Here is a 55353-nt window from a genome sequence, read left to right as displayed (position 1 = left end):
ATGGCAAACCCTGAGCGGCGAGCACCACCTTGCACCTTTCAGCGACTACAAACAGCTGAAGGAAAAGGGGCCGCGCATCATCACCAAGGCGCAGGGTGTGCATTTGTGGGACAGCGAGGGGCACAAGATCCTCGACGGCATGGCCGGCCTGTGGTGCGTGGCGGTCGGCTATGGCCGTGAAGAACTGGTGCAGGCGGCAGAAAAGCAGATGCGCGAGCTGCCGTACTACAACCTGTTCTTCCAGACCGCCCACCCGCCGGCGCTGGAGCTGGCCAAGGCGATCACCGACGTGGCGCCTGCCGGCATGACCCATGTGTTCTTCACCGGCTCCGGCTCCGAGGGCAACGACACCGTGCTGCGCATGGTCCGCCACTACTGGGCGCTCAAGGGCAAGCCGGGCAAGCAGACCATCATCGGTCGTATCAACGGCTACCACGGTTCCACCGTCGCCGGTGCGAGCCTGGGCGGCATGAGCGGCATGCACGAGCAGGGCGGCCTGCCGATCCCAGGCATCGTGCATATCCCGCAGCCGTACTGGTTCGGCGAGGGTGGCGACATGACCCCGGATGAGTTCGGCGTGTGGGCCGCCGAGCAGTTGGAGAAGAAGATTCTCGAAGTCGGCGAGGACAATGTTGCCGCCTTCATCGCCGAGCCGATCCAGGGCGCCGGCGGGGTGATCATCCCGCCAGACACCTACTGGCCGAAGATCAAGGAAATCCTCGCCAGGTACGACATCCTCTTCGTCGCCGACGAAGTGATCTGCGGTTTCGGCCGTACCGGCGAGTGGTTCGGCTCCGACTACTACGACCTTGCACCCGACCTGATGACCATCGCCAAGGGCCTGACCTCCGGTTACATCCCCATGGGCGGTGTGATCGTGCGTGACACCGTGGCCAAGGTGATCAGCGAAGGTGGCGATTTCAACCATGGTTTCACCTACTCCGGCCACCCGGTGGCGGCAGCGGTGGGCCTGGAAAACCTGCGCATCCTGCGTGACGAGCAGATCGTCGCGAAGGCCCGCGATGAAGTGGCACCCTACTTGCAAAAACGACTGCGTGAGCTGCAGGACCACCCACTGGTGGGCGAGGTGCGCGGCCTGGGCCTGCTCGGCGCGATCGAGCTGGTCAAGGACAAGGCCACCCGCAGCCGTTACGAGGGCAAGGGCGTGGGCATGGTCTGCCGCAACTTCTGCTTCGACAACGGCCTGATCATGCGCGCCGTCGGCGACACCATGATCATCGCGCCGCCGCTGGTGATCAGCCGCGCAGAGGTGGACGAGCTGGTGGAAAAGGCGCGCAAGTGCCTGGATTTGACGTACGAAGCGATTAAATGACGGTCTGCTAGGCTGGCGAGGTGACATTAAGTCCGTTACAGGCGCTGCTTTTGTTGAAACAGCGCCTTGTAACTTGCCAGACTAACGGCTGTTTCAGTCGCCCAGCGCGTGACCCGTGGGACCTGGCTGCTGAACAGATGGCTTGATAATAAATTCTGGAGCATTACGCATGAAGAAATTGGGCAAGACGCTGCTGGCCGCCGCCCTTATGGGTGCCATGGCCACCGCTGTTCAGGCTGACGACAAGGTGCTGCACGTCTACAACTGGTCGGACTATATCGCCCCGGACACCGTGGCCAACTTCGAGAAAGAGACCGGCATCAAGGTCGTCTACGACGTCTTCGACAGCAACGAGACCCTTGAAGCCAAGCTGCTGGCGGGCAAGTCGGGTTACGACATCGTCGTGCCGTCCAACAACTTCCTGGCCAAGCAGATCAAGGCTGGCGTCTACCAGGAGCTGGACCGCTCCAAGCTGCCGAGCTGGAAAAACCTCGACCCGGCCCTGCTCAAGGCGGTCGGCGATGCCAGCGACCCGGGCAACAAGTTCGCCTTCCCCTACATGTGGGGCTCCATCGGCATCGGCTACAACCCGGAGAAGGTCAAGGCCGCGCTGGGCATCGACAAGATCGACTCTTGGGACGTGGTGTTCAAGCCAGAGAATATCGCCAAGCTCAAGAGCTGCGGCGTGAGCTTCCTCGATGCGCCGACAGAGATGATCCCGGCCGCGCTGCATTACCTGGGCAAACCGAGCGACAGCACCAAGAAGGAAGACCTGAAGGCGGCCGAGGACCTGTTCCTGAAAATCCGCCCTTCGATCACCTACTTCCACTCTTCCAAGTACATCTCGGACCTGGCCAACGGCAACATCTGCGTGGCCGTGGGCTACTCGGGTGACCTGGAGCAGTCCAAGGCCCGTGCCCACGAGGCCGGCGACAAGGTCAAGCTGAGCTATGTCATTCCGAAGGAAGGTGCCGGTACCTTCTATGACATGGTCGCCATCCCGAAAGATGCCGAGAACGTCGACGCCGCCTACAAGTTCATGGAATACCTGCTGCAGCCGAAAGTGATGGCCGGTATTACCAACGCCGTGCGTTTCCCGAACGGTAACAAGGCAGCCACCGAGTTCGTCGACAAGGACATTACCAGCGATGCGGCGATCTACCCTTCCGAGGAAGTGAAGGCGCAGCTCTACGCGATCAAGGCGCCAGAGAAGACCGCCCAGCGCGAGATCACCCGCAGCTGGACCAAGATCAAGTCGGGCAAGTAAGCCCGATGCGGCAACCTCTGGGCCGGGCTTTTCCGGCCCAGAGGCCAGTAAAGGCAAATAAGTTTGCGGCATCCACGCCGTGAAGGTAAGTTGCGCGCCGGTTTTGCGTGTGCGGCCGAGGTTTACTGCCCGCAAAGGCACTGATTGTGAGGACCACCCACTTGTCTATTTCTGTTTTTCGCCAGGCCTTGATGGCCGGAGCGGGTCTGACGCTGGCTTGCAGCGTCCAAGCGGCGCCCACGGTGCACATCTACAACTGGTCCGACTATGTCGGCCCCACCACGCTCGCCGATTTCCAGAAGGAAACCGGGATCGAGCCCAAATACGACGTCTTCGACAGCAACGAGACGCTGGAAGGCAAGCTGCTGGCCGGGCGCACCGGCTATGACGTGGTCGTGCCGTCCAACCATTTCCTCGGCAAGCAGATCAAGGCGGGCGCGTTCCAGAAGCTCGACCGCGACCTGCTGCCCAATTATGCGAACCTCGACCCGGCGCTGATGAAGCGCCTGGAGAAGAACGACCCGGGCAACCAGTACGCCGTCCCCTACCTGTGGGGCACCAATGGCATCGGCTACAACGTCGAGAAGGTCAAGGCGGCGCTGGGCACCGACAAGATCGATTCCTGGGCGGTGCTGTTCGAGCCTGAGAACATGAAGAAACTCAGCAAGTGCGGTGTGGCCTTCCTCGACTCCGCCGACGAGATGCTGCCGGCGGTGCTCAACTACATGGGCCGCGACCCCAACAGCAGCAACCCCAAGGACTACGCCGATGCAGAGAAGAAACTGCTGGCCGTGCGTCCCTACGTGACTTACTTCCATTCTTCGAAATACATCACCGATCTCGCCAACGGCGACATCTGCGTGGCCGCCGGTTTCTCCGGCGACGTGTTCCAGGCCAAGGCCCGTGCCGAAGAGGCGAAGAAGGGCGTGAAGCTGGCCTACGCCATCCCCAAGGAAGGCGGCAACCTCTGGTTCGATGTGCTGGCGATTCCCAAGGACGCCAGCAACGTCAAGGAGGCCCATGCCTTCATCAACTATTTGCTGAAACCTGAGGTTATCGCCCAGGTCAGTGATTACGTCGGTTACGCCAACCCGAACCCCAAGGCTGGCGACCTGATGGACCAGGCCGTGAGGACTGACGCCGCGGTTTACCCACCGCAGGAAGTGCTGGACAAGATGTTCGTCAACGCCGAGTTGCCACCCAAGGTGCAACGTTTGATGACCCGCAGCTGGACCAAGGTCAAGTCGGGCAAGTAACAATCCAGGCCCGCCAGCGCAGCGGCGGGCACACAAATCTTGTTGGGAGTTTCACTCATGGCAGTTGCCTCCGGTGCCTATAAGAAAGCCCTCGAGGGTGGCCAGCAACCCAAGCAGGTGCTGGTCAAGATCGACCGGGTCACGAAAAAGTTCGACGAAACGGTAGCCGTGGACGATGTGTCCCTGGAAATCCGCAAGGGCGAGATCTTCGCCCTGCTGGGCGGCTCCGGTTCCGGCAAGTCCACCTTGCTGCGCATGCTGGCCGGTTTCGAGCGTCCGACCGAAGGGCGGATCTTCCTCGATGGCGTCGACATCACCGACATGCCGCCCTACGAGCGGCCGATCAACATGATGTTCCAGTCCTACGCACTGTTCCCGCACATGACCGTGGCGCAGAACATCGCCTTCGGCCTGCAGCAGGACAAGATGCCCAAGGCCGAGATCGACGCCCGCGTGGCCGAGATGCTCAAGCTGGTGCACATGACCCAGTACGCCAAGCGCAAGCCGCACCAGCTGTCCGGTGGCCAGCGCCAGCGCGTGGCCCTGGCCCGTTCGCTGGCCAAGCGTCCCAAGCTGCTGCTGCTCGACGAGCCGATGGGCGCGCTGGACAAGAAACTGCGCTCGCAGATGCAACTGGAGCTGGTGGAGATCATCGAGCGCGTGGGCGTGACCTGCGTGATGGTGACCCACGACCAGGAAGAGGCCATGACGATGGCCCAGCGCATCGCCATCATGCACCTGGGCTGGATCGCCCAGATCGGCAGCCCGATCGATATCTATGAAACCCCGACCAGCCGCCTGGTCTGCGAGTTCATCGGCAACGTCAACCTGTTCGAAGGCGAAGTGGTCGACGATGCCGAAGGCCATGCGGTCATCGCCAGCCCGGAGCTGGAGCGCAAGATCTACGTCGGCCACGGTGTCACCACCTCGGTCGAGGACAAGCACATCACCTACGCCTTGCGCCCCGAGAAGCTGCTGGTCACCACCGAGCAGCCGACCTGCGAGCACAACTGGTCGCGCGGCAAGGTCCACGACATCGCCTACCTCGGCGGCCACTCGGTGTTCTACGTCGAGCTGCCCAGCGGCAAGATCGTCCAGTCGTTCGTCGCCAACGCCGAGCGCCAGGGCACCCGCCCGACCTGGGATGACGAAGTCTACGTGTGGTGGGAAGACGACAGCGGCGTGGTACTGCGGTCATGAAAATCCGCAAGCTCAAGCGAGCCTTCCAGCGCCTTGTCCCGGAGGGGCGGCACCTGGTGATCGGCGTGCCGTTCATCTGGCTGTTCCTGTTCTTCATGCTGCCGTTCTTCATCGTCCTGAAGATCAGCTTTGCCGAAGCCGATGTGGCCATCCCGCCGTACACCGAGATCTACACCTACCTGGAAGGCAAGGTCCAGCTGGTGCTGAACCTGGCCAACTATGGCCTGCTGACCGAGGACGAGCTGTACATCGCGGCCTACCTCGGCTCGCTCAAGGTCGCCTTCTTCAGCACCTTGCTCTGCCTGCTGATCGGCTACCCGATGGCCTACGCCATCTCCAAGGCCAGGAAAGAGTCACAGACCGTCCTGCTGCTGCTGATCATGATGCCGACCTGGACTGCGATCCTGATCCGCGTCTACGCCTGGATGGGCATCCTCAGCAACAACGGCCTGCTCAACAGCTTCCTGCTGTGGCTGGGGCTGATCGACCAACCGCTGCAGATCCTCAACACCAACCTGGCGGTGTATATCGGCGTGGTCTATTCGTACCTGCCGTTCATGATCCTGCCGCTGTACGCCAACCTGGTGAAGCACGACGAAAGCCTGCTGGAAGCTGCATCGGACCTTGGTTCGAGCACCTTCAACAGCTTCTGGAAGATCACCGTGCCGCTGTCGAAGAACGGCATAATCGCCGGCTGCATGCTGGTGTTCATCCCGGTGGTGGGCGAGTTCGTGATTCCTGAACTGCTCGGCGGCCCGGAAACCCTGATGATCGGTAAAGTGCTGTGGCAAGAGTTCTTCAACAACCGTGACTGGCCGGTGGCATCCGCGCTGGCGGTAGTGATGCTGGCGATCCTGATCGTACCGATCCTGCTGTTCAACCGCAGCCAGGCCAAAGAGATGGAGGGCCGCGCATGAAACGCTTCAGTTTCTCCAAGCTGATGCTGGTGCTCGGCTTGCTGTTCATCTACCTGCCGATGCTGATCCTGGTGATCTACTCGTTCAACGCCTCCAAGCTGGTGACGGTATGGGGCGGTTGGTCGGTGAAGTGGTACGTCGGCCTGCTCGACAACACCCAGCTGATGGGTTCGGTGATGCGCTCGCTGGAGATCGCCTGCTACACGGCGGTCGCCGCGGTGGCGCTGGGCACCCTGGCGGCCTTCGTGCTGACCCGGGTCACCCGCTTCAAGGGCCGCACGCTGTTCGGTGGCCTGGTCACCGCGCCGCTGGTGATGCCCGAGGTGATCACCGGTCTGTCGCTGTTGCTGCTGTTCGTGGCCATGGCGCAGATGATCGGCTGGCCGCAGGAGCGCGGCATCGTCACCATCTGGATCGCCCACACCACGTTCTGCGCCGCCTATGTGGCGGTGGTGGTGTCGGCGCGCCTGCGCGAGCTGGACCTGTCCATCGAGGAGGCGGCCATGGACCTGGGCGCCAAGCCGTGGAAAGTGTTCTTCCTGATCACCATCCCGATGATCGCACCGTCGTTGGCGGCGGGCGGCATGATGTCGTTCGCCCTGTCGCTGGATGACCTGGTGCTGGCCAGCTTCGTCTCCGGTCCTGGCTCGACCACCCTGCCGATGGAAGTGTTCTCGGCCGTGCGCCTGGGCGTGAAGCCGGAGATCAACGCCGTGGCCAGCCTGATCCTGCTGTCGGTGTCGCTGGTGACCTTCATGGTCTGGTACTTCAGCCGCCAGGCCGAGGAGCGTCGTCGTCGGGCGATCCAGCAGGCCATCGAGGAGGGCGCCGCGGCGAACGTCTCGCAGCCGCAGGTACGTCGTCCAGCCCAGGCCGCCGCGCAGGCCTGAGCCAACGCATCGCGGGGCAAGTCGCATCGCCGGTGTGCAGATGCGTCTTGCCCCGCGGTCTTTTCAGCCCTGGTCCGGCCAGTTCCAGGCCGGTTCATCCAGCATGCCCTGCCCGACGATACCGGTCTGCCCCAAGGTCTTCTCCAGGTGGATCGAGTTACACTCGGCATCCTCCTCCAGGGCCGCCACCAGCCGCGGCGCGTGCGACACCACCCATACCTGACATTCTCGCGCCGCGCGGCGGATCAGGCGTGCCAGTGCCGGCAACAAGTCCGGGTGCAGGCTGGTCTCCGGCTCGTTGAGCACCATCATGCTCGGAGGGCGCGGCGTGAGCAGGGCAGCCACCAGCAACAGGTAGCGCAAGGTCCCGTCGGACAGCTCGGCAGCGCTCAGCGGCCGCAGCAGCCCGGCCTGGTGGAAGCGCAGGCCGAACAGGCCGCCGGGCTGGGCGTCGACCGCAAGCCGGGCGCCGGGAAAAGCGTCGCTCACTGCATCCTGCAGGGCCTGCAGGTCACCGATCTCGTCGATGGTCTGCAGGGCGGCGGCGAGGTCGCGGCCATCGTGATGCAGCACCGGCGTGCGCGTTCCCAGCCGCGATTGTCGGGCGGGCGCTTCGGCATCGGTACGGAAATGGTCGTAGAAGCGCCAGCTGCGGATCTGCTCGCGCAGGTGCGGCACCTCGGGGGAACCCTGGAGACTGCCGATCTGGTCGAACAGGCTGTCGAACTCGGTCATGTGCTGGTGCAGCACCTGCCATTGGCGCCCGTCGCGGGCCTTGACCATCCCCGCGTTGCGCTGCACCAGCTGGCTGGCGGGTCGGCACAGGGGGCCGGCCCAGATCGTCTCCTGCTTGATCTGCGGATCCAGGGCGAACTGCGACCGGCTGGGTTCGGGCAGGCCGAGGCTGATCGCGTAGCCGAAGTCTTCGCTGGCAAAGCCCATCTTCAGCCGCCGGGCTTGCTGGCGTGGCCCGCCTTCCACTGGCACCTCGCCATTGAGCATGCGCCGGGTGAGCTTCTCGGGGCCGGCCCAGAAGGTCGACTCCAGCCCGCCCTCGGCAGCCAGCGCATTGACCACGCCGCCGCGCGCGGTCTCTGCCAGCAGGCGCAAGGCCTTGTACAGGTTGGACTTGCCACTGCCATTGGCACCGGTAATCACGTTCAGCCGCCCCAGCGGCAGCACCAGCTGGTTGATCGAGCGGTAGTTGGCAATGGCCAGGGTGGTGAGCATAGGCGGCATCCTTGAGCGGTCGGACGGCAGTATCGCCGATCCCGCCTCGCTTTGTTGAACCCTGGCCAATGCCGTTTGTCGATCCCTGATCTACGCTTTCAAACGCATCCCTTTCACCTGAGAGAAGCAAGGAGCCTGCATGACGCTAGAGCGTGCGCCGCTGGTCGTTTGCCTGGGGCTGCTGTTCATGCTTTCGGGCTGTGGCAAGGAGGAGGTCGGCCAGGTGTTGCCCCGGGTCGCGGTGCAACAGGTGCAGCCCACCGATTTTGCCGCCCGGGTCACCCTGACCGGTGACGTGCAGGCGCGGGTGCAGACCGACTTGTCGTTCCGCGTGGGCGGCAAGATCATCGCCCGCAGCGTCGATGTCGGGGACCACGTCAAGGCCAACCAGGTACTGGCGCGCCTGGACCCCAAGGACCTGCAGAACAACGTCGACTCGGCCAAGGCCGAAGTGTTCGCCGAACAGGCCCGGGTCACCCAGACCAGCGCCGCGTTCGTGCGCCAGCAGAAGCTCCTGCCCAAGGGCTACACCAGCCAGAGCGAGTACGACTCCGCCGAAGCCGCGCTGCGCAGCAGCCAGAGCGCGCTCAAGGCCGCCCAGGCGCAGCTGGCCAACGCCAACGAGCAATTGAGCTACACGGCATTGGTGTCGGAGGCCGACGGCGTGATCACTGCGCGCCAGGCCGAGGTCGGCCAGGTGGTGCAGGCGACCATGCCGATCTTCAGCCTGGCCGTCGATGGCGACCGCGACGCGGTGTTCAATGTCTACGAATCGCTGCTGGTGGCGCCCAGCAGCGAGAGGGACCTGACGGTCAGCATGATCGACAACCCCACCATCACCGCCCAGGGCCATGTGCGCGAGATCACCCCGACGGTCTCGGCCCAGAGTGGCACGGTGCAGGTAAAGGTGGCCCTGCGCGATGTGCCCAAGGGCATGGCCCTGGGCGCGCCGGTGACCGTTTCGGCCAGCGCACACGGCAAACCGAGCGTCGAGCTGCCCTGGTCTGCCCTGACCAAGGCGCTGAGCGAGCCCGCCGTGTGGGTGGTTAGCGAGGGTGACAAGGCGCAACTGCGCAAGGTCCAGGTGGCGCGCTACCTGACCGGCAAAGTGGTGATCAGCGAGGGTCTCGAGGCCGGTGAGGTGGTGGTGGTCAGTGGTGGCCAGCTGTTGAACCCAGGCATTCAGGTCGAGAAGGTCGACGCCAGAAGCGGGGGAGTCGCGCCATGAGGCCGTTGCTACCGATATTGTCTGCCTGTCTTTTGCTGGCTGCCTGTGGCGGCGAGGACGTCCAGCCCGAACCCGTGCGCCCGGTGCTGTCGACCGTGGTCGAGCCCCAGGTGCAAGCGCAGCTTGGGCGTTTTGCCGGCAACATCCAGGCACGTTTCGAGAGCACCTTGGGTTTCCGCGTGTCTGGCCGCATCGCCCGGCGCTGGCTGGATGTCGGGGCCCAGGTCAAGCCGGGCGACACTTTGGCCACCCTCGATCCGACCGACCAGCAGAACCAGCTGCGTGCCGCCGAAGGCGACCTTGCGCGGGTGCAGGCGCAGTGGATCAATGCCCAGGCCGATGCCCGTCGCCAGCAACAGCTGTATGACCGCGGAGTCGGCGCCCAAGCTCAGCTGGACATCGCCCAGACCAACCTGAAGACCACCGGCGCGTCGCTGGAGCAAGCGCGCTCGGCGCTCAGCCAGGCCCGCGACCAGCTCGACTACAGCACCCTGCGTAGCGACCATGCTGCGGTGATCACCGCCTGGCAGGCCGAGGCCGGGCAGACCGTCAGCGCCGGCCAGGCCGTGGTCACCCTGGCGCGCCCGGACGTGAAGGAAGCGGTGATCGACCTGCCGATCGCCTTGGCCGAGCAACTGCGCCGCGACCTCACCTTCACCGTCGCCTCGCAGCTCGACCCGAGCATCAACACCACCGCCACCTTGCGCGAGCTGGAGCCCCAGGCCGATGCCACCACCCGTACCCGCCGCGCCCGCCTGACCCTGGCCAGCACCCCGGACGCTTTCCACCTGGGGACCGCGATCAGCGTCACCCTGACCTCGGCGCTGACGCCGCGCAGCCAGTTGCCGATTTCCGCGCTGCTCGAACGCGATGGCAAGACCCAGGTCTGGGTGGTCGACCCGCAGGGCAAGACCGTGGCCACCCGTGACGTCACCCTGGCGGAGCGTGGCCCTGACAGCATCATCCTGTCCTCCGGTGTGCAACCCGGCGAGCGCGTCGTCACCGCCGGCGTGAACAGCCTCAAGCCTGGCCAGAAGGTCATCTTCGACGAGGACGCACGATGAAAGGAAGCTTCAACCTCTCCGAATGGGCGCTCAAGCACCAGTCCTTCGTCTGGTACCTGATGTTCGTCGGCCTGCTGATGGGGATCTTTTCCTACTTCAACCTGGGTCGAGAGGAGGATCCGTCCTTCACCATCAAGACCATGGTGATCCAGACCCGCTGGCCCGGCGCGACCCAGGACGAGACGCTGTACCAGATCACCGACCGGATCGAGAAGAAGCTCGAGGAGCTCGACTCGCTCGACTACGTGAAAAGCTATACCCGCCCCGGCGAATCGACGGTCTACGTGTACCTGCTCGATACCACCAAGGCCAAGGACATCCCGGACATCTGGTACCAGGTGCGCAAGAAGATCCAGGACATCCGTGGCCAGTTCCCGCAGGGCGTGCAAGGGCCGGGCTTCAACGACGAGTTCGGTGACGTGTTCGGCTCGATCTACGCTTTCACCTCCGATGGCCTGAACCTGCGCCAGCTACGCGACTATGTGGAACAGGCCCGCGCCGAGGTGCGCGAGGTGCACAACATCGGCAAGATCGAGCTGATCGGCACCCAGGACGAAGTGCTCTACCTGAACTTCTCCACCCGCAAGCTGGCCGCCTTGGGCATCGACCAGCGGCAGGTCATGGAGGCGCTGAAATCGCAGAACGCGGTGACCCCGGCGGGGGTGATCGAAGCCGGCCCCGAGCGTATCTCGGTGCGCACCACCGGGCAGTTCGCCTCGGAGAAAGACCTGGAGACGGTCAACCTGCGCATCAACGACCGCTTCTTCCGCCTGGCCGATATCGCCGACATCGAGCGCGGCTATGTCGACCCACCGTCGCCGATCTTCCGCTACAACGGCCAGCCCGCCATCGGCCTGGCCATCGGCATGAAGGCCGGCGGCAACATCGAGGTGTTCGGCGCTGCGCTGAAGAAGAAGATGGACAGCATCGTCAGCGAACTGCCGGTCGGGGTCGGCGTGCACACCGTGTCCGACCAGGCAGTGGTGGTCAAGCAGGCGGTTGGCGGCTTCACCAGTGCCTTGTTCGAAGCCGTGGTGATCGTGCTGGTGGTGAGCTTCGTCAGCCTGGGCGTGCGTGCCGGGTTGGTGGTGGCCTGCTCGATCCCGCTGGTGCTGGCCATGGTGTTCGTGTTCATGGAGTACAGCGACATCACCATGCAGCGGATTTCACTGGGTGCGCTGATCATTGCCCTGGGCCTGCTGGTGGATGACGCGATGATCACCGTGGAGGTAATGGTCACGCGCCTGGAAATGGGCGAGACGAAAGAGCAGGCGGCGACCTTCGCCTACACCTCGACGGCCTTCCCCATGCTGACCGGCACCCTGGTGACCGTGGCCGGTTTCGTGCCGATCGGCCTCAATGCCAGCTCGGCCGGTGAATACACCTATACATTGTTCGCGGTGATCGCCGTGGCGCTGCTGGTGTCGTGGGTGGTGGCGGTGTTCTTCGCCCCGGTGCTGGGCGTGCATATCCTCAGCAGCGAAAAGCTCAAGCCCCACGAGGCCGAACCTGGGCGGGTGGGCCGGGCGTTCGAACATGGCCTGCTGTGGTGCATGCGCCACCGCTGGGTGACGGTGATCGGCACCATCGTGCTGTTCGCACTCTCGGTGGTGGGCATGCGCTTCGTGCAGAACCAGTTCTTCCCATCCTCGGACCGCCCGGAGATCCTGGTCGATCTCGACCTGCCGCAGAACGCCTCGATCGAGGAAACGCGCAAGGTGGTGGATCGCCTGGAGGCGAAGATCAAGGACGACCCCGACCTGGTGCGCTGGAGCACTTACATCGGCCAGGGCGCGATCCGCTTCTACCTGCCCCTCGACCAGCAATTGCAGAACCCCTATTACGCCCAGCTGGTGATCGTCAGCAAGGGCTTCGAAGAGCGCCAGGGCATGATCGAGCGCCTGCAGAAACTGCTGCGCGAGGACTTCGTCGGCATCGGCAGCAACGTGCAGTCGCTGGAAATGGGCCCGCCGGTGGGCCGGCCGATCCAGTACCGGGTCAGTGGCAAGGACATCGACCAGGTGCGCCGCTATGCCATCGAACTGGCCACGGTGCTCGACGGCAACGAGCATATCGGCGACATGATGTACGACTGGAACGAGCCCGGTAAGGTGCTGCGCATTGAGATTGCCCAGGACAAGGCGCGTCAGCTGGGGCTTTCGTCCGAAGACGTGGCCAATGTGATGAACAGCATCGTCAGCGGCGTGCCGGTCACCCAGGTCAACGACAACATCTACCTGGTCGACGTCATCGCCCGTGCCGAAGACAGCGAGCGGGGTTCGCCCGACACCCTGCAGAACCTGCAGATCGTCAGCCCCAGCGGAGTGTCGATTCCCCTGCTGGCGTTCGCCACTGTGCGCTACGAACTGGAGCAGCCATTGGTATGGCGGCGCGACCGCAAGCCGACCATCACCATCAAGGCCTCGGTGGTCGGCGATATCCAGCCGACCAACCTGGTGGCCCAGCTCAAGCCGAAGATCGATGAGTTCGCCGGCAAGCTGCCGCCCGGCTACGGCGTGGCCACCGGCGGTACGGTGGAGGAGAGCGGCAAGGCCCAGGGGCCGATCGCCGATGTGATTCCGTTGATGCTGTTCCTCATGGCGACCTTCCTGATGATCCAGCTGCACAGCGTGCAGAAGCTGTTCCTGGTGGTCAGCGTCGCGCCGCTGGGGCTGATCGGCGTGGTGCTGGCCCTGGTGCCCACGGGCACGCCCATGGGCTTCGTGGCGATCCTCGGCATCCTCGCCCTGGCCGGGATCATCATCCGCAACTCGGTGATCCTGGTGACCCAGATCGACGAATTCGAGGAGCAGGGCTACACCCCCTGGGACGCGGTGGTGGAGGCGACCAACCATCGCCGCCGGCCGATCCTGCTGACAGCGGCGGCGGCAAGCCTGGGCATGATCCCGATTGCCCGGGAAGTGTTCTGGGGGCCGATGGCCTACGCCATGATCGGCGGCATCATCAGCGCAACGTTGCTGACGCTGTTGTTCCTGCCGGCGCTGTACGTGGCCTGGTACAAGATCCGCGAGCCGGAAAACAAGACCCCGAAAGCGCATTGATACTTGTAGGAGCGGATTCATCCGCGATCACGGGCGCAGCCCGTGCAGGATATGGCGGTATCCACATCGCGGATAAATCCGCTCCTACAGAGTAGTTATATAAACATTCTTAAACAGTATTTTTAAGAATATCCGCGCCTCACTAGTATTGCCCTCAAGCCAGGCGCAAATCCCCTTCAAAACCTCTGCCCGGCTCCCTTACTCACAGGAGAACGAGCATGAGTGCATCTCTGCGCAGCATCGACGGTCAGGACGAAGCCACCATTCTGCGTGAAATCCAGAGTGCCCTGCGCGACCTGCGCTTTGGCGCGGTGGAGATCACCGTGCACAACGCCCAGGTGGTGCAGATTGAACGCAAGGAGAAGTTCCGCCTGCAGCAGCCCGGCAACAAGACCGGCTGACACCGCACCCCTTCAAAACTAGAAAAATGCCAATCGGGAGCTTCACCATGTCCATCCGCCGTTATGCGCTTGCCGCCCTGGCCAGTGCCGTTTTTGCCGGTTCCGCGATCGCCAAGGACTACGAATTGCTGAACGTGTCCTATGACCCGACCCGCGAGCTGTACCAGCAGTACAACGCCGAGTTCATCAAGCATTGGCAAGCCGCCAACCCCGGCGACAAGGTGAAGATCCAGCAGTCCCACGGTGGTTCGGGCAAGCAGGGCCGCGCGGTCATCGACGGCCTGCGTGCCGACGTGGTGACCCTGGCCCTGGCCGGCGACATCGACGAGATCGCCAAGCTCGGCAAGACCCTGCCGGAGGACTGGCAGAAGCGCCTGCCGGACGCCAGCACGCCGTACACCTCGACCATCGTGTTCCTGGTGCGCAAGGGCAACCCGAAAGGCATCAAGGACTGGGGCGACCTGATCAAGAAGGACGTCTCGGTGATCACGCCCAATCCAAAGACCTCCGGCGGCGCCCGCTGGAACTTCCTCGCCGCCTGGGCCTACGGCCTGAAGACCGGCGGCAGTGAAGACAAGGCCAAGGCCTACGTGCAGGAGCTGTTCAAGCACGTGCCGGTGCTCGATACCGGCGCGCGTGGCTCGACCATCACCTTCGTCAACAACGGCCAGGGCGATGTGCTGCTGGCGTGGGAAAACGAAGCCTTCCTGGCGCTGAAGGAAGACGGTGGCAGCGACAAGTTCGAAATCGTCGTCCCATCGCTGTCGATCCTGGCCGAGCCACCGGTGGCGGTGGTCGACAAGAACGCCGAGAAGAAGGGCAACGAGAAGATCGCCGAGGAATACCTCAAGCATCTGTACAGCCCGGCTGGCCAGAAGATCGCCGCGGAAAACTTCTACCGTCCGCGTGACGCGAAGGTCGCCGCCGAATTCGGCAAGCAGTTCCCGAAACTGGACCTGGTGACCATCGACAAGGACTTCGGTGGCTGGAAGACTGCGCAGCCGAAGTTCTTCAACGATGGCGGTGTGTTCGACCAGATTTATCAGGCACAGTGATCGGCAATGAACAAGCGGGGCTGCGCAGCAGCCCCACAAACAAAACCCTTCAGTAGCCTGCACCGGCCCGGGATGACTCCCGGGCTTCGTGCGTTCAACCAGGGACCTTTATGTCACGTCGCATTTCCCCCGTCATACCCGGCTTCGGGCTGACGCTGGGCTACACCTTGGTGTACCTCAGCCTGATCGTGCTGATACCGCTGGCGGCCATGTTCATCCATGCCTCGCAGCTCACCTGGGAGCAGTTCTGGAACATCGTCAGCGCGCCGCGGGTCATCGCCGCGCTGAAGCTGAGTTTCGGCACCGCCCTGTTCGCCGCCATCATCAACGGCGTGATCGGCACCCTGCTGGCCTGGGTGCTGGTGCGCTATACCTTCCCCGGGCGCAAGGTCATCGACGCGATGATCGACCTGCCGTTCGCCCTGCCCACCGCCGTGGCTGGCATCGCCTTGACCGCCTTGTACGCCCCTGCGGGCTGGGTCGGCCAGTTCGCCACGGATCTTGGCTTCAAGATCGCCTACACCCCACTGGGCATCACCCTGGCGCTGACGTTCGTCACCCTGCCGTTCGTGGTGCGCACGGTGCAGCCAGTGCTGGCAGACATCCCGCGTGAGGTGGAAGAGGCCGCTGCCTGCCTGGGCGCGAAACCTTTGCAGGTGTTCCGCCACGTGCTGGCGCCGGCGTTGCTGCCGGCGTGGCTGACCGGCTTCGCCCTGGCCTTCGCCCGTGGCGTTGGCGAGTACGGTTCGGTGATCTTCATCGCCGGCAACATGCCGATGAAGACCGAGATCCTGCCGTTGCTGATCATGGTCAAGCTCGACCAGTACGACTACACCGGCGCCACCGCCATCGGCGTGTTGATGCTGGTGGTTTCCTTCATCCTGCTGCTGCTGATCAACTTGCTGCAGCGGCGCATCGAAACCCCTTGAAGGAGGCCCGCTAATGTCTTCATCAACCCTTGGCGCGACCGCCGCCGCCAACGCCGCCCGGCGTGGCAGTGCCACTTCGCGCCGCGTGCTGATCACCCTGGCCTGGATCGTCTTTGCGCTGTTCCTGGCCTTGCCGCTGGTGATCGTGGTGTCCCAAGCCCTGAAAAACGGCTTCGGCACCTTCTTCGAGGCGATCTTCGAGGCCGATGCGTTGTCTGCGCTCAAGCTCACCCTGCTGGCGGTGGCCATTTCGGTGCCGCTGAACCTGCTGTTCGGGGTCAGCGCCGCCTGGTGCGTGAGCAAGTACAGCTTCCGTGGCAAAAGTATCCTGGTGACTCTGATCGACCTGCCGTTCTCGGTGTCTCCGGTGATCGCCGGCCTGGTCTACGTGCTGATGTTCGGCGCCCAGGGCCTGTTCGGCCCGTGGCTGCAGGACCACGACATCCAGATCGTCTTCGCCCTGCCGGGCATCGTCCTGGCGACCATCTTCGTCACCGTGCCGTTCGTCGCCCGTGAACTGATCCCGCTGATGCAGGAGCAGGGCACCCAGGAAGAGGAGGCCGCGCGCCTGCTCGGGGCCAACGGCTGGCAGATGTTCTGGCACGTCACGCTGCCGAACATCAAATGGGGCCTGATCTACGGCGTGGTGCTGTGCACCGCCCGGGCCATGGGCGAGTTCGGCGCGGTATCGGTGGTGTCCGGGCATATTCGTGGCGTCACCAACACCTTGCCGCTGCACGTGGAGATCCTCTACAACGAGTACAACCATGTCGCGGCCTTCAGCGTGGCCAGCCTGCTGCTGATCCTGGCGCTCTTCATCCTGCTGCTCAAGCAGTGGAGCGAGAACCGTATTAACCGCCTGCGCCACAGCGCCGCGGAGGAATGATTCATGTCGATCGAAGTTCGTAACGTCAGCAAGCGCTTCAACAGCTTCCAGGCCCTGGACAACATCAACCTGGACATCCACAGCGGCGAGCTGGTTGCCCTGCTTGGCCCGTCGGGCTGCGGCAAGACCACCCTGCTGCGCATCATCGCCGGCCTTGAAACCCCGGATGACGGCAGCATCGTGTTCCATGGTGAAGACGTGTCCGGGCACGACGTGCGTGATCGCAACGTCGGCTTCGTGTTCCAGCACTACGCGCTGTTCCGCCATATGAGCGTGTTCGACAACGTCGCCTTCGGCCTGCGCATGAAACCCAAGGGCGAGCGCCCGAGCGAGAGCAAGATCGCCGAGAAGGTCCACGAGCTGCTGAACATGGTGCAGCTCGACTGGTTGTCCGATCGCTACCCCGAGCAGCTGTCCGGCGGCCAGCGCCAGCGTATCGCCCTGGCCCGTGCCCTGGCGGTGGAGCCCAAGGTATTGCTGCTCGACGAACCGTTCGGGGCGCTGGATGCCAAGGTGCGCAAGGAACTGCGCCGCTGGCTGGCGCGGCTGCACGAGGATATCAACCTGACCTCGGTTTTCGTTACCCACGACCAGGAAGAGGCCATGGAAGTCGCCGACCGCATTGTGGTGATGAACAAGGGCGTGATCGAGCAGATCGGCTCGCCGGGGGAGGTGTACGAGAAGCCGGCCAACGACTTTGTCTACCACTTCCTGGGTGACTCCAACCGCCTGGCGCTCAGCGAAGGCCACCATGTGCTGTTCCGCCCGCACGAGGTGTCGCTGTCGCGTCATGAGACCGAAGGCCATCATGCTGCCGAGGTCCGCGATATCCGCCCGCTGGGTGCGACCACCCGGGTGACCCTGAAGGTGGAAGGGCAGAGCGAGCTGATCGAGGCTGAAGTGGTCAAGGATCACGACAGCCTGACCGGGTTGGCGCGGGGCGAGACGTTGTTCTTCCGGCCGAAGGTGTGGCAGAAGGTGGCGGATATCTAAACTGGAAAACAAGCCCGAGCACGCGCTCGGGCTTTTTTCATTGAACGATCAGGCAAAGTTTTGTCTTGCACCCTTGGCCGTTGTACTCGATCAAGGTGATGTACTTGAGTCCGGAATCGGCTGCCTTGATGCGGAGCTGTTTCTTCAGGTCGAGGGCGGTCAAGGGTTGAACACTTTTCGGCGCGACCTCAACCTGTGGTTGGCCTGGGATTGCGATCGTGATGGAGTTGGCCGAATTGTTCCGGACTTCAACAGCGTGCTCTGTTGTGTTGACCATTGCCACGGCCTCTTGAGTCTGCACAGTTTCGGCGAGTGCAGACGTCGCAAGCGCCATGAGGCCGCTAATGAAGACGAATTGGAGTTGCTTTTTCATGATGGGATCTCCCAGGAGTCAGGTCATGACACTAGCACTGCGACCGTGCTTGCTTCTGCTGGCAAAAATACCAGTTGACAGCATTCGTCGCTGAGCGACGGGATAGGAATCGAGAAGCCGTGCCTGATCCCGGTTTTTGTTGCCCGGGCGGACGTAATCGCGGGGCAAGCCCGCTCCCACGAGCAGAAACATTGTTCAGAGACATACCGTGGGAGCGGGCTTGCCCCGCGATTGCGCCAATCGCAAACATGCCATTCGAGCATATTTTTCATGCCTTTCCGGCATCTCGACCATCCGGCCCGGCTAGAGGCCTTGGGAGCTGGGGCCTGCGGCGGACCCGACAAACTAGATAGATAAAAAAGCTATAACATTAACCTTAAACATTACTTTATGACCTATGCCCCTGCCGTCGATGATTCAGCCACACACCTGAATCAACACCCCAGGAGTTTCTAGCAATGGGTAATGTCCAGACGGCCGTCAGGGCCTTTGAGCAGCCATGGCACCCGGCATCGGGTGACCTGGTCGAGCTCGGACGCACGCTACGCCTGCCGCTTGGCCAGTTACGCCTGCAACGCACGCCGCTGAGCGGCCTCAAACGACGCGACAAGCTGGCGTTGGTGCTGCTGGTGCTGGCCCTGCACGGTGCCGTCGCCTACTGGATCAACCAGGCACCGACCCCGGCGTTGCCCATCGTGCCGCCGCAGATTCCGCCCATGACCATCGAGTTCGCCGCGCCCGCGCCGCCAGTCGTCGAGCCGCCGCCACCAGTCCCGGCAGCGCCTGTGGTCGAACCGCCACCGCCGGTGGTCGACGAGTTGGCTGCCAAGCCAAAGCCCAAGCCGAAAGTCGTGCCCAAGCCTGTGGCCAAGCCACAGCCAAAACCGCAGCCGAAACCGGTCGAAGCGCCGCCACCCACGCCTACGCCCGTGGCCGCGCCGGCTCCGCCTGCGCCACCCGCCCCGGCCCCGGTGACGCCAGCCTCGGCCAACGCCGCGTACCTCAAGAACCCGGCGCCGGAATATCCGCAGATGGCCCAGCGCCGTGGCTGGGAGGGCACCGTGCTGCTGCGCGTCGAGGTGCTGCCCAGTGGCAAGCCAGGGCAGATCCAGATCCAGAAGAGCAGCGGCCGCGACGCCCTGGACGCCGCCGCGCTAGCCGCGGTGAAACGCTGGAGCTTCGTCCCGGCCAAGCAGGGCGAGGTGGCCCAGGTGGGTTGGGTCAGCGTACCGATCGATTTCAAGCTTCGTTAACTTGCGAGCGCACACAGGAAGGACTTCATCATGAGCTTGTTGGCATCTCCCCTCGAATCCGTTGAAGGCGCGGTCATCTGGCTGCTGGTCGGCTTCTCCGTCGCCACCTGGGCGCTGGCCCTGGTCAAGGTCGTGCAGTTCGTGCGCCTGAAGAACCAGGACAAGCGCTTCCACACGCAGTTCTGGGCCGCGTCCAGCCTCGACTCTGCCGCCGAGCCGGCCCACGATCTGCCAGGCCCGGCTGCCCGTGTCGCCCAGGCGGGCTTTGCGGCGATCGCGGTTGGCGAGCCTGGTCACGCTAACGATTTGAGCCAGGCCATCAACCACCAGGACCGCCTGGAGCGCGCCCTGCGCCAGCAGATCGTCCGCGAGCGTCGTTCGCTGGAAACCGGCCTGGCGGTAGTGGCCAGTATCGGCAGCACTTCTCCCTTCATCGGCCTGTTCGGCACGGTGTGGGGCATCATGGAGGCGCTCAAGGGCATCAGCGCGGCGGGCTCGGCGAGCCTGGAGACCGTGGCCGGGCCGATCGGCGCGGCACTGGTGGCCACCGGCGTGGGTATCGCCGTCGCGGTACCGGCGGTGTTGGTCTACAACTACTTCCTCCGTCGCCTCAAGCTGACCGCCGCCGACCTCGACGACTTCGCCCACGACTTCTACAGCCTGGCGCAGAAGAGTGCCTTCCGCGTGCTGGTGCACCCGGCGGTGCAGCGCCAGCACACCGGCTTCACCCAACCTGTGAAGGAGGCGTCCTGAGATGGCCTTCTCGACCCAGGACAGCGATGAAGTGTTGAGTGAAATCAACGTCACGCCGTTGGTGGACGTCATGCTGGTGCTGTTGGTGGTGTTCATCGTCACCGCGCCGTTGCTGACCAACGCCATCCCTATCAACCTGCCCAAGACCGAGGCCGTGGCCCCGGTGGAGCAGAAGGACCCGCTGGTGGTGAGCATCGACGGCAGCGGCAAGCTGTTCATCAACAAGGATGAGATCCAGCCCGACCTGCTGGAGACCAACCTCAAGGCTGCCAAGGACAAGGACGCCGAGCTGCGTGTGCAGTTGCAGGCCGACGATGGTGTGAACTACGGCGAGGTCGCCCGGGCGATGGCGGCGATCGAGCGTGCCGGGATCAGCAAGCTGGCAGTGATCACCGCGCGCTGACCTGCGATACCTTCTTCAGGCAAGTGCTTAGGGGCCATTTTCCTTGGCAGGGGATGGCCCTTTTTTTATTGCTCGAAATCAAGCCTCTTCCACATAAGTATTTTAGTTATTAATAAATAGCTTCTTATTCCTTTACGAATATAACCCCCTCCCTATACTTGCACCCAAGCACGCAAACTTCCGGAGGCGTCCCCATGCGCAATGAGTCGATTCGTTACCTGATTGTGCCGGGCTGGCAAGGATCGCCAGACAACCATTGGCAAAGTCACTGGCAGCGTAGCCTGCCCAACAGCGCACGGGTCGAGCAGAGCGACTGGCTCACGCCACAACGGCGCGATTGGGTACAGGCGCTGGAGCAAGCGATTGCCGCCGAGCGCTCGCCAGTGATTCTCATCGCCCATAGCCTCGGCTGCATCACGGTCGCGCATTGGGCCGCCCAGGCTAGCCCTGATCTACAGCAAAGGGTGCGCGGCGCGTTGCTGGTGGCACCGGCGGATGTCGAGCGGCCGAATTGCGCGCCAGCCCTGCGCAATTTTGCGCCGATTCCCCTGCAGGCCCTGCCGTTCCCCAGCCAGGTGGTCAGCTCCGACAACGACCCGGCGGTGAGCGTGCCGCGCGCGTTGTACCTGGCGCAGGCCTGGGGCGCCGAAGCCGGGCTGCTGGCCAACGCCGGGCATATCAACGTCAAGTCCGGGCACCAGCGCTGGGAGCAAGGCTTTGCCTATCTCTACCGGCTGCAGGCCCGTGTCGACCAGCGCGCCCTGCGCCGCGCCTGATCCACAGGTTTTCATCGACTGAGCTGAGTCCCTCGACCGCTTGCGGCCGGGGCGGGAGTATTCCATGACATTTCACACCCCATTTGGTCAGCCGTTGCTGACCTTCCCCGAACTGGACAAGAGCCCGCTGAGCATCCGCGCCAAGGCGCTGGTGTTCGTCGACCCGCGCTCCCAGGCGTTGCGCCAGGCCCTGGAACGGCTGGCGCCACAACCGTTGCCGGTGCTGATCCGCGGCGAGACCGGCACCGGCAAGGAGCTGCTGGCCCGGCAGATTCATCGCGCCAGCGATCGGGGCGGGTTGTTCGTGTCGGTCAACTGCGCGGCCATCAGCCCGACCTATGCCGATGCCGAGCTGTTCGGCTACAGCGCTGGTAGCCAGGGTGGTACTGCCAGCAGTCGCGCCGGATGGTTCGGCTCGGCCAATGGCGGCACGTTGTATCTGGACGAGATCGCCGATCTGCCGCTGGCGATCCAGGGCAAGCTGTTGGCCGCCCTGGAGAATCGCGAGGTGATCCGGGTCGGCGCCACGCAGCCGCAGGCGGTCGATGTGCGGCTGGTGGCCGCTTCCAGCATCGACCTGGCGCTGGCAGTGCGCGCGGGGCGTTTCAACGAGCGGCTCTACCATTACCTGCACGAAGGCGAGCTGGAGTTGCCGGCGCTGCGTGATCGGGTCGGCGATATCCTGCCGTTGGCCGAGTACTTCGTGGGGATCTACAGCGTGCGCCTCGATCGGCCGGTTCCTCTCATCAGCGAGGTTGCCCAGCAGGCGCTCGAAGCGCATGCCTGGCCGGGCAATACCCGCGAGTTGGAGAACGTCATTCACTTCGCCCTACTGGTAAGCGATGGCGATGAAATCCTCCCTGAGCACCTCGACCTGCCGGACACCCGCCCACTGGCCAACCTGGCGCGACAGCTGGAACAGCTACGCCGTGGCGGCGAAGCGCAGACCCTCGCTGAACTGCGTGGGCTGCTGGGCGAAGCCCTGGCGCGACTGGGTGAAAGCCCGTCTTAGAGCAGCGGGGTGTCACTCATGACCAAAGGTCATGATGGCAATTTGTTTTTGGAATAAGCAGCTAAGTAAAAGATATTGTTACGGAATAAAAATAATCGGTATTGTCCGGTTCACGCCCACCCGAACGGATGGGCACCCGACGTCGCCATCTGCGATGGCCCAGCTATAGAACAAGGATCACCATGAAAAAGACCCTGCTGACCACCGCCCTGGCTGCCGCCCTGTCGTTCACGGGCCTCGCCAACGCCGCTGAAAAACTGGTGGTCGCCGCCACGCCCGTGCCGCACGCTGAAATCCTCGAACTGATCAAGCCGACCCTGGCCAAGGAAGGCGTGGACCTGGAGATCAAGGTCTTCACCGACTACGTCCAGCCCAACGTGCAGGTCGACCAGAAGCGCCTGGACGCCAACTACTTCCAGACCCTGCCGTACCTGAAGAACTTCAACGAAGGCAAGGGCACCCACCTGGAGACCGTGATCGGCGTGCACGTCGAACCGTTTGGTGGCTACTCGAAGAAGGTCAAGAGCCTGGCCGACCTGAAGGACGGCGCGACCGTGGCCATCCCCAACGAAGGCAGCAACAGTGGCCGTGCCCTGCTGCTGCTGCAGAAGGCCGGGCTGATTACCCTGAAGGATCCGAAGAACGCCCTGGCCACGCCGAAGGACATCGCCGAGAACCCGAAGAAGCTCAAGTTCAAGGAGCTTGAATCGGCCATGCTCCCGCGTGTGCTGGATCAGGTCGACTTGGACATGATCAACACCAACTATGCGCTTGAAGCCGGCCTGAACCCGGCCAAGGACGCCCTGGTGATCGAGGGCAGCGATTCGCCATACGTGAACTTCCTGGTTGCCCGCCCGGACAACAAGGACAGCGCGGCCATCCAGAAGCTGGCCAAGGCGCTGACCAGCCCGGAAGTGAAGGCATTCATCGAGAAGAAATACAGCGGTGCGGTACTGCCGGCGTTCTGATACGCGACCTGGTACGAAAAACGCCGACGCATTTTGCGTCGGCGTTTTTGTTTGTGCTGGCCTGATGGCGGGCTGGCCGGTTTTGAGCAGTGCAGCACGAGCCTCAGCGTTGAGTCGCCAGGGCCCGGCGTAGCGCCAGGAGCCACAGCAGTTGTTCGTTCGAGGCAGGCAAGCAGGGGCTGTTCATCGTTGTCTTCCTTGTTGAATGTGATGGGCCGTGCAAGTCACAGTTTGAAATCCCTTGGAGGGGAAAATCCTCGGAAAGATCCGCGTCTAGTGAAGGAAATTTCCGAGCGTCACGGGGCGGTGATATAGATATGCAATAAAGATATTTATAAAAATATTTTTATGCCTTTAGAGTCTAGAAATCGTGCTTACCGGCACAGCGCCACTATTCGTGAAACGACGCCGAGCAACCCTCGTGCCGACCCTGGACCTTCCCATGCCGTACCTTTGTGACACCGTGCCGAGGCCCCTTCCATGAGCTTCGACACCGCTTTCATGCTTAGCACACTGCCGGCCTTCTTCAAGGCCGTTGGCGTGACCTTGCAAGTCGGGGCGATCGCAATCGCCACCTCGTTGCTGGTGGCGCTGCTCAACGCGACGATCCTGGTGTTGCGCACGCCGTACCTGTGGCGCCTGGTCAAGGGCTACGTGGAGCTGGCCCGCAACACACCGCTGTTGATCCAGCTGTTCTTCGTCTACTTCGCCTTGCCGAGCCTGGGGGTGAAGGTATCCGGCTTCGCTGCCGCGATCATCACCCTGACATTCATGGGCGGCGCCTACCTCACCGAGGTACTGCGCGCCGGGGTCGAGGCCGTACCGCGGGCGCAACTGGAGTCCGGGCGCTCCATCGGGCTTTCCGAGGGCCAGCTGCTGCGCCATGTGATCCTGCCCCAGGCCGGCATCCTCAGCCTGCCGGCGCTGTTCGCCAACTTCGTCTTCCTGCTCAAGGAAACCACCGTGGTTTCGGCGGTGGCGGTGCCGGAGATTCTCTACACCACCAAGAACTACATCGCCCTGTACTACAAGACCTACGAAATGCTCGCCGTGCTGACCCTGCTCTGCGTGCTGATCTTCCTGCCGCTGTCGCTGCTGCTGCGCTACCTGGAACGGAGGCTGCAACATGGCCAGTTCGGGCATTGAGCTGCTGCTGGTTTCGCTGCCGCAACTGGCCATGGGCGCCGGGCAGACCCTGGCGATCTCGGCCCTGGGCATCCTGTTCGCCACCTTGGGCGGCGTGCTCTACGGCGTGCTGGCGACCCTCGGCAGCCGTTGGCTGAACATCCTGCTGCAGGTGTACCTGGAACTGTTCCGGGCGATTCCGGTGCTGGTCTGGCTGTACCTGGTGTTCTTCGGCTTGCCGATCTTCTTCGGCCTGAGCATCCCCAGCTTCTGGTGCGCGGTGCTGGTGCTGGGCCTGTGGGGCGCCAGCGAGGTCGGCGAGGTGGTGCGCGGCGCCTTGCAGTCGCTGCCGCGCGGTCAGCGCGAGGCGGGGTTGTCTATCGGCCTGGGCGGCTGGCAGCTGTATGCCTATGTGCTGCTGCCCCAGGCGCTCAAGCGCATGACCCCGCCGACCATCAATATCTACACGCGGATCATCAAGACCAGCTCGCTGGCGGTGCTGATCGGCGTGGTCGAAGTGATCAAGGCGGGGCAGCAGATCATCGAACGTACCTACGAGTCGGTGCTGATCTACGGCGCGCTGTTCCTGTTCTTCTTTCTTGTCTGCTATCCGCTGTCAGCCGCCTCCCGCGTGCTGGAGCGGCGCTGGGCCCACGCATGAATCCATTGATCGAATTCCAAGGCTTCAACAAGTTCTTCGGCCAGCACCAGGTGCTTGCAGACATCGACCTCGAGGTCGAGGCCGGCGAGGTGGTGGTGATCCTCGGCCCCAGCGGCTGCGGCAAGAGCACCCTGCTGCGCTGCCTCAACGGCCTGGAAGAGGCCCAGGGCGGCAGCCTGCGCCTCGACGGCCAGGAGCTGCTCGGCCCCGGCACCGACTGGCGTCAGGTGCGCCAACGGGTCGGCATGGTGTTCCAGAGCTACCACCTGTTCGGCCACATGAGCGTGATCGACAACTTGCTGCTGGGGCCGCTGAAGGTGCAGAAGCGCGAACGCCACGAGGCCCAGGCCCAGGCCGAGGCTCTGCTGGCCCGGGTAGGGCTGCTGGACAAGCGTGACGCGTTCCCGCGCCAGCTCTCCGGTGGCCAGCAGCAACGCATCGCCATTGTCCGGTCGTTATGCATGAACCCACAGGTGATGCTCTTCGATGAAGTCACCGCCGCCCTCGACCCGGAGATGGTCAAGGAGGTGCTGCAGGTGATCCAGGGTCTGGCCCGCGAAGGCATGACCCTGCTCATCGTCACCCACGAAATGGCCTTCGCCCGCGCGGTGGCCGACCGCATCGTGTTCATGGAGGCCGGCAGGATCCTTGAACAGAACCACCCTGAGCGCTTCTTCACTCAACCGCAGACCGCACGCGCGCAGCAGTTCCTGGAGAAATTCTCGTTCGTCGAAAGCCTGCCCAAGACACTGTCTAAGCCACTGCACAAGGAACTGTCATGAAGACTGCCCCGTTCGCCAAACTGCTCGCGCCATTGCTGGGCCTGGCCCTGCTGGCCGGCTGCAACAAATCCGAAGACCCGGCCAAGCCCGCCGCCGCCTCGCCGGCCAGCAGCTACCTGGAAACCATTAAGGCCCGCGACAAGCTGATCGTCGGCGTGTTCACCGACAAGCCACCGTTCGGCTTCGTCGATGAAAGCGGCCGCTACGTGGGCTTCGACACTGACATCGGCCGGCGCTTCGCCAAGGACCTGCTGGGCGACGAGAACAAGGTCGAGTTCGTCGCGGTCGAGCCTGCCAGCCGCATCCCGTTCCTGCAGAGCGACAAGGTCGACCTGATCCTCGCCAACATGACAGTCACCCCGGAGCGCAAGGAGGCAGTGGACTTCACCAACCCCAACCTGCGCGTGGCGGTGCAGGCCATCGTCGCCGACGGCAGTCCGGTGCAGAAGCTCGACGACCTGGCCGACAAGACCATCATCGTCACTACCGGCACCACCGCCGACATCTGGCTGACCAAGACCCACCCGGACTGGAAACTGCTCAAGTTCGAGAAGAACACCGAGTCGCTGGCCGCGTTGGCCAACGGTCGGGGCGATGCCTATGCCCAGGACAACCTGATCCTGTTCAGCTGGGCCAAGCAGAACCCGGGCTACCGCGTGCTGCCACAGCTGTTGGGTGACGAAGCACCGATCGCCCCGGCGGTGAAGAAGGGCAATATCGAGTTGCGCGATTGGGTGAACGCCGAACTGGCCAAGCTCGGCGAGGAGAAGTTCCTGCTCAAGCTGTACGACCAGTACGTGCGCAAGGAACTGAGCGACGATACCAAGCCTGAGAGCGTGATCGTCGAGGGCGGCAAGTGGCAGGGTTGATTATCTGAACGGGGCCGCACAGCGGCCCCCTCCGGTCTCAGCAATTGCGCGGTAACCAGTTCAGCAGGAAATCATTCACCACCTGTGGATTCTCCAGGCTGGAGATATGCCCGGCGAATGGAATCTGTGCCGCCAGGCATCCAATCAACTGCGCCATCTCGGCGGACTCCGCCGGTGGCCTTGGTATGTCCTGGTCGCCACAGAGCACGATGGTCCGCTCTTCCGGCAGCTCACCGAGTCGCGCCAGCAGGTCTGGCCGGCCGAAGATCACCCGGCCCATCGGGTCGAAGCTGGCCCGGATGGTTTCGGCGCTGCTTGCCTTGAGGTCCGCACGGAAGCACTCGCGCACCTCGGGCACCGTTTGCCCTCCGGCATGGAAGAAGATCGGCACCACGACGTCCAGCAACGGGTCGATGAAGGCTCCCGCTTTGCTTGCCGCATCCAGCAAACCGAAATACTTCAGCCGCGTCGCCTCGGGCTCGGCGCCCAGGTAGGTGTCCATCAGCACCAGGCGGTCGACTCGTTCAGGGTGGTCGATGGCCAGCTGCGCGCCCCACATGCCGCCAACCGACAGCCCGACCAGGTGGCACTTCTGGATATCCAGGGCATCGAGCAACGCCAGGTGCTGGCGAGCCAGGGCGGCCATGTCGACGGTACTGGCGGGCGGAGCTGCGGAATCGCCGTGGCCCCACAGCTCAGGCACGATGACCCGGAAGTGCCGTGACAGGGCGTCGATCTGCGGTTGCCACATGGCGGACGACCACAGGTAGCTGTGGCCCAGCAGCACTGGGAAGCCCTGGCCCTGGTCGACATAGCTCATGCGTGCTCCGTCGATCTCGATGAAGTGTTTCTGCATTGCGTGACCTCATGGATTGCGAGAGGGCCGCTGTGCGGCCCCGGTTTCTATCTGGGCACCAGCCGCAGCGTGCTTTGCGCCGGAATCACCCCCATCCGCGCCTTGTGATAGCGCCCCTCGATGTAGTCCTCGGCCTGGTCGCCATAGTGCCGGTCGAATGGCACGCCACTCTGCCCGACCGGGTTGATGGTCAGCGCGGCGCCGGCGTCGGCGAAGTCGATCAGGCGGCGGGTGGATGGCCCGTAGGTGACCGGCCAGGGCGCCGGGCCGATCTTCGCCGACAGGTTGTTCGGCACCTCATGGGTCCCGGGCGCGGCGTAGGGCCCGACATTGAACAACAGGTTCAGCGGCTTCTTCACGCCCAGCGGATGGTTATGGGTGAGGGTATGGGCCTTGCCCCACTGCCAGCTGGCCGGATCCTTGCCGAAGGTCTCGCGCAGGTGCTTGAGGCTGCGCTGCCAGGCCAGGCGCACGATGGCGTTGCGATCGGTGTGTTCGTTGCTACCGCGCAGGTTCCACCACGGCGATTGAGGGTCGCCAGCCAGGCGAGGCAGCGCTGCGTCGATGGCACGGGTACTTATCAGCACCGGGAACCAGGTGTCGCCCAGTTCGTCGTGCAGGGCGGCGAACGCCAGCTCGTAAAGGAACTGGTTGAACAGCGTGGCGCTGGTGGAGTCCAGCGGGTAGTCGCCGCGCCAGGCCGCCAGTTGCTCGACCAGTTCCTTCTCTTCGTCGCCCTGGGCGACGTTGCGCAAGGTGCCGAGCAGCGGTGCCAGGGTACGCGGGCCATAGTCGGTGCTGGTGTCCAGCTGCAAGGCCTGGCTGTTCTGGGTGTCCCACTTGATGTCCGGGTCGCGTAACAGGCGATCAAGCTGGCGTCCTCGGTCGGCCAAGTTGTAGTAGCCGGGCACGGGCAGTGCGCCCGGTGGCTGGTAATTGGCCGAGACGATGTAGCCGCTGGCAGGGTTCTCCTGCTGTGGATTGGCAATGAACGGGTAGAACCCCGGCTTGGCGGCCTGGCCGCTGCCGCCGTCGAGGATGAACGCCGGGTTGACGCCATCCGGGCGGATCGGCAGGCGCGCCGCCGCCCACCAGCCGATGTCGCCACGGGCATTGGCCCATACCAGGTTCAACCCTGGCGCCTGGATCTTGCTTGCCGCCTCGCGCATCTTGTCCAGGGTGTCGGCGCGGTTGATCTGGTAGAAGCCCTCGAGTATCGGGTTCTCGGTTTCCAGGAAGGCCCACCACATGGCGATGGGCGTCGGGCCGGCGGTGTCGCCGAGCACGCTGTTGACGATCGGGCCGTGGGGCGAGCGGCGCAAGGTGATGCTGGCCGGCTGCGCATCCTTGACCGCGATTTTCTGCTCGGTCTTTTCCAGCGTCTGCCAGCGGCCATCGACCATCACCTGCTCGGGGTTCTGCGGATTGGTCCGCTCCGCAATCAGGTCGACGTCGTCGTTCTGGAACATGGTCAGGCTCCAACCGAAGTCGCGGTTGTGGCCGAGCAGGGCGAACGGGTTGAGCGCCTGGAAGTAGCCATACAGGTTGAAGCCTGGCGCCGACAACTCGGCTTCGTACCAGATCGCCGGCACCGCGAAGCTGATGTGCGGGTCACCCGCCAGCAGTGGCCGGCCGCTGCGGGTATGGCTGCCGGTCACGGCCCAGGCGTTGCTGCCCTCGAACTGCGGAATGCCGGCATCGCCCAGGGCCTCGTGGCTGAGCCGCGCCAACTGCTCCAGGCTGCGCCAGTCGGCGGCGGCCAGCGGCGTGGCCACGGCGCCGTCGGGCTGCCAGTCGAGATCGAAGATCTTCAGGTACTCGGGGCCGAGCTGATCGCGAATGTAGGTCAGCGCCGGGTCGGTGCGGAACGCGGCGGCGAAACTGTAGGCGAGGTAGCCGGCAATGCTCAGGGTGTCCTCGGCGGTAAAGGGGCGCGGCGTGATGCCGAGCAGGTCGAACTCCATCGGCTTGGGGTGGCTGGCCTGCCACTGGTTGATGCCGTCCAGGTAGGCCTGCAGCGCCTGCCAGGCCGGTGACTGGCGGTCCTGGCGTTGCACCATCAAGGCTGCCTGGTCGCGAATGCGCAGGCTGCGGAACAGGGTATCGGTGGGCAGCAACTTCTCGCCCAGCACCTCGGCCAGCTCGCCGCGAGCCAGACGGCGCATGATCTCCATCTGGAACAGACGGTCCTGGGCTTGCACGTAGCCCAGGGCGCGGTACAGGTCCTGCTCGTTCTGCGCCTGCAGGTGCGGCACGCCACGGGCATCGAAGCGCACGCTGACCGGCGCCTGCAAGCCGTTGATGGCCGCTTCGCCATCACGCTGGGGCTGCTTGCCCTGCACGTACCAGTAACCGCCGCCCGCGGCGGCCACGGCGATCACCACCGCCAGCAAGGTCAGGCTGCGCTTCATCGAGACTCCTTGTGCACTCGAGCGAAAGAATGTGGTCCGATCATCGGCGGATTCGCGAACTGAGCATAGCCCCCCGAAAGGAGTTTCCATGCCCCTCAGCGAAAAACAGAAAATGCTGGCAGGCCAGCTCTACCATGCCGGCTGCCCCGAGCTGCAAGCCGAGCAGGCGGCCAACCGGCAGTGGATGCATCGCTACAATGGCAGCGTCGAGCAACCCAACGAGGCGCGCCATGATTTGTTGAAGACGCATTTCGCCAGCGTGGGCGAAGGCGTGGTGATCCGGCCGCCGTTCCACTGCGACTACGGCTACAACATCAGCGTGGGTGCCAACACCTTCATGAACTTCAACTGCGTGATCCTCGACGTGCTGCCGGTGCGCATCGGCGCCGACTGCCAGATCGCGCCGGCGGTGCAGATCTACACCGCCGACCACCCGCTGGACCCGGCGCTGCGCCGTAGTGGCCTGGAAAGCGGGCGCCCGGTGATCATTGGCGACAACGTCTGGATCGGCGGCGGGGCGATCATCCTGCCGGGGGTGACCATCGGTGATAACGCCGTGGTCGGCGCCGGCAGCGTGGTGACCCGGGATGTGCCGGCGGGAGCGGTGGTGGTGGGTAATCCGGCGCGGGTGCGTCAATCGATCCAAGGGCAATAGCAGCCGACCGCCAGGGTATTCGAGGCCTGCACCCGACGCCCTTGTGCCAGCGCCTTGAGGATTGGCTCGATGAAGCTGTTGCTCGAGTTGCATACCGCGCCTTCGCTGTAGGGGCCGAAGTAGGCGAGGTTGCCGTCGTGGTCCCAGATCGCCACGGCGGGGCTGGCGGGCAGGTGCTCGCTGCCGGGCAGGCTGGCCAGGGGCTTCAGTGTTCCCAGGTTGGCCGGCAGTTGGCCGTGGCTGCCAGGCTTTTGCACGACATGGAAGCTGACCCCGAGCGGTGCGAAGTGCTCGACCAGTTCGCCCAGGTGTTGCTGGTTGCCGACATTGCATGGGCAGGCCGGGTCCCAGAAATGCACCACGCGGATCGGGCCCGGGCCGGCCAGCTCGGTTGGGAGGCGCAGTTGGCTGCCGTCGAAGAAGGTGGCCTGGTTGTCGAACGGACGCAGGTAGCGGGACTGGAAGCTGTCGTAGGCCCACCAGGCGGTGGCAGCGCAGAGCAGCAGGGCAAGGAATATCAGAAGTCGCTTCGCCATAGGGGCCTTGCGCGATGCTCGTGGGAGCGGGCTCGCATTGTTCGTCGGAGGAGGGCCAAGCTTGCCATGACGCGGCCCAGAGCTGAATATCGCAGATCAATACTTGCTTCACTCTGGATGTACCGATGCCCGCCAGTTTCCACCCCGACCTGCTGCGCGCCAGCCTGTCGCCCCTTGTCGATCGCCACCTGCTGTCTACCCAGGGCCATGCCTACCAGGGTTTCTACGGCCTGGGCCTGTCCGCGCACAGTTGGCTGGGCGGCTTCCAAGTGGCGGGTTTCGACCTGGTCGGCCAGGTCTGGCTGCCCGAGCGGCCACAGGCGACGTTGTTCCTGCTGCATGGCTACTACGATCACATGGGCCTGTACCGCCACGTGATCGAATGGGCCCTGGGGCGCGGCTACGTCGTGATCGGCTGCGACCTGCCAGGGCATGGCCTGTCCAGTGGCGAGCGGGCCAGCATCGATGATTTCGGCATCTACCAGCAGGTGCTCGAGGCGCTGTTCGAACAGGCCCGGCTGCTCGACCTGCCAAGACCCTGGCATCTCTGCGGCCAAAGCACCGGTGGGGCTATCGTGGTCGACCATCTGTTGCACCAAGGCGAAAGCAGCCCTGTCGACGGTGAGACAATCCTGTTGGCCCCCCTGGTGCGCCCGCGGGCCTGGGGCTGGTCGAAGCTGAGCTACCGGGTGCTGCGCCACTTCGTCAACGGCATCGAGCGGCGCTTCAGCGAGAACACCAACGACCCGGCTTTTCTGTCTTTTCTAGAGGCCGACCCGTTACAACCACGGCGTCTGCCGACCGCCTGGGTCGGTGCGCTGATGGAGTGGGTCCGGCGCATCGAAGCCGCGCCCCGGAGTACGCGGCGGCCGCTGATCGTGCAGGGCGAAGCGGACGGCACAGTGGACTGGCCGTACAACCTCAAGGTGCTCAAGGCCAAGTTCGCCGAGCCGCAGATCCTCATGCTGCCCGAGGCGCGGCATCACCTTGCCAACGAGCTGCCCGGCATCCGCCAGCGCTACTTCGAGTTCATCGGCCAGCGCCTGGGCTGACTCACTTCAGGTTGGCGGTGTTCTGGCCCACGGCCAGGGCGGCGCGAATCGCGGCCACCGCGGCCTTGTAGTAGGCCTGGCCGTCCGTCGATTCGGCGAAGGTGGCGAACTGCTCAAGCTCGGCGTCCGACAGGTCGCGATAGACGTACAACAACGTGTTGTTCAGGTCCTCGCCCACCTGGTTCATCAAACGCTGGCGCTGGCCATCGAGCAGGTTCTGGGCCTGGCCGCCGCCGAACAGGCCGGGCAGCATCGAGCTCAGGCTGTCGGCCGCCACGCCGGCGATCGCCAGGCTGACCTCGGCGCCGGCCTCGCGGGCGGGCAGGGCCTGGGCCAGGTGGCCGACGATCAGCACGCGGTTGTCGCTGGCCTGGATCTTCGGCAGGCCCTTGGCATGCTTGGCCAACTGATCCTTGCGTGTGGCAAGCAATTCGGCGGCCACGACCTTGCGTCCCAGCGGCGACTGGAAGAAAGCCAGGGCCGGCGAGGGGTTGGGCAGGTTGGCGCGCAGTTGCGCCTGGGCCCGTTGGTCCATGGCCTGGGCCTGGAACCGTTGGTTGCTGTTGTTGACCAGCGCCTGGTAAACAGCAGGCGGCAAGCTGTTGCGGTAGCGCTGTTGGGCGGCGCTCACGGCATCGTTGAAATGGGCGCGCTGGTCGGGCCAGCCAGCGACCTTGTACAGCTGATCGAGGGTGTCTGCCCAGACAGGCATGGTGCAGATCATCAGCAGAAGCAGGGAAAACAGACGGCGCATTCAGGACTCCTGTCGGCAGGCCGCTATTGTCCTTGGCGTGGCGGGGCTTTGTCGAGTCGCCAGCGGCGCTTCCTGACCAAGTGGCGCTGTGCGAGCGATGGCCGAATGGCTATGATGCGCCATGCACATTCCTTCCGAACATCCGCTGCTGTCGACCATCGTCGATGACCTGGCCACCCGTGGCTGGTCGCAGCAATCTCTTTTCCTGCCCGACGAACTGTCGCGCGCGCTGGCGGCCGAATGCCGTCGTCGCTATGCCGAGGGTGAATTGAACCCCGCCGGCATAGGGCGTGGCGCCGCGCAGGAGATCCGCGAGGCGATCCGTGGCGACCAGATCCAGTGGATCGACCCCGGTGAATCGGAGGTCTGCGACCGCTACCTGGGGGCGATGGACAGCCTGCGCCAGGCCATCAACCAAGGGTTGTTCCTGGGGCTCGAGGACTTCGAGTGCCACTTTGCCCTGTATCCACCGGGCGCCTTCTACAAGCGCCATCTCGACCGCTTCCGCGACGATGACCGGCGCATGGTGTCGGCCGTGCTGTACCTCAACGAGGGCTGGCAGCCGCAGGACGGTGGACAATTGCGCATGTTCCTGAAGGGCGATGTCGAGCACGACGTGGCGCCATTGGCTGGCAGCCTGGTGGTGTTTCTGTCGGGTGAGGTCCCGCACGAGGTACTGCCGGCAGGGCGTGAACGCCTGTCGTTGACCGGTTGGTTCCGGCGCCGTGGCAATGAGCCGTTCTGAGCTGCCGAAGGTACTGGTCAGCGCCTGCCTGCTGGGCCAGCCGGTGCGCTACGACGGGCGTGCCAGTGGCCATCCCGATGTATTGCAGCGTTGGCAGGCCGAAGGCAGGGTGGTGCCACTGTGTCCGGAGGTTGCCGGTGGCTTGCCGACACCACGACCGCCTGCGGAGATACCCGGTGGGCAGGGCGGGGCGGTGCTGGATGGGCAGGCACAGGTGCTGACGGTGACCGGCGACGATGTCAGCGACGCCTTTCTCGCCGGGGCCCGCCTGGCGCTGGAACTGGTGCGCCGGCATGGCATCCGTGTGGCGGTGCTCAAGTCAGGCAGCCCCTCGTGTGGCAATCTGCAGACCTACGACGGCAGTTTCAGCGGTGTGAAGGTGGCGGGTGAGGGTGTGACCACGGCCTTGTTGCGGCGCGAAGGGGTGCTCGTGTTCAGCGAGCTGGAGCTGGAAGACGCGCAGCGAGCGTTGAGCCAGATCTGATCGCGGGCAAGCCCGCTCCCACGCGATGCTGATCATGACGGCATTGCGTGGGAGCAGGCTTGCCCCGCGATGCGGTGTTACTGTCCGGCGCTTGCCTGCTTGGTGCCCTTGAGCCATTTGCTTTCCAGGTCAGCCAGGCGGCCATCGTCCTTGATCCGTTGCAGGGCATTGTTCACAGCCGTCTCGAAGGCTGGATTGTCCTTCAGGTACGGAATCACCAGTTTCTGGCTGGCCAGGGTCCGAATGGTGTCGAGTTGGTCGCTCGGTTCGACGTCTTGCTTGTTGAAGGCCATGTCGAACTTGCCGCTCTCCACCCCGGGCAGCACCTCTTCGGCCTCAGCCTCGACGAACTCGGCCCGCACATCCAGCTCCTTGGCCAGGGCCTGGCCCAACTCGATCTCGAAACCGGTCAGGTGTTCGTCTTCCTTGAACGCATAAGGTGGTGAATCGCTCAGCACGGCAATGCGCAGTTCGCCACGGTCGTTGATTTCGTCGATCAGTTCGGCCTGGGCCAGTGGGCTGAACAATACCGCCAACAGAATGCCAATGGTCAAACGCATGAGTGCCCCTTTCTTGTTCGGCAGGTGAATGTCATTCGCCGAGGCTTTCTTTTCTGCCGCGGTCGAACGCAGCCTATGACCGTGTAGCCGCATTAATGTTTACGCCGGTCTGAAATATTTCTGCCCCTGTTTTTGAACCTCTGCCTGGTTGGTTGGACTATGGTGAAGTACCGCTGTGCTTCGTTTAAGTGATAGCGGTCAATTGAAGTGAATCACAGGAGAAGTGAATGAAAAGCCTATTTTCGCGTGCTGCCGTTGCCGGTCTGCTGATGGGGGCGTCGGTGTTCGCCAGTGCCGCGGATGCGCTGAAGAGCCAGCAGCCACCGGAGGGCGCCAAGGTCTTCATCGTTTCCCCCGCCGACGGGGCCACGGTCGACAAGACCTTCACCGTCAAGTTCGGTATCGAGGGCATGGGCCTCAAGCCTGCGGGTGACCAGACCCCGCACACCGGGCATCACCACCTGCTGGTGGATGTGGACAAGGCTCCTCTGGCCGACCAGCCGCTGCCCACCAGCCTGATGCCGGAGAATAACGCACCGCTGCCGGCCGGCCCGCAAGTGCTGCACTTCGGCAAGGCGCAGACCGAGGCGACCATCACCCTGACACCGGGCAAGCACACCCTGCAGCTGGTGCTGGGCGACAAGTACCACGTGCCGTTCAAACCGAGCGTCGAGTCGCAGAAGATCACCGTCAACGTCAAATGACGCTTGCTCTGTAGGCGCGCGCAACGAAAAAGGGAGGCCACCAGGGCCTCCCTTTCTCATGCAGCCGGCAAACTTAGAACAGTACGCGCGAGCGAATAGTGCCCTTCACGTGCTGCAGTTTTTCCTGGGCCAGGTCGGAGTACTCGGCATCGACGTCGATGACCACGTAACCCACTTTCTCGTCGGTCTGCAGGAACTGACCGGAGATGTTGATACCGTTCTCGGCGAACACTTTGTTGATCTCGCTGAGCACGCCCGGGATGTTTTCGTGGATGTGCAGCAGGCGGTGCTTGCCCGGGTGCGCCGGCAAGGCCACTTCCGGGAAGTTGACCGACGACACCGAGGTACCGTTGTCGCTGTACTTGACCAGCTTCTCGGCCACTTCCAGGCCGATGTTGGCCTGGGCTTCGGCGGTGGAACCACCGATGTGCGGAGTCAGGATCACGTTGTCCAGGCCACGCAGCGGGCTTTCGAACTCTTCGTCGTTGGAGCGTGGCTCGACCGGGAACACGTCGATGGCGGCGCCGATCAGGTGCTTGTCCTTGATCGCGGCGGCCAGGTGGTCCAGCTCGACCACGGTGCCACGGGCGGCGTTGATCAGGATCGAGCCCTTCTTCATCGCGCGGATTTCCTTCTCGCCGATCATCCACTGGGTGGACGGCAGCTCGGGCACGTGCAGCGAGACGATGTCGGCCAGGCCCAGCAGCTCGTTCAGGCTGGTGACCTGGGTGGCGTTGCCCAGCGGCAGCTTGGTCAGCGGGTCGTAGAAGTAGACCTGCATGCCCAGGCCCTCGGCCAGCACCGACAGCTGGGTACCGATCGAGCCGTAGCCGACGATGCCCAGTTTCTTGCCGCGGATCTCGAAGGAGTTGGCCGCGCTCTTGATCCAGCCACCGCGGTGGCAGGAGGCGTTCTTCTCGGGGATGCCGCGCAGCAACAGGATGGCTTCGGCCAGCACCAGTTCGGCCACCGAACGGGTGTTGGAGTACGGCGCGTTGAACACCGCGATGCCGCGGTTGCGGGCCGCGCTCAGGTCAACCTGGTTGGTGCCGATGCAGAAACAGCCGACCGCGACCAGTTTCTTCGCACAGTCGAAGACCTCTTCGGTCAGCTGGGTGCGCGAGCGGATGCCGATGAAGTGGGCATCGGCGATCTTTTCCTTCAGCTCTGCATCCGGCAGCGAGCCAGTGAGGTACTCGATGTTGCTGTACCCGGCAGCCTTGAGGATATCCACCGCATTCTGGTGGACGCCTTCAAGAAGAAGGAACCTGATCTTGCTCTTGTCGAGAGAAGTCTTGCTCATCTGCGTAAACCTGTATCCCGGAGAAAAATGGCGAGGGGGGTGAAGCGGCGCGGCGTCGGCCTTAGCACGAACAGCGGGAGGGCTATGCTAGCATACGCGACACAATCTGAGCCCATCCCGACAGGTGAAGCGTGCTCAGGGTGACTATGAATAAGTCGAGAGTTCCAGCGATGACCCAGTCCGTGGTAATTGATGAACTGATGACCTTGGTCGACCCTGGCAAGGTCCTCACCGACCCAGCCTCGCTCGACGCCTACGGCAAGGACTGGACCAAGCACTACCCGCCAGCGCCAAGCGCGATCGTCTTCCCCAAAACCATCGAGCAAGTCCAGGCCATCGTGCGCTGGGCCAACCGGCACAAGGTCGCCTTGGTGCCATCGGGCGGGCGTACAGGGTTGTCGGGCGCTGCCGTGGCCGCCCATGGCGAGGTGGTGGTCGCCTTCGACTACATGAACCAGATCCTTGCCTTCAATGAGTTCGATAGAACCGTCGTGTGCCAGCCGGGCGTGGTAACCCGGCAGCTTCAGCAGTTCGCCGAGGATCAGGGGCTGTACTATCCGGTGGACTTCGCCTCCTCCGGCTCCAGCCAGGTCGGCGGCAATATCGGCACCAATGCTGGCGGGATCAAGGTGATTCGCTACGGCATGACCCGCAACTGGGTGGCCGGGCTGAAGGTGGTCACCGGCAAGGGCGAGCTGCTCGAGCTGAACAAGGACCTGATCAAGAACGCCACCGGCTACGACCTGCGCCAACTGTTCATCGGCGCCGAAGGCACCCTGGGGTTCGTGGTGGAGGCGACCATGCGCCTGGACCGTGCGCCGCGCAACCTCACGGCGATGGTGCTGGGCACGCCTGACTTCGACGCGATCATGCCAGTGCTGCACGCCTTCCAGGGCAAGCTCGACCTCACCGCCTTCGAGTTCTTTTCCGACAAGGGCCTGGCCAAGATCCTCGCCCGGGGCGATGTGCCAGCGCCATTCGAAACCGACTGCCCGTTCTATGCCCTGCTGGAGTTCGAAGCCAGCACCGACGAGGTGGCCAACGAAGCCCTGGCCACCTTCGAGCACTGCGTCGAGCAGGGCTGGGTGCTGGACGGAGTGATGAGCCAGAGTGACACTCAGCTGAAGAACCTGTGGAAGCTGCGCGAGTACCTGTCCGAGACCATCTCCCACTGGACGCCGTACAAGAACGACATCTCTGTCACTGTCTCGAAAGTACCGGCGTTCCTGCGCGACATCGACGCCATCGTCGGTGAGCATTATCCCGACTACGAGGTGGTCTGGTACGGCCATATCGGCGACGGCAACCTGCACCTGAACATCCTCAAGCCCGACCATATGAGCAAGGACGACTTCTTCGCCTCCTGCGCCAAGGTCAACAAGTGGGTGTTCGAGATCGTCGAGCGGTACAACGGCTCGATCTCCGCCGAACACGGCGTGGGCATGACCAAGCGCGATTACCTGGGCTACAGCCGCTCACCGGAAGAAATCGCCTGCATGAAGGCGATCAAGGCGGTGTTCGACCCGAACGGCATCATGAATCCGGGTAAGATCTTCGCTCCCGAATAAAAAGCAGTGTTCACAGGAGTCGGCCATGAGTTACCAGCACCAGTACGTAGACGGCACGCGCATCCACTTCCCGCTGGGCAAGGTGGTGTGCATCGGCCGCAACTACGCCGAGCATGCCAAGGAACTGGACAACCCCATCCCCAGCGAGCCGCTGCTGTTCATCAAGCCCGGCAGTTGCGTGGTGCCCCTGGAAGGTGGTTTCAAGATTCCGACCGAGCGTGGCTCGGTGCACTACGAGGCGGAAATCGCGGTGTTGCTGGGCAAGCCGTTGTCGACCAAGCCGACCGAGGAAGAGGTGCTCGACGCCATTTCCGGCTATGCCCCGGCTTTGGACCTCACCCTGCGCGACCTGCAGAGCAAGCTGAAGGAAAAGGGGCTGCCGTGGGAGCTGTGCAAAAGCTTCGATGGTGCTTGCGTGCTGCCGCCTTTTGTCTCGGCAGGCGCCTTCGAGGATGTGAAGGACATCGGTATACGCCTGACCATCAACGGTGATGTACGCCAGGACGGCAACAGCGCGATGATGCTCAACCCGATCGTGCCGATGATCCAGCATATGGCCGCGTGCTTCTCGTTGCAGGCGGGTGATGTGATCCTCACCGGCACCCCGGCGGGCGTGGGGCCATTCGAGGTTGGTGATGAGCTGGTGCTGGAGCTTCCAGGTGTCAGCCGGTTCGAGAGCCGGGTGCTCTGACCCAAAGGTTCGCGCCTTTCCTACAAAAAGTGCAGAGACGTTTACCGTTTTTTCACACCCTTTGCGGATAATGCGCGAACCTACGCCTACCCTCAGGACCCTTGCATGCCCTCTCCCTCCCGCGCCTCCGTGTCCCCCAAGCGCCCCTTCTACCGGCGCTGGCCGTTCGGCCTGGCAGCAGCAGCGGTTATCGGATATAGCGTCATCTCGGCCATGCACTGGGATGACCGCGGCCTGCTGTGGATAAAGGAAGGTTTCGAAAGCCAGGCTGAACGCCAGGAAAGCATCTGGCTGCCCAACTATGTGGTCGACATCGACGCCAAGCCGTTGCCCGGTATGGAGCGTGACGAGGCGTCGGACCTGGCGTTCAACCCGCACACCCGGACGTTGTTCGCAGTCATGGGCAAGCACCCGCTCCTGGTCGAGCTCACCCTCGATGGCGATGTGCTGCGCAAGATCCCCCTGGTGGGTTGGTCCAATCCGGAAGGCGTGGCGGTGCTCGAGGATGGCCAGATCGCTATCGTCGACGAGCGCAACCATGACCTGACACTGGTCAAGGTGGATGCCGCCACCACCTCGCTGAACCGTGCCGACTACCAGTCCCATGACCTGGGTGAAGCGGATGAGGGCAACAAGGGCTTCGAAGCCATTGCCTGGGACCTGATGCGCCAGCGCCTGGTCATCGGCGCCGAGCGGCCGCCCAAAATGTTCACTTGGGGCACTGATGGCCGTAGCCCGCTCAAGGGCGAGAAGCAGCCGCTGGCCAGCGACGAACTGGATCTGCGCAACTTGTCCGCGCTGGGTGTCGACCCGCGCACAGGGCATCTGCTGGCATTGTCGGCAGACTCCAACATGCTGCTCGAGCTTGACGAGAAGGGTGAGCAGGTCAGCTTCATGACCCTGCTGGGTGGCTTCAATGGTTTGGCTGACACCATCCCACGGGCCGAGGGAGTGGCAATGGACGACCAAGGCAACTTGTACCTGGTCAGCGAGCCAAATCTGTTCTATCGCTTCAGAAAGCACTGAGTGATCAGCCATTTCCGACAATGACATTAAGCTTTGCTTCAGTTGATAGTGCTTAGCTACGCGCTCCCATTGCCGAGTCTGCCCGCATGCGCCGCCACGTTCGCCTGATCTTCGCCTTTTTCGTGCTTGTCTGCCTGCTCGTGCTGGGGGCTGCCGGGCATGAGTTCCGCTTGTTCGAGCGGGCCTGGTTCAACTTCAAGACATGGTGGCAGCCAGCCGCGCAAAGCATCGGCCTGGATCGTTACCAGGTTGTGCTCGAGGCCAGGCCCATCGAGGGGCTGGACGACGACATCTCGGCATTGACCTACGATCCTGACCGCAAAAGCCTGTTCACCGTCACCAATGCCGAACCGGAGCTGATCGAGCTGTCGCTGGACGGTCGTATCCTGCGCCGTGTCCCGCTGACCGGCTTCGGCGACCCCGAGGCGGTGGAGTATGTCGGGCCCAACAGCTACGTGATCACCGATGAGCGCCAGCAGCGGCTGATCCGTGTGCGCCTGGATGATGACACCCTGTTCCTCGACGCCAACGATGCCGAGCAGTTGTCCCTGGGCATCGGCCTGAACGGCAACAAGGGGTTCGAGGGTCTGGCCTACGACTCGGCAGGCAAGCGCCTGTTCGTGGCCAAGGAGCGTGACCCGATGATGATCTACGAGGTGCACGGCTTTCCCCACGACAACCCTGACAAACCCTACGCCGTGCATGTGGTACAGGATCGCAAGCGTGACCGGCGGTTGTTCGTGAGGGATTTGTCGAGCCTGCAGTTCGACGAACGCAGCGGGCACCTGCTGGCGCTGTCCGACGAGTCGCGGCTGGTGCTGGAGCTTGATGTGAAGGGGCGGCCGCTGAGTACCTTGTCATTGCGCAAGGGGTTCCAGGGGTTGAAGCAGACCGTGCCACAAGCTGAGGGGATTGCGATGGACGACGCCGGGACCATCTACCTGGTCAGTGAGCCGAACCTGTTCTATGTGTTCAAGCAGCCTTGATGGGGTGAGGATGGCACTGGCTTCGCCGGTGTTCGCTGGCAAGCCAGCTCCCACAAGGTAGCGCGGACCCTGTGGGAGCTGGCTTGCCAGCGATTCGAGGGAGAAGCCCTCGCTGGCGGTTACTCGGCCTTCAGGCTCTTCACGCCCTCGGCGGTTCCCAGCAACAGCACATCCGCCGGCCGTGCCGCGAACAGGCCATTGGTAACCACGCCGACGATGGCGTTGATCTGGCTTTCCAGTTCCACCGGGTTGGTGATCTGCAGGTTGTGCACGTCGAGGATGACGTTGCCGTTGTCGGTCACCACGCCTTCGCGGTAGACCGGGTCGCCGCCCAGCTTGACCAGCTGGCGCGCCACGTGGCTGCGGGCCATCGGGATGACCTCGACCGGCAGCGGGAAGGCACCCAGCACCGGCACCAGCTTGCTGGCGTCGGCGATGCAGATGAAGGTCTTGGCCACTGCGGCGACGATCTTCTCGCGGGTCAGGGCCGCGCCGCCGCCCTTGATCAGGTTGAGGTGGGCATCGCTCTCGTCGGCGCCGTCCACGTAGAACTCCAGCTCGCTGACGCTGTTCAGCTCGTACACCGGGATGCCATGGCCCTTCAGGCGCTGGGCGGTGGCCTCGGAGCTGGCGACGGCGCCGTCGAAGGCGGTCTTGTGCTGGGCCAGGGCGTCGATGAAGAAGTTGGCGGTCGAGCCTGTGCCGACGCCGACGACGCTTTTTTCATCCAGCTTCGGCAGGATGAGGTCGACGGCGGCCTGGGCGACGGCCTGTTTGAGTTGGTCCTGGGTCATGCGGGCTCCGGGAGGGGCAGGGCGGATATCGAAAGTTGCCTAGTATAACGGCTCCGGCGGCTTTGCTGTGGTCGCCCGACGTGGCGCTGCGGTAGACTCCCAGCCCTTGTCCCGCGGCCCAGTGATGCTTTCCGATGCTCGAACAGTACGTCAAGAAGATCCTCACCTCGCGCGTCTACGACGTTGCTGTCGAAACCCCGCTGCACACTGCCGGGCAACTGAGCAAGCGCCTGGGCAACACGGTGCTGCTCAAGCGCGAGGACCTGCAGCCGGTGTTCTCGTTCAAGATCCGCGGGGCCTACAACAAGCTGGCGCAACTGAGCGCCGAGGAGCTGGCCCGTGGCGTGGTCACCGCCTCGGCCGGCAACCATGCCCAGGGCCTGGCACTGGCGGCGCGGGAGCTGGGTATCAAGGCGACCATCGTCATGCCCAAGACCACCCCGGAGATCAAGATCGAAGGCGTGCGCTCGCGTGGTGGCAAGGTGTTGTTGCATGGCGACAGCTTCCCCGAGGCGCTGGCCTACTCTCTGAAGCTGGTGGAGGAGAAAGGTTTCGTCTACATCCACCCCTACGACGACCCCCACACCATTGCCGGGCAAGGCACGGTGGCCATGGAGATCCTGCGTCAGCACCCGGGCCAGCTGGACGCGATCTTCGTGCCGGTCGGCGGCGGCGGTCTGATCGCCGGTATCGCCGCCTACGTGAAATACCTGCGCCCGGAGATCAAGGTCATCGGCGTCGAACCGGACGATTCCAATTGCCTGCAGGCCGCCATGGCCGCCGGTGAGCGCGTGGTGCTGCCACAGGTCGGGCTGTTCGCTGACGGCGTGGCGGTGGCGCAGATCGGCCAGCACACCTTCGATATCTGCCGTCATCATGTGGATGAAGTGATCACCGTCAGCACCGACGAGATCTGCGCCGCAATCAAGGATATCTACGACGATACCCGCTCGATCACCGAACCTGCTGGTGCTCTCGGTGTTGCCGGGATCAAGAAATACGTCGAGCTCAAGGGTGTGGCCGGGCAGACCCTGGTGGCCATCGACTCGGGCGCCAACGTCAACTTCGACCGCCTGCGGCATGTGGCCGAGCGCGCCGAGCTGGGCGAGAAGCGCGAGGCGATCATCGCCGTGACCATCCCCGAGCGCCCAGGCAGCTTCAAGGCCTTCTGCGAGGCCATCGGCAAGCGCCAGATCACCGAATTCAACTACCGCAAGCACACCTCGGACGAGGCGCACATCTTCGTCGGCGTGCAGACTCACCCGGAAACCGACCCGCGTGCGGCATTGGTACAGCAACTGACGGAGCAAGGTTTCCCAGTCACCGACCTGACCGACAACGAACTGGCCAAGCTGCATATCCGACACATGGTGGGTGGCCACTCGGCCGGGGCCAGCGATGAGATGGTGCTGCGTTTCGAGTTCCCGGAGCGGCCCGGTGCCCTGTTCAACTTCCTCAACAAGCTGGGCGGGCGTTGGAACATCTCGATGTTCCACTACCGCAACCACGGCGCCGCCGACGGGCGCGTGGTCGCGGGCCTGCAGGTGCCTGAAGAGGAGCGCCACCTGGTGCCGGCGGCCCTGGCCAAGATCGGCTATCCATACTGGGACGAGACCGAGAACCCGGCTTACCGGCTATTCTTGGGCTGAACACGCTTCACCTCGCGGGAGCGGGCCTGCCCCGCGATGAGGCCGAAAGCGAAAAAGCCTGCTGAAGGATGATTTTCACATGGAACACCTGACCACCCTCAAGACCCTGCACATCCTCGCCACGGCCCTGTTGCTGCTTGGCGCCCTGGGCCTGGCGGTCTGGACCTGGCATGCCCGGCGCAAGGGCGACGCCGAGGCCTACGGCAAGTTGTTGCGCCGCCCGCTGGTGTTCGTCTGGCTGCTGATGGGGCTGTGCCTGCTGAGCATGCCGTTCACCGGCTGGTGGCTGGTGCATCTGGTCGGCTGGCCGCTGGGGCAGACCTGGGTGCTGGCCTCCAGCGTCATCTATACCCTTGGAGCGTTCGCCGTGTGGTGGCTGGTGGCGCGCCTGAACCGGCTGCGCAAGGCCGAAGCCGTAGGCTTGAAGTTTACCCTGGCGCTGGCGGTGTTCAGCGGTGTGTGCTTCCTGTCCATCGCTGGCCTGATGGGCGCCAAGCCGGTCTGATGACACTCGTCAGCTCGCTCCCATTGGCAAACTCCGGGAGCGGGCTGCTCCCGCGAGAGGCTGACGCAGTCGCGTCACCTTGCCTTCATGCAAACCAGGTATACCAGTGCCACGCCCGGTGTGGCGACGCTCGCTCAATACGCAGTCTTCACCTCGCCGCAGATAAGCTTGGCGGGCGCGTTGCTGCGCGCTCAGGCTTTGTGGAACAATGCGGCGACATGCGTTTGCGAGGTTGCTGCCGTGATCGACCCGGATGGTTTTCGCCCCAATGTCGGGATCATTCTCACGAATGATGCCGGGCAGGTGCTATGGGCTCGGCGGATCAACCAGGATGCCTGGCAGTTTCCCCAGGGTGGCATCAACCCTGATGAAACGCCGGAAGATGCCCTGTACCGCGAGCTGAACGAAGAAGTAGGCCTGGAACGCCAGGATGTGGAAATACTTGCCTGCACCCGTGGCTGGTTGCGTTATCGTTTACCCCAGCGCCTGGTGCGCACCCACAGCCAGCCGCTGTGCATAGGCCAGAAACAGAAGTGGTTCCTGCTGCGCCTGGTGAGCAATGAGCAACGGGTGCGCATGGACCTGACCGGCAAGCCGGAATTCGATGGCTGGCGCTGGGTCAGCTACTGGTATCCGCTGGGCCAGGTGGTGACATTCAAGCGCGAGGTATACCGCCGCGCCCTGAAAGAGCTAGCCCCGCGCCTGCTGACGCGCGACTGACGACGGAGTCCGACCCCGAGCCATGCTCAATACGCTGCGCAAGATCGTCCAGGAAGTGAACTCCGCCAAAGATCTCAAGACGGCGTTGGGTATCATTGTCTTGCGCGTCAAGGAGGCGATGGGCAGCCAGGTCTGCTCTGTCTACCTGCTCGACCCGGACACCAACCGCTTCGTGCTGATGGCCACCGAGGGCTTGAACAAGCGCTCCATCGGCAAGGTCAGCATGGCCCCTAATGAAGGCCTGGTCGGCCTGGTCGGTACCCGCGAGGAGCCACTGAACCTCGAGAACGCCGCCGATCACCCCCGTTACCGCTACTTCGCCGAAACCGGCGAAGAGAAATTCGCCTCCTTCCTCGGTGCACCGATCATCCACCATCGTCGCGTGGTCGGCGTGCTGGTCATCCAGCAGAAGGAACGCCGCCAGTTCGACGAAGGCGAAGAGGCCTTCCTGGTCACCATGAGCGCGCAGCTCGCCGGGGTTATCGCCCACGCCGAGGCGACGGGTTCGATCCGTGGCCTGGGCCGTCAGGGCAAGGGCATCCAGGAAGCCCGCTTCGTCGGGGTGCCGGGTTCGCCGGGCGCCGCAGTCGGTCGATCGGTGGTGATGTTGCCGCCCGCCGACCTGGAGGTTGTGCCTGACCGCACCGTCGAGGACATCGACAACGAACTCAAGCTGTTCAACAACGCCCTCGAGGGCGTGCGCGAGGACATGCGCAAGCTGTCGGCCAAGCTTGCCACCCAGTTGCGCCCCGAAGAGCGTGCGCTGTTCGACGTGTACCTGATGATGCTCGAGGACGCCGCCCTCGGTGGCGAGGTGGTCGAAGTCATCAAGACTGGCCAATGGGCCCAGGGCGCCTTGCGCCAGGTGGTCGGCGAACACGTCAATCGCTTCGAACTGATGGATGACGACTACCTGCGCGAGCGGGCTTCGGACGTCAAGGACCTGGGTCGGCGCCTGCTGGCGTACCTGCAGGAGGCCCGTTCGCAGTCGCTGGTCTACCAGGAAAACACCATTCTGGTCAGTGAAGAACTGACCCCCGCCATGCTCGGCGAGGTGCCGGAGGGCAAGCTGGTGGGCCTGGTCTCGGTACTCGGCTCGGGTAACTCCCACGTGGCGATCCTGGCCCGGGCCATGGGTATCCCCACGGTCATGGGGGTGGTTGACCTGCCTTATTCGAAGGCCGACGGCATCGAGATGATCGTCGACGGCTACAAGGGCGAGGTCTTCACCAACCCCGGCGAAGTGCTGCGCAAGCAGTACAGCGACGTGGTCGAGGAAGAGCGCCAGCTGGCCAAGGGGCTCGATGCCCTGCGCGAGCTGCCGTGCATCACCCCGGACGGCCACCGCATGCCGCTGTGGGTCAACACCGGTCTGCTCGCCGATGTGGCCCGCGCCCAGCAGCGCGGCGCCGAGGGCGTGGGCCTGTACCGCACTGAAGTGCCGTTCATGATCAACCAGCGCTTCCCCAGCGAAAAGGAACAGCTGGCGATCTACCGCGAGCAGTTGCAGGCGTTCCATCCGCTGCCGGTGACCATGCGCAGCCTCGACATCGGCGGCGACAAGTCGCTGTCGTATTTCCCGATCAAGGAAGAGAACCCGTTCCTCGGCTGGCGCGGTATCCGCGTTACCCTCGACCATCCGGAAATCTTCCTGGTGCAGACCCGCGCCATGCTCAAGGCCAGCGAGGGCCTGAACAACCTGCGCATCCTGCTGCCGATGATTTCCGGCATCCATGAGCTCGAAGAAGCCCAGCACCTGATTCACCGTGCCTGGGGCGAGGTGCGCGACGAAGGCACCGATGTGCCGATGCCGCCGGTGGGGGTGATGGTGGAGATCCCGGCCGCGGTGTATCAGACCCGCGAACTGGCGCGCCAGGTCGATTTCCTTTCGGTCGGCTCCAACGACCTCACCCAGTACCTGCTGGCCGTGGACCGCAACAATCCACGGGTCGCCGATCTTTACGACTATCTGCACCCGGCGGTGTTGCAGGCCCTGCAGACCGTGGTCAGCGTGGCCCACGAGGAAGGCAAACCGGTCAGTATCTGCGGTGAGATGGCCGGTGACCCGGCTGCGGCGATCCTGCTGATGGCCATGGGCTTCGACAGCCTGTCGATGAACGCCACCAACTTGCCGAAGGTGAAGTGGATGCTGCGCCAGATCAACCTGAGCAAGGCCAGGGAGCTGCTGGCCGATGCCATGAGCCATGACAATCCGCAGGTTATCCACAGCTCGTTGCAGCTGGCGCTGAAGAATCTCGGGCTGGCGCGGATGATCGGGCCGAACAAGACCCTCTGATTGCCTGTACCGACCTCATCGCGGGCTCCGAAGCAAAACTGTTGGTGCGAGCCCGTGGGAGCGGGCTTGCCCCGCGATGAGGTCTAATCAGATCTCCAGGCTAACCTCGCCCAGATGCCCACCAAACGGCCCGAAACTGCGTTCGATCATGCGCCGTCGGCCTTGGTCATCGACAATCAGCACTGTGCTCGCCCGCGTCCCATAGTTCTGGCTGGCGATGAACACGCTCGACAGCAGTCGCTCGGTGGCCAGCCCCACGCCGGTCTCGGGCAGTTCGCCGTCCGGCGCGGGCTGTGCATCGCCCAGCAGTGTCAGTAGCTGCTGTAGGTCGGCATCCTCGAGCAGTCCCTCAAGCCCGCTGCGAGCCTTCAGCAGCTTCGGCCACGGCGTATCCAGTCCGGCATTCGACAGCCCGTACACCCCCGGTTCAAGCAGGCGTGGTGCCGGCTCGCGGGCATGCAGGTAGCCCAATCGCTCGCCATCGCCGACCAGCAGGTTGAACCCCGAGTACTGGTCACTGCGGCTGGCCACCTGGTCCAGATAGGCCTCGACCCCCAGTTCGCCCTGCAGATAGGCCGCCACCAGTTCACCGCGGGACCGTGGCCCCAACGGCTGGCGTGGATCACGGATATTGGTCAGCGCCGCAAAGCGTCCGTTCGGCCCGACACCCAGCCAGGTGCCACCGGCTTCCAGGTCACGCCCGGCGTGCACCCCAGGCGCGTCCTCCCAATTGCCCAGGGCCTGGGTCGGCCGCGCATAGAACTCATCGCGGTTGGCCGCGACGATCAGTGGCCGGGCTGTCCCCGGCCGCCAGGCGAATACGATCAGGCACATAGGTTGTCCCCTGTGTTTTCGGCCACTCTACCCGCGCCGCCGGCCGCTATCCATCATCTGACACAGAGTTCACTAGAGCGCCGGGCGTGGCTTCCGTTACCATGCCGGATTGTTTTCCACTGGGGCCACGAATGGAATTCGCTCTCTATCTGCTGTTGGGCGCCTGCGCCGGCGTGCTGGCCGGGCTGTTCGGCGTCGGTGGCGGCATCATCATCGTGCCGGTGCTGGTGTTCAGCTTCACCTTGCAGGGCTTCGACCCATCGGTGCTGACCCACCTGGCGGTCGGTACTTCGCTGGCAACCATCGTCTTCACCTCGATCAATGCCGTGCGTGAGCACCAGCGCAAGGGCGCGGTGCAATGGCCGATCTTCGCCTGGATGACCGTGGGTATTCTGCTCGGCGCGCTGGTCGGGGCCAAGACCGCCTCGCTGATACAGGGCCCGATGCTGCAGAAGATCATCGGTGTGTTCGCCCTGGTGATCGCCGCGCAGATGGCCCTGGACCTCAAGCCCAAGGCCAGCCGCGGCATTCCCGGCAAGCCCGGATTGACCGCCGCCGGCGGGGTGATCGGCTGGGCCTCGGCCATTTTCGGGATCGGCGGTGGATCACTGACCGTACCGTTCCTCACCTGGCGCAGCCTGCCCATGCAGCAGGCCGTGGCGACTTCGTCGGCCTGCGGCCTGCCGATCGCCCTGGCCAGTGCCCTGGGCTTCATGTGGCTGGGGTGGCACGAGGAACACCTGCCGGCCCACAGCCTGGGCTACGTCTATCTTCCGGCGCTGGTCGGCATCGCCGCCACCAGCATGTTCTTCGCCCGCTACGGCGCGCGTCTGGCGCACAAGCTGTCGCCGCGCGTGCTCAAGCGTCTGTTCGCCGCGCTGTTGTTCTGCGTCGGACTCAGCTTCCTTATCTGAATCTAGAGGAAAGACAATGCTGCCTTACCCGCAGATCGACCCGGTGGCCGTGGCCCTCGGTCCACTGAAAATCCACTGGTACGGCTTGATGTACCTGATCGGCATCGGCGGCGCCTGGCTGCTGGCCTCGCGCCGGTTGAACCGCTTCGACCCCACCTGGAGCCGCGAGAAGCTTTCCGACCTGGTGTTCTGGCTGTCGATGGGCGTGATCGTCGGCGGGCGCCTGGGTTACGTGCTGTTCTACGACCTGCACCAGTACCTGGCCAACCCGACGCTGATCTTCGAGGTGTGGAAGGGCGGCATGTCGTTCCACGGTGGCTTCATCGGCGTGATGCTCGCCGCCTTGTGGTTCGGCAAGCGCAACAACAAGTCGTTCTTCGAACTGATGGACTTCGTCGCGCCGCTGGTGCCGATCGGCCTTGGCGCCGGACGTATCGGCAACTTCATCAACGCCGAACTGTGGGGCAAGGCCACCGACGTGCCGTGGGCAATGATCTTCCCGCCGTTCAGCGACCCGGCGCAATTGCCGCGTCACCCGTCGCAGCTATACCAGTTCGCCCTCGAAGGTGTGGCATTATTCGTCATCCTTTGGCTGTACTCGCGCAAGCCGCGCCCGACCATGGCCGTTTCCGGCATGTTCGCGCTGTTCTATGGCATCTTCCGCTTCATCGTGGAGTTCGTGCGCGTACCCGACGCCCAGCTCGGCTACATCGCCTTCGGCTGGTTGACCATGGGTCAGTTGCTCTGCGTGCCGATGATTCTCGGCGGCATCTTCCTGATCTGGTGGGCCTACAACCGCAAACCGTCGGCCAAGGCCACCGTCTGATTTCCACGGCAGGGGCGCTCCCCCTGCCGTTCTTGTTACAGGTAAGCCATGAAACAGTATCTAGATCTGGTCCGTGACGTCATCGATAACGGCACGCTGCAGGAAAACCGCACCGGTATCCGCACCATCAGCCTGCCGGGCGCGATGCTGCGTTTCGACCTGCAGAAGGGCTTCCCGGCCATTACCACGCGCAAGCTGGCGTTCAAGTCGGCGATCGGCGAGATGGTCGGCTTCCTGCGCGGCGTCAAGAACGCCGGCGAGTTCCGCGAGCTGGGCTGCAAGGTCTGGGACCAGAACGCCAACGAAAACGCCCAGTGGCTGGCCAACCCGTTCCGCCAGGGGCATGACGACCTCGGCGAAATCTACGGCGTGCAATGGCGCCAGTGGCCCGGCTACAAGCGCATCCCGCTGAGCAACCCGGCCGCCATCGAGATGGCCGAGAAGGCCGGCTTCCGCCGTATCGCCCAGGACGAGGAAGACGGCCAGGCGTTCGTCATCCTCTACAAGGCCATCGACCAGGTGCGCCAGTGCCTGGACACCATCGCCAACGACCCGGGCAGCCGCCGTATCCTGTTCCACGGCTGGAACTGCGCTCAGCTCGACGAGATGGCCCTGCCGCCGTGCCACCTGCTGTACCAGTTCCACCCGAATGTCGAGACCCGGGAAATTTCCCTGACCCTCTACATCCGCTCCAACGACCTGGGCCTGGGCACGCCGTTCAACCTCACCGAGGGCGCGGCGCTGCTGTCGCTGTTCGGCCGCCTGACCGGCTACACCCCGCGCTGGTTCACCTACTTCATCGGCGATGCCCATGTGTACGAGAACCACCTGGATATGCTGGGCGAGCAGATGAAGCGTGAACCGCTGGCGGCACCGAAGCTGGTGATCAGCGACCGCGTGCCGGCGTTCGCCGAGACCGGCAAGTACGAGCCGGAGTGGCTGGAGAAGATCGAGCCGAGCGACTTCTGGCTGGAAGGCTACGAGCACCATGCGCCGATGACGGCGCCGATGGCGGTCTAACTCAAGGAAGTCGGGGGCCGCAAACCGGCCCCAAGTCTCTAATGCCCGTGGCTGCGCCCCACGTGGGAATGCTCCACCTCTGGCATGGTCACCGCCCCATTCGTCTCCAACTGCTGCAGGATTGCGCACTCCGCCCCCTGCGCATTGCACTGCTGCCGCAGTTCCACCAGCTGCGCCTGCAGTGCCACCAGCCCATCGATCCTCGCCTGCACATGCTCGATATGCTCGTCGATCAGCGCGTTGACGCTGCCGCATGAGCCGTCGGGGCTGTCGCGCAGGTTCAACAGGCTACGGATCTCGTCCAGGGTCATGTCCAGGGTGCGGCAGTTGCGGATGAAGGTCAGGCGCTCGACATGGGCCTGGGTGTAGAGCCGGTAATTACCGTCGCTGCGGGCAGGTTCCGGCAGCAGCTGTTCGCGCTCGTAGTAGCGGATGGTCTCCACGGCGCAGTCGGTGGCCTTGGCCAGTTCTCCGATCTTCATGGCAAATCTCCTGCAAAGGGCTTGACCCTATAGTGGCTACAGGGTGTTCACTTGGCAACAACCCACTCTGTGGATCTCTACAGAGGCCAGCGCTCAGTTAAGGATGATTCCATGAACCAGCCTGTCAGCCCCGACCACAAGCATGATCACGCCCATGACCTCGATCATGGCCACGCGCCCCACACCCACGGCTGCTGCGCCAGCAAGGCCGCTCCGGCCCTGGTGCAGCTGACCGAGAAGGCCAGCGGCCAGGCGCAGCTCAGCCGCTTCCGCATCGAGGCCATGGACTGCCCTACCGAGCAGACCCTGATCCAGGACAAGCTGGGCAAGCTGGCCGGTGTCGAGCAGCTGGAATTCAACCTGATCAATCGTGTGCTCGGTGTGCACCATACCCTCGAGGGCACCGTCGAGATCGAGCGGGCCATCGATAGCCTGGGCATGAAGGCCGAACCCTTGGCCGCCGAGGATGATGGCGCCGCCAGCGCACCCCAGACCAGCAAGACCCGTTGGTGGCCGCTGGCGCTGTCCGGTGTTGCGGCAATTGCCGCAGAAATCGTGCACTTCTCCGGCAAGGCACCGGAGTGGGTGGTCGCCGCGCTGGCCCTGGCGGCCATCCTCGGCTGCGGCCTCGGTACCTACAAGAAGGGCTGGATTGCCCTGAAAAACCGCAACCTCAATATCAATGCGCTGATGAGTATCGCCGTGACCGGCGCGGTGCTGATCGGCCAGTGGCCGGAAGCGGCCATGGTCATGGTGCTGTTCACCGTTGCCGAACTGATCGAAGCCCGTTCACTGGACCGCGCGCGCAATGCCATCGGCGGGCTGATGCAGCTGGCCCCGGACATGGCCACCGTGCAACAGGCTGATGGCCAGTGGCGCGAGGTCGAGGTGCGCGAGGTGGCAATCGGCGCACGGGTGCGGGTGCGCCCAGGCGAGCGTATCGGCCTGGACGGCGAGGTGGTCAGTGGCCAGTCCAGTGTCGACCAGGCGCCGATCACCGGGGAAAGCCTGCCGGTCGAGAAGGCGGTCGGCGACAAGCTGTTCGCCGGCACCATCAACCAGGCCGGCGCGATGGAATACCGCGTCACGGCCGCCGCCGGTCAATCGACCCTGGCCCGTATCATCAAGGCCGTTGAAGAAGCCCAGGGCGCCCGAGCGCCGACCCAGCGCTTCGTCGACCAGTTCTCGCGCATCTACACCCCCGTGGTGTTCGCGGTAGCGCTCGCCGTGGCGGTCATCCCGCCGCTGTTCATGGCCGGTGCCTGGTTCGACTGGATCTACCGTGCCCTGGTGCTGCTGGTGGTGGCCTGCCCGTGCGCGCTGGTGATCTCCACCCCGGTGACCATCGTCAGCGGCCTGGCTGCGGCGGCGCGCAAAGGCATCCTGATCAAGGGCGGTGTGTACCTGGAGGGCGGGCGCAAGCTGGACTTCCTGGCCCTGGACAAGACCGGCACCATCACCCACGGCAAGCCGGTGCAGACCGACAGCAAGGTGCTCGACCCACTGTTCGAAGAGCGCGCCCAGGCCTTGGCCGCGAGCCTGGCCGCCCGTTCCGATCACCCGGTGTCAGGTGCCATCGCTCTGTTCGCCAAGGGCCAGGATCTGGTTCTGAGCGAAGTCACCGAGTTCGCCGCCTTGGCCGGTCGCGGTGTGCGCGGTGATATCGAGGGCCAGACCTACCACTTGGGCAACCATCGCCTGGTGGAAGAGCTCGGCCTGTGCTCCCCGGAGCTGGAAGCGCAGCTGGATGTGCTGGAGCGCCAGGGCAAGACCGTTGTACTGCTGCTCGACCGCTCCGGCCCGCTGGCGTTGTTCGCCGTGGCCGACACGGTCAAGGACAGCAGCCGCCAGGCAATCGCCGAGCTGCACGAGCTGGGTATCAAGACGGTCATGTTGACCGGCGACAATCCCCACACCGCCCAGGCCATTGCGGCCCAGGTGGGGATCGACCGCGCCGAGGGCAACCTGCTGCCCGCGGACAAGCTCGCCAGCATCGAGAACCTGTACGCCCAGGGGCACCGTGTCGGCATGGTCGGCGATGGCATCAACGACGCGCCGGCCCTGGCCCGCGCCGAGATCGGCTTTGCCATGGCCGCCGCCGGCACCGACACCGCCATCGAGACCGCCGATGTGGCGCTGATGGACGACGACTTGCGCAAGATCCCGGCCTTCGTCAGGCTGTCGCGCCAAAGCGCGGCGATCCTCACCCAGAACATCGTGCTGGCCCTGGGGATCAAGGCAATCTTCCTGGCAATCACCTTCGCCGGCATGGCCACCATGTGGATGGCGGTATTCGCCGACATGGGCGTGAGCCTGCTGGTGGTGTTCAACGGTCTGCGCCTGTTGCGCAAATAACGCCTGTGGCGTGAAAAAGAGGTTCTGCCAATGCTGAGCGCCGAGCTCAAAGCCTTCTACATGGTGGCCCGCCTGGGCAGCATCACCCTGGCGGCGAAGAAGCTCGGGCTCAGCCAGCCCACGGTGACCACGCAGATCCGCAACCTCGAGGGCCAGTACAACGTCGAGTTGTTCTACCGCGGCGGCCGGCGCCTGGTGTTGAGCGAGGAGGGCGTGCGCCTGCTGCCGATGGTCAAGGCGCTGCTGCAGCAGGAAGCCGACATCGAGTTCGAGTTGCGCAACAGCGGCCAGGCCCAGGGCAGCCTGCGCATCGCCGCCACCGCGCCGTACTACATCCTCGACCTGGTGAAGATCTTCCGCGAGCGCCTGCCGCAGGTGGAGGTGGCGGTGGAGATCGGCAACTCGCAGCAGGTGCTGGAAATGCTCGAGGACTACCGGGTGGATATCGCGGCCTCGTCGCAATTGCTCGAAGACGCACGCCTGGTGCGCCGGGTGCTGGGCAGCGACCCGCTGGTACTGGCGGTGCACCGCAATCATCCCTTGGCGCAACGCCAGGCGGTGTCGATCGAGGTGGTGGCCGGGCATTGCCTGCTGATGCGCGAAAAGGGCTCCACCACCCGCAAGCTCACCGAGCAGATGATGCAGGACGCCGGGGTGAAGGCCGGGGCGCTCTTGGAGATCGGCAGCCGCGAGTCGATCCGCGAGGCGGTGCTGCGCAACATTGGCATCAGCATCATTGCCCGCCATGAGGTGCCGCATAACCCCGAGCTGCGGGTGCTGGCGCTGGACGACGCACCGGTGATGCACGAGTACCTGTACTGCCTGAAAGAGCGGCGCCAAGCGCGGTTGCCGGCGGCGTTCCTGGGGGTGGCGCAGGAGGTGGTTGGATCGCAATTCTGACAGGACCCAATCGCGGGGCCACTACAAAATCTGCCTATACCACTATCACCGGCTTTTGCCCCAACGCCACAGAACCTTCGCACAGCCTGCCTAGCATGGCCCCCATCGCTTCGATGAGGACCTGCCATGAACCACGTCACCCCGGGCGCACAGATGAAAGTGCGCGGCATCCACAAACGCTTCGGCGCTTTCACCGCGCTCAACGACGTGTCCCTCGACATCGCCGCTGGCGAGCTGGTGTGTCTGCTCGGTCCCTCGGGCTGCGGCAAGACCACCCTGCTGCGTTGCATCGCCGGCCTCGAGCGCCAGGACCGCGGCACGCTGTACATCGGCGACCGCGATATCTCCGAGCTGCCGCCCCAGGCTCGTGACTACGGCATCCTGTTCCAGTCCTACGCACTGTTCCCCAACCTCACCGTCGAAGCCAACATTGCCTATGGCCTGACCGGTAGCAACCGCGAGGCCTCGCGCCAGCGGGTGAGCGAGATGCTCGAGCTGGTGGGCCTGGCCGGCAGTGAGAAGAAATACCCCGGCCAGCTCTCCGGCGGCCAGCAGCAGCGCGTCGCCCTGGCCCGCGCCTTGGCGCCGTCGCCCTCGCTGCTGCTGCTCGACGAGCCGATGTCGGCCCTCGACGCCCGTGTTCGCGAGCACCTGTGCACCGAGCTGCGCCAGCTGCAACGCCAGTTGGGCATCACCACGCTGATGGTCACCCACAACCAGGACGAAGCCATGCTGATGGCCGACCGCATCGCCGTGATGAACAACGGCCAGGTCGAGCAGTACGCCACGCCCCAGGAAATCTACGACCAGCCGGCGACACCCTTCGTCGCGGAGTTCGTCGGCCAGGGCAACTGGCTGCCGTTCCAGCGCAGCAGCAATAACCACGCCCAGGTCGGCGGCATGCACATGCGCCTGGCCGACAACGCCAGCGCCGCCAGCAGCGGCCGACTGTTCTGCCGGCCCGAGGCGATCACTGTCAACCCGGTGGTGCACGAGGAGAACCTGTTCCCGGCCAAGGTTCGGGAAGTCACCTTCCTCGGC

At 64.0% G+C, this 55353-nt stretch carries 54 protein-coding genes (2 of these 54 cut by a window edge); 43 read left to right on the top strand and 11 right to left on the bottom strand.

The genetic code is table 11. The features are described from left to right. The 6 genes from ACODS9_RS06765 to ACODS9_RS06740 form a co-directional block, all read left to right on the top strand. A protein-coding gene (locus tag ACODS9_RS06765; protein WP_489093560.1) for an aspartate aminotransferase family protein crosses the window boundary here: on the top strand, positions 1-1333 show its 3' portion. Its footprint begins 29 nt before the window's first position; the window shows 1333 of its 1362 coding nt (coding positions 30-1362); its start codon lies off the left edge, out of view; its stop codon occupies positions 1331-1333. Positions 1334-1502: 169 nt separating this feature from the next. Beyond that, positions 1503-2600: a polyamine ABC transporter substrate-binding protein gene (locus tag ACODS9_RS06760; protein ID WP_046853738.1), complete on the top strand. Its 1098-nt coding sequence runs from the start codon at positions 1503-1505 to the stop codon at positions 2598-2600. A gap of 161 nt (positions 2601-2761) precedes the next feature. Then, a complete protein-coding gene (locus tag ACODS9_RS06755) occupies positions 2762-3856 on the top strand; it encodes a polyamine ABC transporter substrate-binding protein (RefSeq protein ID WP_046853739.1) in 1095 nt (364 codons plus the stop codon). 57 nt (positions 3857-3913) lie between these two features. Further along, on the top strand, positions 3914-5056 hold the full coding sequence (gene potA, locus ACODS9_RS06750; protein WP_046853740.1) for a polyamine ABC transporter ATP-binding protein: 1143 nt from the start codon (positions 3914-3916) through the stop codon (positions 5054-5056). Continuing rightward, positions 5053-5973, top strand: coding sequence for an ABC transporter permease subunit (locus ACODS9_RS06745; protein ID WP_023630467.1), 921 nt, complete (start codon positions 5053-5055; stop codon positions 5971-5973). Before potA ends, ACODS9_RS06745 begins: the two co-directional genes overlap by 4 nt. Further along, positions 5970-6863 (top strand): ABC transporter permease subunit, encoded by an 894-nt coding sequence (locus tag ACODS9_RS06740; protein WP_038707013.1) that lies wholly within the window; start codon positions 5970-5972, stop codon positions 6861-6863. The genes ACODS9_RS06745 and ACODS9_RS06740 overlap by 4 nt, the downstream gene beginning before the upstream one ends. A 63-nt stretch (positions 6864-6926) precedes the next feature. Here ACODS9_RS06740 and ACODS9_RS06735 read toward each other — a convergent pair whose 3' ends face one another. Beyond that, complete coding sequence (locus tag ACODS9_RS06735) at positions 6927-8093, bottom strand: AAA family ATPase (protein WP_489093559.1); 1167 nt, start codon at positions 8091-8093, stop codon at positions 6927-6929. A 139-nt stretch (positions 8094-8232) separates the two neighbouring features. Between ACODS9_RS06735 and ACODS9_RS06730 the strand changes: the two genes are divergently transcribed. From ACODS9_RS06730 to ACODS9_RS06695, 8 genes are all read left to right on the top strand, one after another. After that, positions 8233-9321 (top strand): efflux RND transporter periplasmic adaptor subunit, encoded by a 1089-nt coding sequence (locus ACODS9_RS06730; RefSeq protein WP_489093558.1) that lies wholly within the window; start codon positions 8233-8235, stop codon positions 9319-9321. Then, complete coding sequence (locus ACODS9_RS06725) at positions 9318-10385, top strand: efflux RND transporter periplasmic adaptor subunit (RefSeq protein WP_489093557.1); 1068 nt, start codon at positions 9318-9320, stop codon at positions 10383-10385. Before ACODS9_RS06730 ends, ACODS9_RS06725 begins: the two co-directional genes overlap by 4 nt. Further along, a complete protein-coding gene (locus ACODS9_RS06720; RefSeq protein ID WP_489093556.1) occupies positions 10382-13447 on the top strand; it encodes an efflux RND transporter permease subunit in 3066 nt (1021 codons plus the stop codon). The genes ACODS9_RS06725 and ACODS9_RS06720 overlap by 4 nt, the downstream gene beginning before the upstream one ends. A 218-nt stretch (positions 13448-13665) precedes the next feature. Next, positions 13666-13848 carry a sulfur starvation response protein OscA gene (gene oscA, locus ACODS9_RS06715; protein ID WP_003258557.1) on the top strand — a complete coding sequence of 61 codons (183 nt, stop codon included), beginning with the start codon at positions 13666-13668 and terminating at the stop codon, positions 13846-13848. 47 nt (positions 13849-13895) lie between these two features. Further along, a complete protein-coding gene (locus tag ACODS9_RS06710) occupies positions 13896-14903 on the top strand; it encodes a sulfate ABC transporter substrate-binding protein (protein WP_046853745.1) in 1008 nt (335 codons plus the stop codon). Between the two features lie 110 nt (positions 14904-15013). After that, positions 15014-15832, top strand: a complete 819-nt coding sequence (gene cysT / locus ACODS9_RS06705) for a sulfate ABC transporter permease subunit CysT (protein ID WP_023629656.1) — start codon at positions 15014-15016, stop codon at positions 15830-15832. Positions 15833-15845: 13 nt separating this feature from the next. Beyond that, a complete protein-coding gene (cysW, locus tag ACODS9_RS06700; RefSeq protein ID WP_046853746.1) occupies positions 15846-16718 on the top strand; it encodes a sulfate ABC transporter permease subunit CysW in 873 nt (290 codons plus the stop codon). A gap of 3 nt (positions 16719-16721) precedes the next feature. Then, positions 16722-17711 (top strand): sulfate/molybdate ABC transporter ATP-binding protein, encoded by a 990-nt coding sequence (locus ACODS9_RS06695; RefSeq protein ID WP_008093195.1) that lies wholly within the window; start codon positions 16722-16724, stop codon positions 17709-17711. 37 nt (positions 17712-17748) lie between these two features. On the opposite strand, the gene ACODS9_RS06690 is transcribed toward ACODS9_RS06695, so the two are convergent. Continuing rightward, the gene (locus tag ACODS9_RS06690) at positions 17749-18084 is read right to left on the bottom strand and encodes a hypothetical protein (RefSeq protein ID WP_489093555.1); all 336 of its coding nucleotides are present in this window, start codon (positions 18082-18084) and stop codon (positions 17749-17751) included. A gap of 458 nt (positions 18085-18542) precedes the next feature. Here ACODS9_RS06690 and ACODS9_RS06685 point away from each other — a divergent pair, with 458 nt between their 5' ends. The 10 genes from ACODS9_RS06685 (at position 18543) to ACODS9_RS06640 (ending at position 26686) form a co-directional block, all read left to right on the top strand. Next, positions 18543-19337 (top strand): energy transducer TonB, encoded by a 795-nt coding sequence (locus ACODS9_RS06685; protein WP_489093554.1) that lies wholly within the window; start codon positions 18543-18545, stop codon positions 19335-19337. 30 nt (positions 19338-19367) lie between these two features. Continuing rightward, positions 19368-20090 carry a MotA/TolQ/ExbB proton channel family protein gene (locus ACODS9_RS06680; protein ID WP_489093553.1) on the top strand — a complete coding sequence of 241 codons (723 nt, stop codon included), beginning with the start codon at positions 19368-19370 and terminating at the stop codon, positions 20088-20090. A 1-nt stretch (position 20091) separates the two neighbouring features. Beyond that, complete coding sequence (locus ACODS9_RS06675; protein ID WP_028688526.1) at positions 20092-20493, top strand: ExbD/TolR family protein; 402 nt, start codon at positions 20092-20094, stop codon at positions 20491-20493. A gap of 194 nt (positions 20494-20687) precedes the next feature. After that, the gene (locus tag ACODS9_RS06670) at positions 20688-21269 is read left to right on the top strand and encodes an alpha/beta hydrolase (RefSeq protein ID WP_046853749.1); all 582 of its coding nucleotides are present in this window, start codon (positions 20688-20690) and stop codon (positions 21267-21269) included. A gap of 64 nt (positions 21270-21333) precedes the next feature. Beyond that, positions 21334-22281, top strand: a complete 948-nt coding sequence (locus tag ACODS9_RS06665) for a sigma 54-interacting transcriptional regulator (RefSeq protein WP_489093552.1) — start codon at positions 21334-21336, stop codon at positions 22279-22281. 182 nt (positions 22282-22463) lie between these two features. Beyond that, on the top strand, positions 22464-23249 hold the full coding sequence (locus ACODS9_RS06660) for a MetQ/NlpA family ABC transporter substrate-binding protein (protein WP_489093551.1): 786 nt from the start codon (positions 22464-22466) through the stop codon (positions 23247-23249). 480 nt (positions 23250-23729) lie between these two features. Next, positions 23730-24395: an amino acid ABC transporter permease gene (locus tag ACODS9_RS06655; RefSeq protein ID WP_023630800.1), complete on the top strand. Its 666-nt coding sequence runs from the start codon at positions 23730-23732 to the stop codon at positions 24393-24395. Further along, positions 24376-25035: an amino acid ABC transporter permease gene (locus tag ACODS9_RS06650; protein ID WP_094010962.1), complete on the top strand. Its 660-nt coding sequence runs from the start codon at positions 24376-24378 to the stop codon at positions 25033-25035. Before ACODS9_RS06655 ends, ACODS9_RS06650 begins: the two co-directional genes overlap by 20 nt. Beyond that, positions 25032-25817 carry an amino acid ABC transporter ATP-binding protein gene (locus ACODS9_RS06645; RefSeq protein ID WP_489093550.1) on the top strand — a complete coding sequence of 262 codons (786 nt, stop codon included), beginning with the start codon at positions 25032-25034 and terminating at the stop codon, positions 25815-25817. The genes ACODS9_RS06650 and ACODS9_RS06645 overlap by 4 nt, the downstream gene beginning before the upstream one ends. Continuing rightward, positions 25814-26686, top strand: a complete 873-nt coding sequence (locus tag ACODS9_RS06640; protein WP_489093549.1) for a transporter substrate-binding domain-containing protein — start codon at positions 25814-25816, stop codon at positions 26684-26686. The genes ACODS9_RS06645 and ACODS9_RS06640 overlap by 4 nt, the downstream gene beginning before the upstream one ends. Before the next feature lie 37 nt (positions 26687-26723). Here the strand turns inward: ACODS9_RS06640 and ACODS9_RS06635 are convergent, their stop codons facing one another. Beyond that, entirely contained in the window at positions 26724-27542 is an 819-nt protein-coding gene (locus tag ACODS9_RS06635) for an alpha/beta fold hydrolase (protein ID WP_489093548.1), read from the bottom strand. Positions 27543-27589: 47 nt separating this feature from the next. Further along, entirely contained in the window at positions 27590-29953 is a 2364-nt protein-coding gene (locus ACODS9_RS06630) for a penicillin acylase family protein (RefSeq protein ID WP_489093547.1), read from the bottom strand. Between the two features lie 88 nt (positions 29954-30041). Here ACODS9_RS06630 and ACODS9_RS06625 point away from each other — a divergent pair, with 88 nt between their 5' ends. Next, positions 30042-30608, top strand: coding sequence for a sugar O-acetyltransferase (locus ACODS9_RS06625; RefSeq protein WP_489093546.1), 567 nt, complete (start codon positions 30042-30044; stop codon positions 30606-30608). On the opposite strand, the gene ACODS9_RS06620 is transcribed toward ACODS9_RS06625, so the two are convergent. Beyond that, positions 30587-31144 carry a DUF6436 domain-containing protein gene (locus ACODS9_RS06620; protein ID WP_489093545.1) on the bottom strand — a complete coding sequence of 186 codons (558 nt, stop codon included), beginning with the start codon at positions 31142-31144 and terminating at the stop codon, positions 30587-30589. The two genes, ACODS9_RS06625 and ACODS9_RS06620, sit on opposite strands and share 22 nt — an antisense overlap. A 125-nt stretch (positions 31145-31269) precedes the next feature. On the opposite strand from ACODS9_RS06620, the gene bipL reads away from it, so the two are divergent. Further along, entirely contained in the window at positions 31270-32196 is a 927-nt protein-coding gene (gene bipL / locus ACODS9_RS06615) for a phospholipase BipL (RefSeq protein WP_489093544.1), read from the top strand. 1 nt (position 32197) lies between these two features. On the opposite strand, the gene ACODS9_RS06610 is transcribed toward bipL, so the two are convergent. Next, on the bottom strand, positions 32198-32950 hold the full coding sequence (locus ACODS9_RS06610) for a hypothetical protein (RefSeq protein WP_489093543.1): 753 nt from the start codon (positions 32948-32950) through the stop codon (positions 32198-32200). Positions 32951-33071: 121 nt separating this feature from the next. Here ACODS9_RS06610 and ACODS9_RS06605 point away from each other — a divergent pair, with 121 nt between their 5' ends. Beyond that, on the top strand, positions 33072-33695 hold the full coding sequence (locus tag ACODS9_RS06605) for a 2OG-Fe(II) oxygenase (protein ID WP_046853760.1): 624 nt from the start codon (positions 33072-33074) through the stop codon (positions 33693-33695). After that, entirely contained in the window at positions 33682-34179 is a 498-nt protein-coding gene (locus ACODS9_RS06600; protein ID WP_367857643.1) for a 2-thiouracil desulfurase family protein, read from the top strand. Before ACODS9_RS06605 ends, ACODS9_RS06600 begins: the two co-directional genes overlap by 14 nt. A 77-nt stretch (positions 34180-34256) precedes the next feature. Here ACODS9_RS06600 and ACODS9_RS06595 read toward each other — a convergent pair whose 3' ends face one another. After that, positions 34257-34739, bottom strand: a complete 483-nt coding sequence (locus ACODS9_RS06595) for a transporter substrate-binding domain-containing protein (protein ID WP_489093542.1) — start codon at positions 34737-34739, stop codon at positions 34257-34259. A 227-nt stretch (positions 34740-34966) separates the two neighbouring features. On the opposite strand from ACODS9_RS06595, the gene ACODS9_RS06590 reads away from it, so the two are divergent. Beyond that, positions 34967-35443: a DUF4399 domain-containing protein gene (locus tag ACODS9_RS06590; protein WP_046853763.1), complete on the top strand. Its 477-nt coding sequence runs from the start codon at positions 34967-34969 to the stop codon at positions 35441-35443. Between the two features lie 73 nt (positions 35444-35516). Here the strand turns inward: ACODS9_RS06590 and serA are convergent, their stop codons facing one another. After that, positions 35517-36746 (bottom strand): phosphoglycerate dehydrogenase, encoded by a 1230-nt coding sequence (gene serA / locus ACODS9_RS06585; RefSeq protein ID WP_401107185.1) that lies wholly within the window; start codon positions 36744-36746, stop codon positions 35517-35519. A 170-nt stretch (positions 36747-36916) separates the two neighbouring features. On the opposite strand from serA, the gene ACODS9_RS06580 reads away from it, so the two are divergent. The 4 genes from ACODS9_RS06580 to ACODS9_RS06565 all read left to right on the top strand — a co-directional run bounded on the left by ACODS9_RS06580 (position 36917) and on the right by ACODS9_RS06565 (position 41017). Continuing rightward, entirely contained in the window at positions 36917-38314 is a 1398-nt protein-coding gene (locus ACODS9_RS06580; protein ID WP_094010971.1) for an FAD-binding oxidoreductase, read from the top strand. A 25-nt stretch (positions 38315-38339) separates the two neighbouring features. Then, the gene (locus ACODS9_RS06575; RefSeq protein ID WP_489093541.1) at positions 38340-39005 is read left to right on the top strand and encodes a fumarylacetoacetate hydrolase family protein; all 666 of its coding nucleotides are present in this window, start codon (positions 38340-38342) and stop codon (positions 39003-39005) included. A gap of 105 nt (positions 39006-39110) precedes the next feature. Beyond that, positions 39111-40031 carry an SdiA-regulated domain-containing protein gene (locus tag ACODS9_RS06570; RefSeq protein WP_489093540.1) on the top strand — a complete coding sequence of 307 codons (921 nt, stop codon included), beginning with the start codon at positions 39111-39113 and terminating at the stop codon, positions 40029-40031. An 86-nt stretch (positions 40032-40117) separates the two neighbouring features. Beyond that, entirely contained in the window at positions 40118-41017 is a 900-nt protein-coding gene (locus ACODS9_RS06565) for an SdiA-regulated domain-containing protein (protein ID WP_489093539.1), read from the top strand. Between the two features lie 119 nt (positions 41018-41136). Here the strand turns inward: ACODS9_RS06565 and rpiA are convergent, their stop codons facing one another. Further along, the gene (rpiA, locus tag ACODS9_RS06560) at positions 41137-41811 is read right to left on the bottom strand and encodes a ribose-5-phosphate isomerase RpiA (protein WP_038707000.1); all 675 of its coding nucleotides are present in this window, start codon (positions 41809-41811) and stop codon (positions 41137-41139) included. Between the two features lie 134 nt (positions 41812-41945). Here rpiA and ilvA point away from each other — a divergent pair, with 134 nt between their 5' ends. From ilvA to ptsP, 4 genes are all read left to right on the top strand, one after another. Then, the gene (gene ilvA, locus ACODS9_RS06555; protein WP_038706999.1) at positions 41946-43460 is read left to right on the top strand and encodes a threonine ammonia-lyase, biosynthetic; all 1515 of its coding nucleotides are present in this window, start codon (positions 41946-41948) and stop codon (positions 43458-43460) included. A gap of 79 nt (positions 43461-43539) precedes the next feature. Next, complete coding sequence (locus ACODS9_RS06550) at positions 43540-43965, top strand: DUF2269 family protein (protein WP_046853768.1); 426 nt, start codon at positions 43540-43542, stop codon at positions 43963-43965. 240 nt (positions 43966-44205) lie between these two features. Continuing rightward, complete coding sequence (locus ACODS9_RS06545; protein WP_028688498.1) at positions 44206-44685, top strand: RNA pyrophosphohydrolase; 480 nt, start codon at positions 44206-44208, stop codon at positions 44683-44685. Between the two features lie 22 nt (positions 44686-44707). Continuing rightward, positions 44708-46981 carry a phosphoenolpyruvate--protein phosphotransferase gene (gene ptsP / locus ACODS9_RS06540; RefSeq protein WP_489093538.1) on the top strand — a complete coding sequence of 758 codons (2274 nt, stop codon included), beginning with the start codon at positions 44708-44710 and terminating at the stop codon, positions 46979-46981. A gap of 87 nt (positions 46982-47068) precedes the next feature. Here the strand turns inward: ptsP and ACODS9_RS06535 are convergent, their stop codons facing one another. Beyond that, positions 47069-47815, bottom strand: coding sequence for an NRDE family protein (locus ACODS9_RS06535; protein WP_401107202.1), 747 nt, complete (start codon positions 47813-47815; stop codon positions 47069-47071). A gap of 131 nt (positions 47816-47946) precedes the next feature. Here ACODS9_RS06535 and ACODS9_RS06530 point away from each other — a divergent pair, with 131 nt between their 5' ends. The 3 genes from ACODS9_RS06530 to ACODS9_RS06520 are packed head-to-tail and all read left to right on the top strand — an operon-like array spanning position 47947 to position 50575. Next, positions 47947-48729: a sulfite exporter TauE/SafE family protein gene (locus ACODS9_RS06530; RefSeq protein ID WP_028688501.1), complete on the top strand. Its 783-nt coding sequence runs from the start codon at positions 47947-47949 to the stop codon at positions 48727-48729. Between the two features lie 16 nt (positions 48730-48745). Further along, positions 48746-49555: a prolipoprotein diacylglyceryl transferase gene (gene lgt, locus ACODS9_RS06525; protein ID WP_023630701.1), complete on the top strand. Its 810-nt coding sequence runs from the start codon at positions 48746-48748 to the stop codon at positions 49553-49555. Positions 49556-49603: 48 nt separating this feature from the next. After that, positions 49604-50575 carry a thymidylate synthase gene (locus ACODS9_RS06520; RefSeq protein WP_046853772.1) on the top strand — a complete coding sequence of 324 codons (972 nt, stop codon included), beginning with the start codon at positions 49604-49606 and terminating at the stop codon, positions 50573-50575. A gap of 38 nt (positions 50576-50613) precedes the next feature. Here the strand turns inward: ACODS9_RS06520 and cadR are convergent, their stop codons facing one another. Continuing rightward, on the bottom strand, positions 50614-51057 hold the full coding sequence (gene cadR, locus ACODS9_RS06515; RefSeq protein ID WP_046853773.1) for a cadmium resistance transcriptional regulator CadR: 444 nt from the start codon (positions 51055-51057) through the stop codon (positions 50614-50616). Positions 51058-51168: 111 nt separating this feature from the next. Here cadR and ACODS9_RS06510 point away from each other — a divergent pair, with 111 nt between their 5' ends. From ACODS9_RS06510 to ACODS9_RS06500, 3 genes are all read left to right on the top strand, one after another. Beyond that, positions 51169-53412, top strand: coding sequence for a heavy metal translocating P-type ATPase (locus tag ACODS9_RS06510; protein ID WP_489093537.1), 2244 nt, complete (start codon positions 51169-51171; stop codon positions 53410-53412). Between the two features lie 30 nt (positions 53413-53442). Continuing rightward, the gene (locus ACODS9_RS06505; RefSeq protein ID WP_139674305.1) at positions 53443-54312 is read left to right on the top strand and encodes a LysR family transcriptional regulator; all 870 of its coding nucleotides are present in this window, start codon (positions 53443-53445) and stop codon (positions 54310-54312) included. Positions 54313-54438: 126 nt separating this feature from the next. Further along, positions 54439-55353 carry the 5' portion of a putative 2-aminoethylphosphonate ABC transporter ATP-binding protein gene (locus tag ACODS9_RS06500; protein WP_489093536.1) on the top strand. The gene runs 144 nt beyond the window's last position, so only the first 915 of its 1059 coding nucleotides appear in the window; it begins with the start codon at positions 54439-54441; the stop codon falls past the right edge of the window.

The sequence above is a fragment of the Pseudomonas sp. FG36 genome (genome assembly GCF_057809275.1).
The sequence above is the reverse complement of the archived record's forward strand: the minus strand, read 5'-3'. Positions and strand labels throughout refer to the sequence as shown.

What these genes read in the sequence shown, in the direction of transcription:
- ACODS9_RS06745 (WP_023630467.1), top strand. Translation starts at nt 5,053, where the DNA reads ATGAAAATCCGCAAGCTCAAGCGAGCCTTCCAGCGCCTTGTCCCGGAG.
- ACODS9_RS06675 (WP_028688526.1), top strand. Translation starts at nt 20,092, where the DNA reads ATGGCCTTCTCGACCCAGGACAGCGATGAAGTGTTGAGTGAAATCAAC.
- ACODS9_RS06565 (WP_489093539.1), top strand. Translation starts at nt 40,118, where the DNA reads ATGCGCCGCCACGTTCGCCTGATCTTCGCCTTTTTCGTGCTTGTCTGC.
- ACODS9_RS06760 (WP_046853738.1), top strand. Translation starts at nt 1,503, where the DNA reads ATGAAGAAATTGGGCAAGACGCTGCTGGCCGCCGCCCTTATGGGTGCC.
- ACODS9_RS06735 (WP_489093559.1), bottom strand. Translation starts at nt 8,093, where the DNA reads ATGCTCACCACCCTGGCCATTGCCAACTACCGCTCGATCAACCAGCTG.
- ACODS9_RS06670 (WP_046853749.1), top strand. Translation starts at nt 20,688, where the DNA reads ATGCGCAATGAGTCGATTCGTTACCTGATTGTGCCGGGCTGGCAAGGA.
- ACODS9_RS06690 (WP_489093555.1), bottom strand. Translation starts at nt 18,084, where the DNA reads ATGAAAAAGCAACTCCAATTCGTCTTCATTAGCGGCCTCATGGCGCTT.
- ACODS9_RS06535 (WP_401107202.1), bottom strand. Translation starts at nt 47,815, where the DNA reads ATGTGCCTGATCGTATTCGCCTGGCGGCCGGGGACAGCCCGGCCACTG.
- ACODS9_RS06635 (WP_489093548.1), bottom strand. Translation starts at nt 27,542, where the DNA reads ATGCAGAAACACTTCATCGAGATCGACGGAGCACGCATGAGCTATGTC.
- ACODS9_RS06655 (WP_023630800.1), top strand. Translation starts at nt 23,730, where the DNA reads ATGAGCTTCGACACCGCTTTCATGCTTAGCACACTGCCGGCCTTCTTC.
- ACODS9_RS06645 (WP_489093550.1), top strand. Translation starts at nt 25,032, where the DNA reads ATGAATCCATTGATCGAATTCCAAGGCTTCAACAAGTTCTTCGGCCAG.
- ACODS9_RS06630 (WP_489093547.1), bottom strand. Translation starts at nt 29,953, where the DNA reads ATGAAGCGCAGCCTGACCTTGCTGGCGGTGGTGATCGCCGTGGCCGCC.
- rpiA (WP_038707000.1), bottom strand. Translation starts at nt 41,811, where the DNA reads ATGACCCAGGACCAACTCAAACAGGCCGTCGCCCAGGCCGCCGTCGAC.
- ACODS9_RS06605 (WP_046853760.1), top strand. Translation starts at nt 33,072, where the DNA reads ATGCACATTCCTTCCGAACATCCGCTGCTGTCGACCATCGTCGATGAC.
- ACODS9_RS06595 (WP_489093542.1), bottom strand. Translation starts at nt 34,739, where the DNA reads ATGCGTTTGACCATTGGCATTCTGTTGGCGGTATTGTTCAGCCCACTG.
- oscA (WP_003258557.1), top strand. Translation starts at nt 13,666, where the DNA reads ATGAGTGCATCTCTGCGCAGCATCGACGGTCAGGACGAAGCCACCATT.
- ACODS9_RS06530 (WP_028688501.1), top strand. Translation starts at nt 47,947, where the DNA reads ATGGAATTCGCTCTCTATCTGCTGTTGGGCGCCTGCGCCGGCGTGCTG.
- ACODS9_RS06665 (WP_489093552.1), top strand. Translation starts at nt 21,334, where the DNA reads ATGACATTTCACACCCCATTTGGTCAGCCGTTGCTGACCTTCCCCGAA.
- cysW (WP_046853746.1), top strand. Translation starts at nt 15,846, where the DNA reads ATGTCTTCATCAACCCTTGGCGCGACCGCCGCCGCCAACGCCGCCCGG.
- ACODS9_RS06550 (WP_046853768.1), top strand. Translation starts at nt 43,540, where the DNA reads ATGGAACACCTGACCACCCTCAAGACCCTGCACATCCTCGCCACGGCC.
- ACODS9_RS06740 (WP_038707013.1), top strand. Translation starts at nt 5,970, where the DNA reads ATGAAACGCTTCAGTTTCTCCAAGCTGATGCTGGTGCTCGGCTTGCTG.
- ACODS9_RS06580 (WP_094010971.1), top strand. Translation starts at nt 36,917, where the DNA reads ATGACCCAGTCCGTGGTAATTGATGAACTGATGACCTTGGTCGACCCT.
- ACODS9_RS06590 (WP_046853763.1), top strand. Translation starts at nt 34,967, where the DNA reads ATGAAAAGCCTATTTTCGCGTGCTGCCGTTGCCGGTCTGCTGATGGGG.
- ACODS9_RS06505 (WP_139674305.1), top strand. Translation starts at nt 53,443, where the DNA reads ATGCTGAGCGCCGAGCTCAAAGCCTTCTACATGGTGGCCCGCCTGGGC.
- ptsP (WP_489093538.1), top strand. Translation starts at nt 44,708, where the DNA reads ATGCTCAATACGCTGCGCAAGATCGTCCAGGAAGTGAACTCCGCCAAA.
- cysT (WP_023629656.1), top strand. Translation starts at nt 15,014, where the DNA reads ATGTCACGTCGCATTTCCCCCGTCATACCCGGCTTCGGGCTGACGCTG.
- ACODS9_RS06640 (WP_489093549.1), top strand. Translation starts at nt 25,814, where the DNA reads ATGAAGACTGCCCCGTTCGCCAAACTGCTCGCGCCATTGCTGGGCCTG.
- ACODS9_RS06570 (WP_489093540.1), top strand. Translation starts at nt 39,111, where the DNA reads ATGCCCTCTCCCTCCCGCGCCTCCGTGTCCCCCAAGCGCCCCTTCTAC.
- ACODS9_RS06650 (WP_094010962.1), top strand. Translation starts at nt 24,376, where the DNA reads ATGGCCAGTTCGGGCATTGAGCTGCTGCTGGTTTCGCTGCCGCAACTG.
- lgt (WP_023630701.1), top strand. Translation starts at nt 48,746, where the DNA reads ATGCTGCCTTACCCGCAGATCGACCCGGTGGCCGTGGCCCTCGGTCCA.
- ACODS9_RS06720 (WP_489093556.1), top strand. Translation starts at nt 10,382, where the DNA reads ATGAAAGGAAGCTTCAACCTCTCCGAATGGGCGCTCAAGCACCAGTCC.
- ACODS9_RS06695 (WP_008093195.1), top strand. Translation starts at nt 16,722, where the DNA reads ATGTCGATCGAAGTTCGTAACGTCAGCAAGCGCTTCAACAGCTTCCAG.
- potA (WP_046853740.1), top strand. Translation starts at nt 3,914, where the DNA reads ATGGCAGTTGCCTCCGGTGCCTATAAGAAAGCCCTCGAGGGTGGCCAG.
- ACODS9_RS06620 (WP_489093545.1), bottom strand. Translation starts at nt 31,144, where the DNA reads ATGGCGAAGCGACTTCTGATATTCCTTGCCCTGCTGCTCTGCGCTGCC.
- ACODS9_RS06575 (WP_489093541.1), top strand. Translation starts at nt 38,340, where the DNA reads ATGAGTTACCAGCACCAGTACGTAGACGGCACGCGCATCCACTTCCCG.
- ilvA (WP_038706999.1), top strand. Translation starts at nt 41,946, where the DNA reads ATGCTCGAACAGTACGTCAAGAAGATCCTCACCTCGCGCGTCTACGAC.
- ACODS9_RS06520 (WP_046853772.1), top strand. Translation starts at nt 49,604, where the DNA reads ATGAAACAGTATCTAGATCTGGTCCGTGACGTCATCGATAACGGCACG.
- ACODS9_RS06625 (WP_489093546.1), top strand. Translation starts at nt 30,042, where the DNA reads ATGCCCCTCAGCGAAAAACAGAAAATGCTGGCAGGCCAGCTCTACCAT.
- cadR (WP_046853773.1), bottom strand. Translation starts at nt 51,057, where the DNA reads ATGAAGATCGGAGAACTGGCCAAGGCCACCGACTGCGCCGTGGAGACC.
- ACODS9_RS06710 (WP_046853745.1), top strand. Translation starts at nt 13,896, where the DNA reads ATGTCCATCCGCCGTTATGCGCTTGCCGCCCTGGCCAGTGCCGTTTTT.
- ACODS9_RS06600 (WP_367857643.1), top strand. Translation starts at nt 33,682, where the DNA reads ATGAGCCGTTCTGAGCTGCCGAAGGTACTGGTCAGCGCCTGCCTGCTG.
- ACODS9_RS06510 (WP_489093537.1), top strand. Translation starts at nt 51,169, where the DNA reads ATGAACCAGCCTGTCAGCCCCGACCACAAGCATGATCACGCCCATGAC.
- ACODS9_RS06680 (WP_489093553.1), top strand. Translation starts at nt 19,368, where the DNA reads ATGAGCTTGTTGGCATCTCCCCTCGAATCCGTTGAAGGCGCGGTCATC.
- serA (WP_401107185.1), bottom strand. Translation starts at nt 36,746, where the DNA reads ATGAGCAAGACTTCTCTCGACAAGAGCAAGATCAGGTTCCTTCTTCTT.
- ACODS9_RS06610 (WP_489093543.1), bottom strand. Translation starts at nt 32,950, where the DNA reads ATGCGCCGTCTGTTTTCCCTGCTTCTGCTGATGATCTGCACCATGCCT.
- ACODS9_RS06685 (WP_489093554.1), top strand. Translation starts at nt 18,543, where the DNA reads ATGGGTAATGTCCAGACGGCCGTCAGGGCCTTTGAGCAGCCATGGCAC.
- ACODS9_RS06660 (WP_489093551.1), top strand. Translation starts at nt 22,464, where the DNA reads ATGAAAAAGACCCTGCTGACCACCGCCCTGGCTGCCGCCCTGTCGTTC.
- ACODS9_RS06725 (WP_489093557.1), top strand. Translation starts at nt 9,318, where the DNA reads ATGAGGCCGTTGCTACCGATATTGTCTGCCTGTCTTTTGCTGGCTGCC.
- bipL (WP_489093544.1), top strand. Translation starts at nt 31,270, where the DNA reads ATGCCCGCCAGTTTCCACCCCGACCTGCTGCGCGCCAGCCTGTCGCCC.
- ACODS9_RS06730 (WP_489093558.1), top strand. Translation starts at nt 8,233, where the DNA reads ATGACGCTAGAGCGTGCGCCGCTGGTCGTTTGCCTGGGGCTGCTGTTC.